General features: G+C 61.5%; 42 protein-coding genes (2 of these 42 cut by a window edge). 32 read left to right on the top strand and 10 right to left on the bottom strand.

The annotated features are described in order from the left end of the window. Positions 1-300: the end of a beta-galactosidase gene (locus tag H3V09_RS07185; protein WP_198191591.1), read on the top strand. Its footprint begins 1,740 nt before the window's first position; the window shows 300 of its 2,040 coding nt (coding positions 1,741-2,040); its start codon lies beyond the left edge, outside the window; the stop codon is at positions 298-300. A 70-nt stretch (positions 301-370) separates the two neighbouring features. Here the strand turns inward: H3V09_RS07185 and H3V09_RS07190 are convergent, their stop codons facing one another. Both H3V09_RS07190 and H3V09_RS07195 read right to left on the bottom strand, forming a co-directional pair. After that, complete coding sequence (locus tag H3V09_RS07190) at positions 371-1,210, bottom strand: alpha/beta hydrolase (RefSeq protein ID WP_046322285.1); 840 nt, start codon at positions 1,208-1,210, stop codon at positions 371-373. 76 nt (positions 1,211-1,286) lie between these two features. Further along, positions 1,287-3,788 (bottom strand): GH36-type glycosyl hydrolase domain-containing protein, encoded by a 2,502-nt coding sequence (locus H3V09_RS07195; protein ID WP_198191590.1) that lies wholly within the window; start codon positions 3,786-3,788, stop codon positions 1,287-1,289. 408 nt (positions 3,789-4,196) lie between these two features. Between H3V09_RS07195 and H3V09_RS07200 the strand changes: the two genes are divergently transcribed. After that, positions 4,197-5,018 (top strand): TetR/AcrR family transcriptional regulator, encoded by an 822-nt coding sequence (locus H3V09_RS07200; protein WP_198191589.1) that lies wholly within the window; start codon positions 4,197-4,199, stop codon positions 5,016-5,018. A 107-nt stretch (positions 5,019-5,125) separates the two neighbouring features. Continuing rightward, positions 5,126-6,592 (top strand): glycoside hydrolase family 1 protein, encoded by a 1,467-nt coding sequence (locus H3V09_RS07205; RefSeq protein WP_232339517.1) that lies wholly within the window; start codon positions 5,126-5,128, stop codon positions 6,590-6,592. A 75-nt stretch (positions 6,593-6,667) separates the two neighbouring features. Here H3V09_RS07205 and H3V09_RS07210 read toward each other — a convergent pair whose 3' ends face one another. Next, on the bottom strand, positions 6,668-8,224 hold the full coding sequence (locus tag H3V09_RS07210; RefSeq protein WP_232339542.1) for a dolichyl-phosphate-mannose--protein mannosyltransferase: 1,557 nt from the start codon (positions 8,222-8,224) through the stop codon (positions 6,668-6,670). A gap of 250 nt (positions 8,225-8,474) precedes the next feature. On the opposite strand from H3V09_RS07210, the gene rsmI reads away from it, so the two are divergent. Beyond that, positions 8,475-9,404 (top strand): 16S rRNA (cytidine(1402)-2'-O)-methyltransferase, encoded by a 930-nt coding sequence (gene rsmI, locus H3V09_RS07215; RefSeq protein ID WP_232339541.1) that lies wholly within the window; start codon positions 8,475-8,477, stop codon positions 9,402-9,404. Here rsmI and H3V09_RS09025 read toward each other — a convergent pair. After that, positions 9,368-9,829 (bottom strand): variant leucine-rich repeat-containing protein, encoded by a 462-nt coding sequence (locus tag H3V09_RS09025; protein ID WP_232342074.1) that lies wholly within the window; start codon positions 9,827-9,829, stop codon positions 9,368-9,370. The genes rsmI and H3V09_RS09025 overlap by 37 nt on opposite strands. Next, positions 9,826-10,302: a hypothetical protein gene (locus H3V09_RS07225; RefSeq protein ID WP_052733234.1), complete on the bottom strand. Its 477-nt coding sequence runs from the start codon at positions 10,300-10,302 to the stop codon at positions 9,826-9,828. The genes H3V09_RS09025 and H3V09_RS07225 overlap by 4 nt, the downstream gene beginning before the upstream one ends. A 429-nt stretch (positions 10,303-10,731) precedes the next feature. Here H3V09_RS07225 and metG point away from each other — a divergent pair, with 429 nt between their 5' ends. From metG to H3V09_RS07250, 5 genes are all read left to right on the top strand, one after another. Next, the gene (gene metG / locus H3V09_RS07230) at positions 10,732-12,618 is read left to right on the top strand and encodes a methionine--tRNA ligase (RefSeq protein ID WP_198191587.1); all 1,887 of its coding nucleotides are present in this window, start codon (positions 10,732-10,734) and stop codon (positions 12,616-12,618) included. Between the two features lie 559 nt (positions 12,619-13,177). Continuing rightward, positions 13,178-14,542 (top strand): ABC transporter substrate-binding protein, encoded by a 1,365-nt coding sequence (locus tag H3V09_RS07235; RefSeq protein ID WP_052733235.1) that lies wholly within the window; start codon positions 13,178-13,180, stop codon positions 14,540-14,542. Positions 14,543-14,690: 148 nt separating this feature from the next. Continuing rightward, positions 14,691-15,677 (top strand): carbohydrate ABC transporter permease, encoded by a 987-nt coding sequence (locus tag H3V09_RS07240; RefSeq protein WP_110424766.1) that lies wholly within the window; start codon positions 14,691-14,693, stop codon positions 15,675-15,677. Beyond that, a complete protein-coding gene (locus tag H3V09_RS07245) occupies positions 15,674-16,567 on the top strand; it encodes a carbohydrate ABC transporter permease (protein ID WP_046322293.1) in 894 nt (297 codons plus the stop codon). Before H3V09_RS07240 ends, H3V09_RS07245 begins: the two co-directional genes overlap by 4 nt. Before the next feature lie 66 nt (positions 16,568-16,633). After that, complete coding sequence (locus tag H3V09_RS07250; protein WP_198191586.1) at positions 16,634-19,696, top strand: HAD-IA family hydrolase; 3,063 nt, start codon at positions 16,634-16,636, stop codon at positions 19,694-19,696. 41 nt (positions 19,697-19,737) lie between these two features. Here H3V09_RS07250 and H3V09_RS07255 read toward each other — a convergent pair whose 3' ends face one another. Continuing rightward, entirely contained in the window at positions 19,738-20,760 is a 1,023-nt protein-coding gene (locus tag H3V09_RS07255; protein WP_198191585.1) for a LacI family DNA-binding transcriptional regulator, read from the bottom strand. Between the two features lie 305 nt (positions 20,761-21,065). On the opposite strand from H3V09_RS07255, the gene H3V09_RS07260 reads away from it, so the two are divergent. The 4 genes from H3V09_RS07260 to H3V09_RS07275 all read left to right on the top strand — a co-directional run bounded on the left by H3V09_RS07260 (position 21,066) and on the right by H3V09_RS07275 (position 27,435). Further along, a complete protein-coding gene (locus tag H3V09_RS07260) occupies positions 21,066-22,904 on the top strand; it encodes an ABC transporter ATP-binding protein (RefSeq protein WP_144178224.1) in 1,839 nt (612 codons plus the stop codon). A gap of 29 nt (positions 22,905-22,933) precedes the next feature. Continuing rightward, positions 22,934-24,841 (top strand): ABC transporter ATP-binding protein, encoded by a 1,908-nt coding sequence (locus tag H3V09_RS07265; RefSeq protein WP_198191584.1) that lies wholly within the window; start codon positions 22,934-22,936, stop codon positions 24,839-24,841. A 115-nt stretch (positions 24,842-24,956) separates the two neighbouring features. After that, entirely contained in the window at positions 24,957-26,024 is a 1,068-nt protein-coding gene (locus H3V09_RS07270) for a glycoside hydrolase family 43 protein (protein ID WP_232339515.1), read from the top strand. A 52-nt stretch (positions 26,025-26,076) separates the two neighbouring features. Further along, positions 26,077-27,435, top strand: coding sequence for a glycoside hydrolase family 27 protein (locus H3V09_RS07275; protein ID WP_198191626.1), 1,359 nt, complete (start codon positions 26,077-26,079; stop codon positions 27,433-27,435). Positions 27,436-27,441: 6 nt separating this feature from the next. On the opposite strand, the gene H3V09_RS07280 is transcribed toward H3V09_RS07275, so the two are convergent. Further along, entirely contained in the window at positions 27,442-29,025 is a 1,584-nt protein-coding gene (locus H3V09_RS07280; protein ID WP_198191583.1) for a glycoside hydrolase family 43 protein, read from the bottom strand. A 211-nt stretch (positions 29,026-29,236) separates the two neighbouring features. Between H3V09_RS07280 and H3V09_RS07285 the strand changes: the two genes are divergently transcribed. From H3V09_RS07285 to H3V09_RS07320, 8 genes are all read left to right on the top strand, one after another. Continuing rightward, entirely contained in the window at positions 29,237-31,408 is a 2,172-nt protein-coding gene (locus tag H3V09_RS07285) for a family 43 glycosylhydrolase (RefSeq protein WP_198191582.1), read from the top strand. Next, positions 31,405-32,487: a LacI family DNA-binding transcriptional regulator gene (locus H3V09_RS07290; protein WP_046322303.1), complete on the top strand. Its 1,083-nt coding sequence runs from the start codon at positions 31,405-31,407 to the stop codon at positions 32,485-32,487. The genes H3V09_RS07285 and H3V09_RS07290 overlap by 4 nt, the downstream gene beginning before the upstream one ends. A gap of 160 nt (positions 32,488-32,647) precedes the next feature. Continuing rightward, on the top strand, positions 32,648-35,482 hold the full coding sequence (locus H3V09_RS07295) for a family 43 glycosylhydrolase (RefSeq protein ID WP_198191581.1): 2,835 nt from the start codon (positions 32,648-32,650) through the stop codon (positions 35,480-35,482). 137 nt (positions 35,483-35,619) lie between these two features. Beyond that, a complete protein-coding gene (locus tag H3V09_RS07300) occupies positions 35,620-36,612 on the top strand; it encodes a glycoside hydrolase family 43 protein (RefSeq protein ID WP_198191580.1) in 993 nt (330 codons plus the stop codon). Positions 36,613-36,841: 229 nt separating this feature from the next. Then, the gene (locus H3V09_RS07305) at positions 36,842-38,161 is read left to right on the top strand and encodes an ABC transporter substrate-binding protein (RefSeq protein ID WP_198191579.1); all 1,320 of its coding nucleotides are present in this window, start codon (positions 36,842-36,844) and stop codon (positions 38,159-38,161) included. Between the two features lie 112 nt (positions 38,162-38,273). Continuing rightward, complete coding sequence (locus tag H3V09_RS07310) at positions 38,274-39,224, top strand: carbohydrate ABC transporter permease (protein WP_198191578.1); 951 nt, start codon at positions 38,274-38,276, stop codon at positions 39,222-39,224. Further along, a complete protein-coding gene (locus H3V09_RS07315; protein ID WP_052733238.1) occupies positions 39,221-40,102 on the top strand; it encodes a carbohydrate ABC transporter permease in 882 nt (293 codons plus the stop codon). The genes H3V09_RS07310 and H3V09_RS07315 overlap by 4 nt, the downstream gene beginning before the upstream one ends. A gap of 164 nt (positions 40,103-40,266) precedes the next feature. Beyond that, positions 40,267-40,998 carry a hypothetical protein gene (locus H3V09_RS07320; protein WP_198191577.1) on the top strand — a complete coding sequence of 244 codons (732 nt, stop codon included), beginning with the start codon at positions 40,267-40,269 and terminating at the stop codon, positions 40,996-40,998. On the opposite strand, the gene H3V09_RS07325 is transcribed toward H3V09_RS07320, so the two are convergent. Further along, positions 40,980-42,074 carry a LacI family DNA-binding transcriptional regulator gene (locus tag H3V09_RS07325; RefSeq protein WP_198191576.1) on the bottom strand — a complete coding sequence of 365 codons (1,095 nt, stop codon included), beginning with the start codon at positions 42,072-42,074 and terminating at the stop codon, positions 40,980-40,982. The two genes, H3V09_RS07320 and H3V09_RS07325, sit on opposite strands and share 19 nt — an antisense overlap. A 289-nt stretch (positions 42,075-42,363) precedes the next feature. Between H3V09_RS07325 and H3V09_RS07330 the strand changes: the two genes are divergently transcribed. The 5 genes from H3V09_RS07330 (at position 42,364) to H3V09_RS07350 (ending at position 47,657) form a co-directional block, all read left to right on the top strand. Beyond that, entirely contained in the window at positions 42,364-44,007 is a 1,644-nt protein-coding gene (locus tag H3V09_RS07330) for an extracellular solute-binding protein (RefSeq protein WP_232342075.1), read from the top strand. Positions 44,008-44,126: 119 nt separating this feature from the next. Continuing rightward, complete coding sequence (locus H3V09_RS07335) at positions 44,127-45,056, top strand: ABC transporter permease (RefSeq protein ID WP_233439353.1); 930 nt, start codon at positions 44,127-44,129, stop codon at positions 45,054-45,056. 24 nt (positions 45,057-45,080) lie between these two features. Then, on the top strand, positions 45,081-46,040 hold the full coding sequence (locus H3V09_RS07340) for a carbohydrate ABC transporter permease (protein WP_046322317.1): 960 nt from the start codon (positions 45,081-45,083) through the stop codon (positions 46,038-46,040). Positions 46,041-46,044: 4 nt separating this feature from the next. Then, positions 46,045-46,959: a family 43 glycosylhydrolase gene (locus H3V09_RS07345; protein WP_198191575.1), complete on the top strand. Its 915-nt coding sequence runs from the start codon at positions 46,045-46,047 to the stop codon at positions 46,957-46,959. Further along, entirely contained in the window at positions 46,956-47,657 is a 702-nt protein-coding gene (locus H3V09_RS07350; RefSeq protein ID WP_046322320.1) for a YesL family protein, read from the top strand. The genes H3V09_RS07345 and H3V09_RS07350 overlap by 4 nt, the downstream gene beginning before the upstream one ends. Here the strand turns inward: H3V09_RS07350 and H3V09_RS07355 are convergent. Next, positions 47,611-48,675, bottom strand: a complete 1,065-nt coding sequence (locus H3V09_RS07355; RefSeq protein ID WP_198191574.1) for a glycoside hydrolase family 43 protein — start codon at positions 48,673-48,675, stop codon at positions 47,611-47,613. The two genes, H3V09_RS07350 and H3V09_RS07355, sit on opposite strands and share 47 nt — an antisense overlap. A 200-nt stretch (positions 48,676-48,875) precedes the next feature. On the opposite strand from H3V09_RS07355, the gene H3V09_RS07360 reads away from it, so the two are divergent. The 3 genes from H3V09_RS07360 (at position 48,876) to gndA (ending at position 53,908) form a co-directional block, all read left to right on the top strand. After that, entirely contained in the window at positions 48,876-49,832 is a 957-nt protein-coding gene (locus H3V09_RS07360) for a TatD family hydrolase (protein WP_198191573.1), read from the top strand. 175 nt (positions 49,833-50,007) lie between these two features. Continuing rightward, positions 50,008-52,329, top strand: coding sequence for a KUP/HAK/KT family potassium transporter (locus H3V09_RS07365; RefSeq protein WP_415873512.1), 2,322 nt, complete (start codon positions 50,008-50,010; stop codon positions 52,327-52,329). A 112-nt stretch (positions 52,330-52,441) separates the two neighbouring features. Then, entirely contained in the window at positions 52,442-53,908 is a 1,467-nt protein-coding gene (gndA, locus tag H3V09_RS07370) for an NADP-dependent phosphogluconate dehydrogenase (protein WP_198191572.1), read from the top strand. A gap of 67 nt (positions 53,909-53,975) precedes the next feature. On the opposite strand, the gene H3V09_RS07375 is transcribed toward gndA, so the two are convergent. Further along, positions 53,976-55,010, bottom strand: a complete 1,035-nt coding sequence (locus H3V09_RS07375) for a LacI family DNA-binding transcriptional regulator (RefSeq protein WP_198191571.1) — start codon at positions 55,008-55,010, stop codon at positions 53,976-53,978. 185 nt (positions 55,011-55,195) lie between these two features. Here H3V09_RS07375 and H3V09_RS07380 point away from each other — a divergent pair, with 185 nt between their 5' ends. The 3 genes in view from H3V09_RS07380 to H3V09_RS07390 are tightly spaced (at most 12 nt apart) and all read left to right on the top strand, a layout consistent with a single transcriptional unit that may run on beyond the window. Next, a complete protein-coding gene (locus tag H3V09_RS07380) occupies positions 55,196-56,449 on the top strand; it encodes an ABC transporter substrate-binding protein (RefSeq protein WP_198191570.1) in 1,254 nt (417 codons plus the stop codon). A 12-nt stretch (positions 56,450-56,461) separates the two neighbouring features. Then, a complete protein-coding gene (locus H3V09_RS07385; protein WP_198191569.1) occupies positions 56,462-57,391 on the top strand; it encodes a carbohydrate ABC transporter permease in 930 nt (309 codons plus the stop codon). Beyond that, positions 57,388-57,671: the 5' end (the start) of a carbohydrate ABC transporter permease gene (locus H3V09_RS07390; RefSeq protein WP_198191568.1), read on the top strand. 574 nt of this gene lie beyond the right edge of the window; only the first 284 of its 858 coding nucleotides appear in the window; the start codon lies at positions 57,388-57,390; its stop codon lies off the right edge, out of view. The genes H3V09_RS07385 and H3V09_RS07390 overlap by 4 nt, the downstream gene beginning before the upstream one ends.

Raw genomic sequence — 57,671 nt, forward strand, 5'->3', positions numbered from 1 at the left:
GGCAAGGGGAGGGCCTACTTCGTTGGCACTCCTTTGGACGAGGCTGGCATGGATGCCTTCATGGATCCCATCATTGACAGCCTGGGGCTCCCCGCGGTCGATACTCCCAAGGACGTCAGTCTTTCCATTCGCCAATCGGATGACGGGACACGGTATGCCATTGTGATCAACTCGGCCCACTCGCCAGTCACCATCGACCTTCCCCTCCTGAGGGGCGGTGAGGAACTCTTGGGCGGTGGCCGAGTGTCTGGCCCATTGGACCTGCCTCCCTACGGGGTGGCTCTGGTCGCGCTGGCCTGACTTGTCAACGGTGAACCTGAGTATCCGGGTCCTGTTATGGCTGGCATCAAGGAGTTCTGAACTACGATAGTCAGACGGCTGGCTCCCCCTGCCCCCTGAAAGTCCGCTTGATCCAGGCGGCCGCGAGACGTGGCCAGATCTGTACGCAGGGTTCGATTCCATTGGTTCCCTGCCAGGCGGTCTCTTCGGTCCCCAGGCCCAGACCGTGGCCTCCGTGGGGGAAGAGGTGGGCTTCCACGCTGACGCCAGCCTGCTTGCACGCTTCTACCAGCATGAGGGTGTTCTCCGGAGGGACCAGGCCATCCTCCATGGTGTGCCAGACGAATACGGGCGGGGTCTTGCTGTCTATGTGCTTTTCGATAGAAACCGCCTCCAGGGCCTCAGGGTCCTCCTTCTTGTCGCCAAGGAGGTGGTCGATGCTCCCTCGGTGGGCGAGGGGGCCGGAGGTGATGACCGGATAGCCCAGCATAAGGCCGTCGGGGCGGACGGCGTCGGGGTCATAGCCGTGGGCCCGGAGGTCCTGGTCTCCGGCGGTAGTGGCCAGGTTGGCCGCCAGGTGGCCACCGGCTGAGAAGCCCATGATGCTGATGGCCTTGGGGTCCACGTGCCACTGGTCGGCGTGCTCACGGATGCGCTTCATGGCTTCAGCCGCTTCGACCAAGGCTGTCGGGTACACGGAGGGCCAGCAGGAATAGCGCAGAACGAAGGCATTGTAGCCAGCCGCCAGGAACTGTACGGCGATGGGTTCGGCCTCCCTGTCCGAGGTCATCTCATAGCCGCCCCCGGGGATGACCAGGACCGATGGGCGGACCCGGTCCGGCACTACCTCCTCGCTGTTGTCCAGGCTGTAGCCGACGAACTTGGCCCGGCTGCCGTCAATCCCCTCAATCTCCTGCTCGAAATACTGCATCTGCTCTCATCCTCTTTGATACTTAGGGCCCGCAGGCCGTGATTCATTGTAATTCACCAGGTGGTTCGGCGGTCCTTCAGAAGGTCACGGTCACGTCTACGGGATTTTCGCTGGTCTGGGGTGGTACTATCCCGCCACTCAGTTCCTGGCCGTCCAAGCTGACCGAACGCCTTCCAGTCCGTTTCATGGAAATCCGATAGGTGACCCCCCTCCAGGTCCTGCCGATGGTCAATTCGTTGAATTCGGTGGGCAGGTGGGGTTCGATAGCCAGCCCGTCCAAGGTGGGCCTGACCCCCAGCAGGTACTGGGAGACATCCACGAAGGACCAGGCGGCCGTGCCTGTCAGCCATGAGTTCTTTCCCTCGCCGGGGGTGGGGGACTCAGGACCGGCCATCATCTGGCAGTAGACGTAGGGCTCCACCTTGCGGATGTCAGACTTCTCCTCCAGATAGGCCGGGCAGGTACGCTTGTAGACCGCAAAGGCCTCCTCGTCATCGCCGACCATGGCGTTGGCTATGGAGATCCAGGGGTTGACGTGGCAGAAGATGCCGCCATTCTCTTTGTAACCCTTGGGATAGGAGGAGATTTCGCCCAGTTCGATACGGTAGGTGGAATAGGCGGGGGCCAGGATGGCGGTACCCCAGGAGGAGGTCAGCCTCTCCTTGACCGAGGTCAAAGCCTGTCGGGCCTTGCCGTCACCAAGACCAATACCGGCCATCACGCACATCCCCTGGGGTTCGATGTAGATCTGCCCCTCGGTGTCAGTGTGGGAACCGACAGGACGGGAGTAAGCATCGTAGGCTCTGAGGAACCACCGGCCGTCCCAGCCGGCCCCCTCCACGGCATGGGTCATCTTCTCGATGGCCTGGCGGACCGTGGCAGTCTCCTGGGCCACAGCCTCCCTGCCCATCCCGCAATCCGTCCCGTAATGGTCCAGGATGTCGGCGTAGTGGCCGGCGTAGAGGACGAACATACCCCCGATCAGGACCGACTCAGCCACGCCTGTGTCATTGTTCTCGACAGTCTGGAAACTCTCTCCCGGCGTATCGGAGAAGCAGTTGAGGTCAAGGCAGTCATTCCAATCGGCCCGTCCGATCAGGGGGAGCTTATGCGGACCCAGGTGGTTCATTGTGAACCCGACCGATCTGCGGAGGTGCTCCAGGAGGGGCTCTTCGGTCCCTTCCACATTATTGAAGGGGACGGGCTCCTCCAGGATGGAGGAATCCCCGGTCTCGGCCAGGTAGGCGTAGGTACCGGCCACCAGCCAGAGAGGGTCATCGTTGAAGCCGCCGCCAATGTCGGCGTTCCCTCTCTTGGTCAGTGGTTGGTACTGGTGCCAGGCCGACCCATCCTCCAGCTGGGTTGAGGCGATGTCGATGATGCGCTGACGGGCGCGGCCGGGGATCAGGTGGACGAAGCCCAGAAGATCCTGGTTGGAGTCGCGGAAGCCCATCCCCCTCCCCGTGCCCGACTCGAAATAGGAGGCCGAACGCGAAAGGTTGAAGGTGACCATGCACTGGTACTGATGCCAGATGTTGACCATCCGGTCCAGGCGAGGATCGCCGCTGTCCACGGTGAACCGCCCCAGAAGGTCGGCCCAATAGGCCTTGAGGTCGGCGAAAGCCTGGTCGACCTGGTCGTCCCTTCTGAATCGGTCGAAGAGGGCGTGTGCGGGTTTCTTGTTGATGATTCCCACCTTGGCAGGGTCATCCGGGTCCTCCCACTTGTCTTCCTTGGGCAATTGGACATAGCCCAGGATGAATACCAGGCTCTCCTCCTGGCCGGGGTCCAGGGATAGCCTGACCCTGTTGGCGGCTATGGGGAACCAGCCGTGCGCAACAGAGTTGTGGGCTCTGCCTTCGGTGATGGCCTGGGGAGTGTCCCAGCCGTTGAACCGACCCAGGAATTCGTCTCTGCTGGTGTCGAACCCGCAGGTATGTCGGTTGACGCCGAAGAAGGCGTAATGGTTCCGGCGTTCCTTGTACTCGGTCTTGTGGTAGAGAAGGGTGGCTTCCGATCCCTGCTCGACCTCCACTTCGCCTGTAGACAGGTTGCGCTGGAAGTTGCTGGAGTCGTCCACGGCGTTCCACAGGCACCACTCCACGCAGCCGGTCACATCCAGGAGGACGGGAGAGTCGGTGGTGTTCCTGATTCTCAGACGGTTGATTTCGGCATCGGCATCCACGGGAACGAAGGTAGTCATGACTGTGTCGATCCCCTTGTAGGAGGATTCGAAAATGGTATATCCGGTTCCCTGGCGGCAGCTGTACCGGTCAAGGGGGGTCCTGGAGGGCAGGAAGGTGGGCGACCAGGTGGCTAGGGGGGCGGACTCTGGGTCGTCCCGATTCATGAGGCTCAGATAGTAGCTACGGCTGCCGTTGTCGGCAGGTACCCCGTTGTAGCGGTAGCGGGTTATCCTCTGGAGCTTGGCGTCTTTATAAAAAGAATAACCGCCGCCTGTGTTGGAGATGAGGGAGAAGAAGTCCTGGTTGCCCAAATAGTTGATCCAGGGCAACGGGGTGGCGGGTGTGTCGATGACATACTCCCTGGCTGCGTCGTCAAAATGACCGTATTGCATGTTCTCCCTATCTTCGATGCAACCTTGGCTCAGCCCCTTGGGTTTGGGCCGGTTGGGCAGGCCGTAGGCAGCCCTTCCGGTCTGTACCAGGGGTCACGATATCCTGAAGGCAACAGCGTTCGATTGGAATAGCTGCCGGAATCGTACCCCACTCCGGGAAGGACCGCTAGGCTGGCGACCCGCGTTTGTATTATCGTTTGACTAAAATGATAGCATTCATTAATAAACCTATAGATAAGCGTGTGTGGATTTCCTTTAATGGTTGAAATCATGTGGCGACTAACAGTTCGGAACCCCAAGGGTCGGGAATGTTGGAGGCGCTTGCAGTTATGATGGGGACCCACGAGGGCGGGCTGCAACCGCAGGGACGGGGTCCCCGCCCGCAAGGTGCCTGTGTAAAGGAGGTTCATGACCGGCTTAGAGGATTGGAACCAGTACCGGGCCGGCAAGAGGGTCACCGGATCCGGCCCAACGGTCGGATCCACTTTCTCGGAGAACCCTCGTGCTCGTCAGGTGTTTACCGGCAAGGCCTTCACCCGGCGCAAGCGGATGACTGCCGATGAACGCAGGGACCAGATTGTGAAGGCTGCCGTCAAGGTGATTGCCGTCAAAGGCTTTTGGGGGATGTCCCTGCAGGACGTGGCCGATCAGGTAGGCATCACAGAGGCCGCTCTCTACCATTACATCAACTCCAAGAACGACCTGTTCAGCATGGTCATGGAGCAGGCCTATGACTCCCCTGAAGCCGACGAATTCATCTACAAGACCTGTACGGGGACGGATGCGGACGGACACAGCCTCCTCTTCTTCCCCCGATTCTGCGCCAACAACGTTATTTTCAATGCTCGCCGGCCGGAGATGGTCAAGCTCTTCTCCATCCTGAACGGTGAGGCTCTCAGCCCTTCGCATCCAGCTCACCGCTATTTCATAGGCCGCAACCAGAAGTTCTGGCAGACCATCAAGTCACTGAACTGGTGCCTGCCCAGAGGGTACGACCTGGACCGTTTCCACCACATGTGGATGCTGTGCATGTCGGCCATGGATGGCCTGCAATACCGCTGGCTGGCGGACGGGTCAGCCGACCTGGTGGCCGAGTGGCTCGCCTTCTCCGACGAGCTCTTCCCCCAGGAGAAGTGGCATGGGTTCATGGACCCCAGTGACATCGACCCGGATTCTGAAGAATGCCTGGCTTCCTACGGCCTTATCACGGGTGGGGGGCAGACGGCTTAGGAACGGCAGCTTCGTTCAGACGGCGTCTGCAGTGGGACGGCGGCCGCCAAGGGTATCCGTCGGCCGAAGGACAGGAAATGATTGCAAGCGGGTAAAGCGCTATGGATATGAAAGAAACGAAAGAGAGGATTGGCATGGGCCAAGAGAGCAAGTTCATCTTCCCGTCCGATTTCACTTGGGGAACGGCCACGGCCGCCTTCCAGGTGGAAGGGGCGGCACATGAGGACGGCAGGACGGATTCCATCTGGGACACATATTGCGCCCGACCGGGCGTAGTCGTCGACGGATCCAACGGTGATGTGGCCTGCGATCAGTATCACCGCTACCCGGAAGACATAGCCCTGATGAAGCAGATGGGTGTCGGCGCCTACCGCATGTCCATATCCTGGTCCCGTATTTTTCCTACAGCCGGTGGTCCGGTGAACCAAGCCGGGCTGGACCACTACCTGAAGGTCCTTGATATGCTGCGTGACAATGGAATCAGGCCCGTCGTCACCCTATACCACTGGGACCTTCCCCAGTACCTACAGGATGCCGGAGGTTGGCCCAGCAGGGACACAGCTCTCCGTTTTGGCGACTACGCCTCCGCCCTGGCCGCTTCCTTCGGCGATCGGGTGGACACCTGGACCACCCTGAACGAGCCTTGGTGCGCGGCTTACCTGGGTTATGGGAACGGGGCCCATGCCCCCGGGATCAAAGACTACGACCAGGCCTTGGCCGCCGTCCACCATCTGAACCTGGCCCATGGACTGGCCTGCCAGGCCATCAGGGCCCAGGTTGGGCAGGATGCCCGACTCTCGGTCACCCTCAACCTTCAGGTGACCCGGGCGGCCTCGGACAGCCCGGAGGACCTCGCCGCCAAGAAGAGGGCCGACCTCTTCGCCAACGAGGTCTTCCTGGCCCCCATGCTGGAGGGGGCTTATCCGGAAGGCGTCAGTCAGGCGGCGAGGGGGGACACCGACTGGCGCTTCGTGCAGGACGGTGACCTGGAAACCATCCACCAGCCCCTTGACGTTCTAGGACTGAACTACTATGCCACCACATATGTAAAGGCCAGGAGGGCTGATGGTGAATCCGCCGATGCCTCGGTCGGTCCCGAGGGCAAGCTGGTCGATCGCCATGCCAACGCCATGCCGGCCCAGGATAGCGTGGAGGGGCAGGCCCCGCAGGGAGAGCTGACGGGAATGGGCTGGAATCAGGAACCCCAGGGTCTGACCGATGTGCTGGTGGAGATGGGCCGACGTTTCCCCGACATGGAACTCATGGTGACCGAGAACGGCTCCGCCTGGGATGACCAGGTCAGTCAGGATCCGGACGCGCCCGGCGGGAAGATCGTCCACGACCCCAAGCGGGTGGCCTATCTGGAAGAGCATGTCAAGGCTGTGGCCAAGGCCATTCAGGCCGGGTCTCGGGTGACCGGCTACTTTGCCTGGTCCCTGCTGGACAACTTTGAGTGGGCCCTGGGCTACACCAAGCGCTTTGGGCTGATCAGGGTCGACTATGACACCCAGGAGCGGATCTGGAAGGATTCCGGTCTGCGTTACGCGCAAATCATCCGTGATCGCGCAGTCTGAGCAAGACGGCATACAAAGGCAAACAAAGGTTACTGCAAGGCGGTTGGGCATCGCTGTCCGACCGCCTTCTTTGTCTTAGATCCAGCTGGACAGCCACATGTGCATGCGCCAGAAGTCATAGGGGATGGGCATGGCGGTCCACAGCGGGTAGAAGAAGACTGAGGTCAGGCCCAGCAGGGTCAGGCCCATGATCATGGTCTGCCGGTAGAGGACGATGTCCGAGTTCTGCCGCAGCCAGTTGACCACGTAGCAGATGGCCAGGATCATCCAAGGCAGGATGACGATGGAATAGAAAGTGAAGGTGGTCCGGTTCATGTATTGGATCCAGGGTAGCCAGCCGGCCAGCATGCCTGCCAGGACCCCCCAGATCCGCCAATCTCCGTGCTTGATCACGACGGCGATGACGATGGCTAGGATCATGCAGATGCTGCCCAGCCACCAGGTCAGAGGATTGCCCAAGGATGTGACTGCGGCTACGCAGGGAGAGTCCTTGGCCAGTCCGCACAGGCCGGGGAAGCCCGTGAGCTTCTGCCAGTAGAAACTGGTGGGCCTGACCTGCAAGGGCCAAGTCAGGGGGTTGGCCATGTATGGGTGGCGGGTATGCAGGGTGGTGTGGAAGCGCCACATCTGCCGGTGGTATTCAGCCAGGGACCGCAGCCCTTCCGGCAGCCAGGTCAGGCCTTGGCCAGGGTGCTGGGCCGCCCAATTGTGCATGAAGGAATCGTCGTGCAGGAACCATCCCGTCCAAGAGGCCAAATAGGTGCCCGCCCAGATGGGGATCATAAGCAAGGCCGCTGGCAGCCCGTCCCTGAACACGGCGCTCTGCAGCCAGGATCCATACCCTGCTTGATGACGCTCCCAGCCATCCCAGAGCACCGAGATCAGGGCGAAGACAGCGAAGAAGTAGGCGCCCGACCACTTGGTCCCCGTGGCTAGGCCCAGTAGCAGGGCGGCTCCGGTCCGCCACCAGGACCAGGCGATGAAGGGGCCGGTGGTGGCCACGGGCAGTTCGACACGGCTTTTCTGCCCTGGCTGTCCCTGTGACTGAATGACCTTCACCCGGTAGTGCAGACGGAAATCAGCCCGGTCCTTGGCCCAGGATTGTCGTAGTCTGGCCCTGGCCCAGTCCCGATGGCCCATCAGACACAGCCAGGCTCCCAGAACGAAGATCATGACGAAGTTGTCCAGCAGGCCGGTACGGCTCATGACGATGCCCAGACCGTCAATGGCCATGAGGAAGCCGGCCGTCAGGGCGATGGGCAGGTTGTGGAAGAGGCGCAAAGCTACACGGCAGAGCAGCAGGATGGCGACGGTGCCGGCCAGAGCGGTGGCCACTCGCCAGGCGAAGGGATTGCCTGCTCCGCCGAACAGTTTGAGACCCAGGGCGATGCACCACTTGCCTACTGGCGGGTGAACCACGTATTCGGCCTGGGGCAACCAGTCGCTTGTCTGCCCCTGGGCGAAGATCTGGTCGATGGGTAGGTTCAGCGGGCCGGCTTTTTTGGGCCAGTTGCGTGGCTCGCCGGTCATCAGCATGGTCCAGGCGTCTTTGACGTAATATGTCTCGTCGAAGACGATGGCCCGGGGGCTGCCCAGCCGCACAAACCGCAAGAGCCCGCCTAAAAGAGCCATGAGTATGCAGGCCAACCAGCCGCTCTGCCGATGGGAGGGCCTGTGGATCCGGTTGACCCGACCCTTGGTGTGCTGACCCATGGGCGAGCTGAAGATAGACAGCATGACAGGGCGACCGGACCGGTGGGCGGCGTGCCTGCCGTGTCTGGAGGAGCGATGCTGCGAAGAAAGCCCTGCCAAAGATGTCATCACCCCTAGATTAGGCCATACTAAAGGCATGAGCAGCACGAATGGCCGGAGCGATGGACATATGCAGGGCAGAGAAAGTCATGAGAAGCCGATTCCACCTAGTGTTTCACGTGGAACGGTAGTGTTGGCGGCCACGCCTATTGGCAATGTCGCCGATGCCTCGAAACGTTTGGTGGAGCTCCTGCAGTCGGCGGACCTGGTTGCTGCGGAAGACACGCGGCGGCTCTACGACTTAGCCAACCGATTGGGCGTGCGTGTAGGCGGCAGGGTTATGGCCTATCACGATCATAATGAGCGACGGATGGCCGATCCCATTTTGGATCAGGTTCGTGACGGAGCCTGCGTGCTGGTGGTCTCGGATGCGGGTATGCCCACCATCAACGATCCGGGCATGGCCATCGTAAAGCGGGCCATCGAACGAGGCATACCGGTCACCTGCGCTCCCGGCCCCAGTGCTGTGCTGGACGCTCTGGCTCTCTCCGGTCTGCCGACTGACCGCTTCTGTTACGAAGGGTTTCTTCCCCGCCGACATCAGGAGCGGTTGCGGCATCTGCGCACTCTGCGCAGCGAGGAGCGGACCATGGTCTTCTACGAGACACCCCACCGCATTGATCAGGCTATGCAGGACCTTCAGGAGGTCTTCGGCTCCGACCGGCTCATGGCCCTCTGCAGGGAGCTGACCAAGGAGCATGAGCAGATCCGGCGGGGTACCGTCGGCGACATTGTGCGCTCCCTCCAGGAGGATCCCCCCAGGGGGGAGATGGTCCTGGTCGTGGCTGGTGCTTCTGCTTTGGAGGCCAGGCGCAACGACCCTGAGGCCATGGATGATCGGCAGTTGGCAGACCTGGCACGCGAACTGGCCAGATCCGAGGGCCTACGGCTCAAGGAGGCTATCGCCCGGGTGGCTGCCGAGCATCCCTTGGCCGATGGCAGCCTGCCTAATCGCAAGCGGATCTATGCCTTGGCCGTTGAAGAGGATAAGGAGGACTGATTCCCGTCCTCTTCATCCAGTAGCACTTCGAGCGCCCTGCGCACACCGGGCCCACCCAGCTGTGAGACGGTCTCCAGCAATGCCGGCGAAGCGGCGGGATTGGCCACCAGCCACCGGCGCAGCCGGGGCTCTTCTCGGGCGATGGTCCAGAGGATGCTCGGGTCGGTCTCGGGATCTGTGGCCATCAGTGCCGTTGGCACCAAGGGAGGCTCTGGCGGTGGGGCCCGCCCCTCGGCCATTGGTTCGAGGCTATTGGGTTCGTCTTGACTCCAATCGTCTTCCGTTGAGGGGTGCGACCGGCTGCTGATGGCAGTCATGAGCCGGGTCATGCGTTCAGTAGCGGAGGATTCACGACGGTGTCTGATCCGATCCTGGTGCCGATGATGGCCATGACTACGTCGGCCGTCCCTCATCGCCTTATTCATAGGATCGCCTTGAGCCGTCTTATGGTATCCAGTCCTTGAGCGTGGCCAGGCCATCGGGGGTTGGAGGACAGAAGCGCCTCGCAGGATCCGCAGCTGACATGATACCGCTCCATGAGCTCATGGAGAACCGCCATGATGTCCTCACCGTTGCATTGGCCCGTGGGCTCACAGGCCAAATCACAGGCCGTCCAGAGCGGCGAAGTCACCCAGAGCCGCCCAAGCTTCATCAGATAACGGGCATCCAGCTGTCGCTGATGGGGGCGAAGGGGCCTGCCGTAAACCGGCGTGCGGAAGTGGGAGTTGGAGATGATGTCCAGAGCATCGGGGAAATGGCCGTTGATCCATACCCAGAGCGCCAGTCCGCCGCATGCTGCTGCACCGTAAGGGACCATGGACATGACGATCGAGGCGCGACCGTAGAGTCCCTCCGCCTGTTCGTTCAGGTAGCAACAGGATCGGTCCAGGCAGGTCACGATTCCCTCGTTCACCAGCAGGCTGAGGCTGAGTGGACCTGGCAGATCTCCGATCTGAATCAGACTGGGCAGCGGTTTGGGCTCAGGAACCGGGGTTCCGAATTCGGTCGTAGGCGGACGGCCACGGGTGCGCGTTGGGCCTGTTCCGTATCGTGGCCCGAAACACTGCTGAGCGGTGTCGACGAGCGGTGCCCGGCCTGGCGGCTTGGTTGTAGCTCTAAGGGTGCGGCTGGCGCCAAGGGTAGTGGCAGGCGCCCACGTCGCTCCCCCGAGGACGTGTTCTCGATTCATGGTTCGACTGTAAAGTGCCGTATCCGGGCTTGCCTGAAGGAGGCCTAAATTTGTGAACTTGTGGATAATCTGCTTGACAGCCGGCAGTCTTGTGGATGAGGCGGGGGATTGTAGGCCTAAGCCGATAATCTTGCTGGTATGAGCCATATCCTTGTTTCCGTCGCCTGGCCCTATGCAAATGGGCCCCGTCACATCGGCCACGTCGCTGGGTTCGGCGTCCCTTCGGATGTCTATGCACGCTACGAACGCATGAAGGGCAATGATGTCCTTATGGTTTCGGGGACCGACGAGCACGGCACTCCCATCCTGGTGGAGGCTGATGCCGAAGGGGTAGGTCCCCAAGAGATTGCCGATCGCTACAACCGGGTCATCGTCAAGGACCTGTGCGATCTGGGACTCAGCTATGACCTCTTCACCAGGACCACGACCGGCAATCACGAGAAGGTGGTGCAGGAGCTTTTCCGTCAGTGCCGGGCCAATGGCTACATCTATGAGGGTCAACAGAAGGTGGCTATCTCGCCTTCCACCGGACGAACCCTGCCGGACCGCTATATTGAGGGGACCTGCCCCATCTGTGGTGCCGATGGCGCTCGCGGCGACCAGTGCGACAACTGCGGCAACGAGCTGGATCCGGACGAGCTGATCAACCCTGTGTCCAAGATCAATGGGGAGACGCCCCGGTTTGAGGAGTCCAAGCACTTCTTCTTGGATCTTCCCGCCCTGGCCGAGGCCAATCTGGCCTGGTTGAAGACCCGCAAGGGCTGGCGCAGCAACGTACTCAACTTCTCCCTGGGGCTCTTCAAGGAGGTCAAGCCACGGGCCATCACCCGCGACATCGACTGGGGCATTCCCGTGCCTGTGGACGGGTGGGTCGACGACCCCAACAAGAAACTCTACGTCTGGTTCGACGCCGTCATCGGCTACCTGTCGGCATCCATCGAATGGGCCCGCCGCCAGGGCGACCCTGAGGCATGGCGCAAGTGGTGGAATGATCCCAAGGCCCTGGGCTACTACTTCATGGGCAAGGACAACATCACTTTCCACTCGCAGATCTGGCCATCGGAGATTCTGGCTTACAACGGCAAGGGATCCAAGGGAGGAGAGCCGGGGCCCTACGGCGAGCTCAACCTGCCTGAGCAGGTGGTGGCCAGCGAGTTCATGACCATGGAGGGCAAGAAGTTCAGCTCCTCCCGAGGCATCGTCATCTACGTCAAGGACATCCTGGCACGTTACCCGGTCGATGCAGTTCGCTACTACATTTCCATTGCCGGGCCGGAGACTTCGGACTCGGACTTCACCTGGGCGGAGTTCGTCCGGCACAACAACGAGGAGCTGGCCGCCTCCTGGGGCAACCTGGTCAATCGCGTTGCCAACCTGCTCAACAAGGATTTCGGTCAGATCCCTCACATTGAAGAAGGTTGGCTGACTGAAGAGGACCGGACTCTCCTGGAGGAGTCCCGGTCGGCCTTCGACACTGTGGGATCCCTGATCGAGCGCCAGCGGCAGAAGGCCGCTCTGGGTGAGGCTATGGCCCTGGTCAGCGATATCAACAAGTACCTATCGGCACAGGAACCATGGAAAATCAAGGAGGACCAGGACCGGCTGGCCACCGTCCTCCACACCGCCGCCCAGGCTGTCTGCGACGCCAACACCCTTCTGGCCCCCTTCCTGCCGCACTCGGCCCAGAAGGTCTACGAGACCATGGGAGGTGAGGGGACCTTCTCCCCCCTGCCCCATCTGGAGGAGGTCCAGGACCTGGACAAGCCCGGCTTCTCTTACCCAATCATCACTGGCACCTACCAGCTGGGCGTCAATGTGCACCCCTGGAGGAGCGAGCCTGTAAAGGAGGGGGCCCTGATCGCCAGACCCGCCCCCATCTTCGCCAAAATCCCCAAGGAGGCCGTGCAGGAGGAGCTGGATCGGTTCCAGGCCCAATCGGACGAGCGCAAGGCTAAGGAGAAGGCACGCTTCGAGGCCGAGCAGACCAAATTGAAGACTGCGGAAAACGGATCTGAGGAAGGCTGACCCCCCCCCCCCCACTGTGCCTTTCTGGATTCCTGGCCGCCTTTCCCGGGCCCTGACCGGACCTATGGGAGGAAGACCAGGTACATACAGGGGCACAGGATTCACAGGGAACTTTGAGCTTATCCTACCCGGACTTACAGAAAGCCATGGTTGTATAAATCGTGCCGGTTGAAGTGATGACCGGCGAGGCTCCTCCCTGGGCCTCATAACTGAATCCCTTCTTCTCTCTCAACCCGACGGTTCCTTGCCGTCGGGTTTCTCTTTAACCTGATCTTGCCATTGCGCTCATGGTTGCGAGGTTCCCGGCTGTTCCCGCCCTACCGTAATCCGGTGCGTTTCCAATGAACAGAACAGAGTAAGCGCTTGCAATGACCTATATTTGTACTTATACTGAGAGATGCGCATGGAAGCGTCCGGCCGGGGTCGCGAACCCGTACGGAAATAATGTGCAAAGACGCTGAAGGAACTGTCATACAGATGGTGGGTCCTGAATATAGGAGCTGTCTGTATACGTTCACGAACACAACGTAGTGGGAGAAGTATGAGAAGGACAACGTTAATGAAGGGGCTGGCCCTGGTGGTTAGTTCAGCCACCTTATTCGGCATGGCCGGCTGTGGCTCAGGCAACGGCTCCGGCGATGGTTCGAAGAAAGCCGATTCGGCCAGTTGCACTGCCTACAAGAAGTATGGTGACCTGAGCGGCAAGAAGATCTCCACCTACACCCCCTGGATCGACCAGGAGGGGGATGCTACGGTCAAGGCTTTCAACGAATTCGCCAACTGTACCGGAGCTAAGGTGGAACACGAAGGTTCGCGTGACATGGCCGCACAGCTCCCAGTCCGCGTCAAGGCCGGTTCCGCTCCGGATGTGGCCATCATGCCACAGCTGGGAATGATCAAGAACATGGTGGCCACGGGCAAGGTCAAGGATGTCCCCGCCAAGGCTGCTGCGAATGTGAAGAAGTACTACTCCAAGGATTGGCAGGATTACTCCACCCTGGATGGCAAGCTGGTCTCCATCCCGGTGGATGCCAATGCCAAGTCCTTCATCTGGTACTCGCCCAAGGCCTTCAAGGAAAAGGGCTACAAGGTCCCGACCACCTGGGACGAGATGATGGACCTGACCAAGAAGATCGCCGATGACAACAAGGGGGATACATCGGTCAAGCCCTGGTCCGTGGGTCTGGAGGGCGGAGCCGACTCCGGTTGGCCCGGCACCGATTGGCTGGAGGATGCCGTTTTGCGGTTTACCGATGCCGACACCTACAACAAGTGGGTCGACCACACAATCCCCTTCAACGATCCCAAGATTCTGGCCGCTTTCAAGGAGATCGGCAAGATCCTGAAGGATCCGGCCTACGTCAACGGTGGTTTCGGCGACATCCAGTCCATAGCCTCTACCGCGTGGCAGGATGCCGGCACCCCCTTGGTGGATGGCAAGGGCTACCTCATGCACATGGCTCTCTTCTATCAAAGCAACTACCAGACAGCCAACCCCGATATCAAGATCGCCAAGGACGGGGATGTCTGGGCCTTCCCCATGCCCAGCAAGGATGCCCAGCATAAGAGCATGATTGGCGGGGGTGACTTCGCCATCGCCTTCTCCGACAAGCCCGAGGTGCAGAAGTTCGAAGAGTTCCTCTCATCGCCTGAATACGCCAATGCACGCGCCAAGGCCATGACGGGCTGGATTACGGCCAACACCGGACTGGACGAGAAGAATCTCAAGCCCATCGACAAGCTGGCTTATGAGTCTCTGACTGCCGAGGGAACCACCTTCCGTTTCGACGCCTCAGACATGATGCCTGCCGAGGTGGGTACGGGCTCCTTCTGGAAGCAGATGATAGCCTACTTCGCCCAGAACAAGTCCGAGCAGCAGGTGCTCGACGCAGTCGAGGAATCCTGGCCCAGCGACGTCAAGTGAGTTCGTGTTCCCTCGGGACGCTTCAAGGCCCACAGCTCCATAAGTCATAGTCAGGCCCTGTGCCACCCCGACGCACGGTAAAGAGTGCACACCCCCTTCGCCAGCCCCGGCTGTGGAGGGGGTGGCCTGAGAAAGGCATCTTACAACCATGGATTTCATTCTGCATCCGGATAGCAACCTGTCCAAACTCCTGGCCATGCTTCTGGCCATCCTCATCTTCGTCGGCGTCATGGCGTTGATCCTCTTCCTGACCAACCTGCCCAAGCGGATGCCTTCCTGGGGGGTGGCGGTCATGTTCCTCCTGCCCTCGGTGGCCCTGGTCTGTTTCGGCCTGCTCTACCCTACAATCGTCACCTTCCGTGACTCCTTCTACGGGCGTGACGGCAACGAGGCGGTGGGGTTCGCCAATTACGTGAAGATATTCTCCGAGCCTCAGTTCGTCCAGGTTCTGATCAACACGATCCTGTGGACTGTTCTGGTTCCCTTGTGCTCTACGGCCATCGGCCTGCTCTACGCTGTCCTGGTGGACAGGACCCGGTTCGAGAAGCTGGCCAAGTCCCTAATCTTCCTGCCCATGGCCATATCCATGGTAGGGGCCTCCATCATCTGGAAGTTCGTCTATGACCAGCGCGTGGGACTCCTGTCCGCCGTCTATACCGGTCTGGCCCACCTCTTCGGCAACAAGACGGCCTCGGCCCCGCAGTGGCTGATGTCCTCACCGCTGAACACCTTCCTCCTCATATTCGTCATGATCTGGATTGAGGCCGGGTATGCCATGACCGTCCTGTCGGCGGCCATCAAGGCCATTCCTGACGACTTGACCGAGGCAGCCCGTCTGGACGGGGTCGATGCCCGTCAGCAGTTCTTCTATGTGACCGTCCCCATGATCAGGCCCTCCATAGTGGTCGTTCTGACCACCGTGGCCATGGCCGGGCTCAAGGCCTTCGACGTGGTCAGGACCATGACGGCCGGCAACTACGGGACCTCGGTGATAGCCAACGAGTTCTACACACAGTCCTTCCAGTACCAGAACACAGGTCTGGGGGCCGCCCTGGCGGTGATCATGTTCATCGTCGTCATCCCCCTGATAGTGTTCAACGTCCACCAAATGAGAAAGTCGCAGGATGTGAGATGAGCAGGAAACTGACCCGCCATGAAAAGGCGCTGATCCGCACCAGGAACAAGCTGTCCTCTCCCTGGAGCTCGGCCATCTCCATTATCATTGCCGTCTTGTGGACCATCCCCACAGTCGGCCTTCTGGTGACCAGTTTCCGTGACAACAGGATGGCCATATCCACCTCCGGCTGGTGGACCAGCCTGAGCCCCTCCCACTGGAAGGATTTCGGCCTGGGCAACTACAAGTCGGTTCTGGGTGGTGGCTACAACCTGGGCGCCTACTTCGTCAACTCCTTCGTCATCACCATCCCTGGTGTCCTCATCCCCATCACCCTGGCGCTCCTGGCGGCCTATGCCTTCGCATGGTGCGAGTTCCCCGGCAAGAACATCCTCTTCGTTGCCGTCTTCGCCCTCCAGGTGGTCCCCATCCAGGTGACCATGATTCCCTTGCTCTCCCAGTATGTGAAGTGGGGGCTCAACAACACCTTCTGGGTCCTGTGGCTGTCGCACACCATGTTCGGACTTCCGCTGGCCATCTTCCTCCTGCACAACTTCATGCTGGATATACCCAAGGAGCTGATCGAGGCGGCCAAGGTCGACGGAGCCAGCCATGTGCAGATTTTCCTGAAGGTGGTTCTGCCCCTCATGGTCCCTGCCATAGCATCCTTCGCTATTTTCCAGTTCCTCTGGGTCTGGAATGACCTCCTGGTGGCGCTGGCCTTCGCTGGGAACACCCCGGCGACAGCCCCGCTGACCTCCCGCCTGTCCGACATGGTCGGTTCCCGCGGGTCGGCCTGGTACCTTCTGGCCCCCGGTGCCTTCATAGCCATGGTCGTCCCGGTGGCCGTCTTCCTCTTCCTGCAACGCTATTTCGTCAGAGGCATGCTGGCTGGGGCGGTCAAGGGCTGAAAAAACCTGTTCAGAGTCCGGCAGATTCATCTGATCCGCAAGAACAAGTGAGTAGGATACGCAACCATGAAAATTGTCCAGAGTCTGGCTGTTCTCTTTGATTTGGACGGGGTCCTGGTTCCCACGGTTCGCCTGCACAAGGCCGCCTGGAAAGAACTGTTCGACCAGGTCCTGCCGGAGGGCGTCAGCCCCTACGGGGATCAGGACTATTTTGATTATGTCGACGGTAAGCCCCGCTATGACGGGGTTTCCTCGGTACTGGCCAGCAGGGGGGTGGACCTGCCGCGGGGGAACCCCGCCGACGGACCTACGGTCCGCAGTATCTGCGGGCTGGGCAACCGCAAAAACGCCATATTCGAGCGTCTTCTGAATGAGGAGGGGATTGAGCCCTACCCCGACACTGTGGATGTTCTGCGTCACCTGATGGGGACAGGCAAGCGACTGGCGGTGGTATCCAGCTCCCGTAACGCCAATACCGTGCTCAGCACGGCCGGCATCAGGAACTTCTTCGACGTCATAGTGGACGGGAACGTCAGGGCCAGGGAGGGGCTCAAGGGAAAGCCAGCCCCCGACACCTATGCCTTTGCCGCACACCTCTTGGGGGTTCGGCCGGAGGAGGCCGTGGTGGTCGAGGATGCCCTTTCCGGGGTGGCGGCCGGCCGGGCCGGTGGGTTCGGCATGGTTGTCGGTGTGGATCGGGGGGCCGGTCGGCAGGCACTCTTGGACTCCGGTGCCGACCATGTGGTCGACCAGCTGATCGAGATGATTCAGGACGGATCCGCCCGCGCCGATCTGGCAAGGCCGGCCGACCTGGATCCGACCACCTACCCTGTGGACCCTTGGGCACTGATTGAGAACAAGGAGGGGGATTCCAACAGTGCGACCCTCTTTTCCGTGTCGAACGGGAACATCGGGGTGAGAGGGGCCGGGGACCCCAGTCGGGACCTGGGCAGCGGGACCTTCATGAGCGGTTTCCATGACACCTTCACCATCAAGCACCCTGAGACCGCTTATGGGTTCGCCCGTGTCGGCCAGGTGATCCAGGGGGTACCCGATGCCTCCGATTTCTCCCTGAGCCTGGAGGGCTACCCCCTGGGCAGTCCGGTCTCTGCCAGCCAAAAGGTCGATTTCAGACGGGGGATATCATCCTACGTCCGGCGTTACCGTACCGACGATGGGGCCGACCTGTTCGTGACGGTGGAGCGTATGGTCTGCCTCTTCGACCCCCATCTGGCCCTCTATACTCTGATTATCGAATCACCTGACAGGACAATGACGGTGGATGTGGATGCCAGGATCAACGGAAACGCACCCCGTCGACAGGTTTCTAACGATCCACGGAAGTCCAACCTGGTCGACGGCTGCGGCATACACGAGGTCCTGGAAGACGCAGACGGGGACCAGGAGGGCCCCGTCTGCCATGTCTACCGTTGCAACAACTCGCAGATGACCGCAGTCCTGGCCGTTCGCCAGTATGCCGAAAGTACAGACGGCGATCCAGGTGCGAGGTCCATGGTGACCTCCGCCCTCCCGGAGGATGTCTGGCACCTACGTGTGCCTGCAGGCGGAAGGATCTCGGTCCGTCGCTACGCCGCCTACCGGAGCCCATCTATCCTCCCGGTCGGGGTCGATTGCGGCTTGGTCGTGCGCACACGGGAGGGGTCGGATGCCAGGAGCATGGTCCTGGCTTGCCTGGAGGATCTCGACAGCGCCTGTCATAGGGGGGCAGGCGGTCTTGAGGGGGCGCAGCGTTCCTGGCTGGAGGACTTCTGGCGAAGGGGGGACGTGCAGGTGGCTGCCGGGGACGGCGGCCGTATCCAGCAGGTGAGCCGCTGGGAGATCTTCCAGCTGGCCCAGGCCACGGCCCAGGTCAGGAACGGAGTGGGGGCCAAGGGATTGAGTGGTTCGGGATATGACGGTCACTACTTCTGGGACACAGAGATTTACATCCTTCCCTTTCTGACCTACACCGACCCCGCACGAGCCAGGGCCATCCTCCATTATCGGCATGAGATGCTCCCGGCTGCTCGCAGGCGCGCTGCCATCATGAATCTGGACGGGGCCCTTTTCCCCTGGAGGACCATCAACGGCGAAGAGGGGTCGGCCTACTTCCCCACCGGCACCGCCCAATACCACATCGATGCCGACATAGCCTATGCCCTCATGCAGTATGTTTTAGTCAGCGGGGATGATGACTACCTGGGCCGGGAGGGGATTGACATACTGGTCGAGACCGCACGTATGTGGGCATCCCTGGGCAGCTACCAGTCGGACGGACGTTTTCATATACACAGTGTGACCGGGCCGGACGAGTACACGGCTTTGGTGGATGACAATCTCTATACCAACCAGATGGCCCGGTTCAACCTCATGGCCGTCATACAGGCCGTCCACAGGCTTGATGAGGCCGACGAGACAGGGGAGATCCTGGCCCAGGCCCGTCAACGCCTGGGATTCGGTGATGAGGACCTGAAGATCTGGAAGGGGATGGCCGAGGCTATGTTCATGCCTTACGCCAATCAGGAGGGGGTTCATGCCCAGGACGCCCAATTCATGAACAGGCCCAAGTGGGACTTCGAACACTGTCCGGCCCGCCCCCTGCTCCTCTACTACCACCCCCTGGCCATCTACGGCCACAAGGTCCTTAAGCAGACGGACGTGGTCCTGGCCCTCTTCCTGCTCAGCTCCTGGTTTACCCCCGAGCAGAAGTTGGCCGACTTCGATTATTACGACCCGCTGACCACTGGAGATTCCACCCTTTCGGCCGCCTCCCAGTCGATTCTCGCTGCCGAGGTGGGGCGTAAGGAGTTGGCCATGGACTACTTCAGGCGGTCCCTCTTCGCCGATGTGTTCAATCTTCATGACAATACCGAGGATGGCATCCACCTGGCGGCCGCTGGTGGTGTCTGGTCGACCTTGGTCTGCGGCTTCGGTGGAATGAGGGATACGGGGGGAACGGCCATAGGGATCGATCCCCGTCTGCCGGACGGGTGGACCTCTTTGGAATACACCCTTCTGATCAGGGGGACCTCGATCAGGGTGACGGTGACGCCGGAAGGTGTGGGGTTACAGCGCATGTCAGGACCAGCTATGGTCCTCAACGTCAATGGTCATCCCCGTCAGGTGTGAGCGAGGGCCTCTGGATACAGCTCTCCAAGGAGGTTCCCCGGTCAGCGGATCCTACCGGCTGGCGGGGGGCCGACGGTGGCCCGCTCTATCAGTTTGGTGGGAAAGATGATCGTCTTCAGTGCCAGGTCGCCCTCGATGGCCCTCAGCGCGACCTCGGCCGCTGTCACCCCCTGCTTGCGTACCGGTTGGGCCACCGTAGTCAGTCCGAATGGTCGGCCCAGGTCGTGCCCGTCGATGCCGATGACCGAGATGTCTCGACCCACTGCCAGGCCACGCTCGCGGATGGCTTGGATGGCCCCCATGGCCATCTCATCCGAGGACGCCATGATGGCAGTGATATCGGGACGCCTGTCCAGGAGGCGTTTGGTGGCCAGGTAGCCGTTGGAGGCCGTCATGATGGTCACGGCTTCGTCCAAGCTGTCGGAGCACTCGAGGTTGAAGCGCGTCAGGGTCTGCTTCCAGCCATCCCGTCTGCGCTGGGAGGGAGCGAAGGGGCAGAGGTCATTGGTTTGACCTGACAGGTGGCCTATGGTCTTGTGGCCCAGCGTAATCAAGTGACGGCAGGCCTGTGCCGCAGCTTGCCCGTCGTTGATTCCTACATGACTGTAGCCCTTCTGGCGAACGGAAACGAAGACGGCCGGCACACCCAAGGATCGCAGTTCGGCCTCCTCCTGCTTGTCGAAGAAGAGTGAGAGGACCAGGACCGCGTCCACCTTTCCCACCAGGTCCCGTGCCTTGAACCGTTGACGTTTGGGACCAAGGTAGTCGGGCAGGGAGTAGACAAGGGCGTCATAGCCCGCCTTGCGGAAGGTCTGTTCGGCGCATTCGAGGATAGTGCTGAAGAACCACCGCGACATGTCCGGCTGGATCAATCCGATGGAATGGGTCCGCCCGCTGGCCAGAGAGGAGGCGGTGGGGGAGGGGGTGTATCCCAAGGCCGTGGCGGCCTGGAGGACTAGTTCCCGGGTTCGCCCGCCCACCCCGGGCAACCCCCGTAGGGCCCGTGAGACCGTGGCCGTTGAGACGCCGGACAAGCGGGCCACGTCTTCGATTCTTACGGTCATACCGTCATTATGCCAGCGTGAAGTCACAAGGGAATCTGCGATCCTCGAGGTGGCTGGATGCCTTTGTCCTGCTGGTCAGGTGACTATTGCTGATGCAGACACGCCCGGATTATCGGGGTTGCATCTGGTTCAGGCTCCAATAAAATAGGCAACGCTTGACGAATCCAGGGCGGACACGCGCGGCGTTGCAGAGGCGAGGAACATAGCCGGGCGTCACCATCGGTCAGTCACTCTCCCGGACGGTCACGGCAATGAGAAGAGACCAGATTAGAGAAGTTCAACAGGGAACGTGAGGGTGTCCTCCAATGTACGTCGATTCTGCGAAGAATCAGCACAGCAGCAACCTTCGATGGATCCTCCCCTACTGCAGGCCGGACGCCGGTAGAATCGCCGCCGCCCTCCTGCTCTTTGCGGCGGATAAGGTCCTGGTCATGCTTATGCCCATTTTGGCGGGCATGATCGTGGACCAGGTCATTGGCCAGGGGCATGAGGACCGGCTGCCCAAGCTTTGTTTCGCCATGATAGCCGTCACCCTTGGGCGCAGCGTCTGCCGCTATGGCTACCAGATGTTCATGGAGCGATTCGGCCAGAACACCATCTATCGGCTGGTCAGCGACGAGTACGAGAAGCTCCACGACATGGACTTCACCTACTTCAACCACACCCGCAACGGCGACATCATGAGCCGGATGACCTCGGACACCGATGCCATCCGCCATTTCGTCTCCTGGGTCTCCTACAACATCCTGGAGGCTGTCTGTCTCTTCGTCGGGTCGCTGGCCGTCATGTTCACCATCGAATGGCGACTGGCCCTGGCCCTGCTGGCTGTGACCCCATTCCTCTTCTACTTCACCTGGCAGCTCTCCAAGCATGCCCACCCGCTTTTCTACGCCATCCGCAACTCGCTGGCATCCCTCAATTCCATGGTCGAGGAGAACATCGAAGGCAACCGGGTGGTCAAGGCCTTCGTCCGCGAGCCTTACGAGACCGAGAAGTTCGATCGGCACAACGATGACTACATGGAACGCAACATGGACTCCGCCCGTAACAGCCGCACCTATATGCCCTGGCTGGACGGCTGCTCCTACATGCTCCAGCTGATCACCCTGATCCTGGGCGGTTGGCTGGTCATCCGCCAGCAGATGACCCTGGGCGCCCTGGTCTCCTTCAACAGTTTCCTGTGGATGATCGACGGCCCGGTGCGCCAGTCAGGCTGGCTGATCAACGATGTGGAGCGATTCAACGCCTCCTGCGTCAAGATCCGTCGGCTGTTGACGGCCGAGCCCAGGATCGTCGAGCGCAAGAACGCCCAGGCTGGCGTAGTCCAGGCGGCTACGGTCCGTGCCAAGGTCAACGGCGAGCAGACCGAGGACCCGGTCAGAATCCGTGGGGACATCCGCTTCGACCACGTCAGTTTCGCCTTCCCTGACGATCCGGAGACCCCCATTCTCAAGGACATCGACTTCCACGTGGCGGCCGGCACCCGGCTGGGCATATTGGGGGAGACAGGATCGGGCAAGTCCACCCTGGTCAGCCTGGTGGCCCGCTTCTACGACCCCACCGTGGGCCATGTGCTCATCGACGGGATCGACGCCAGGCAGTGGCCTCTGGACCTGCTGCGACGGCAGGTCAACATCGTGGCACAGGACACCTTCCTCTTCTCGGACACCATCGGCGACAACATCGCCTTCGGAGCCCACCGCGACGACGAGCAGTACGTCAGGACCATGGCCTCCATGGCTGGCGCTGACTCATTCATCAACCGGATGCCTGAGGGCTATGACACCGTGGTGGGCGAGCGCGGCGTGGGCCTGTCAGGCGGCCAGAAGCAACGGCTCAGCCTGGCCCGGGCCCTGGCTGACGACCCGGCCATCCTGATCATGGACGACACCACATCGGCTGTCGACATGGAGACCGAGGCCACTATCCAGCGGCATCTGCAGGAGATGGAGGGCACCAGGACCATGGTTACCATCGCCCACAGGATCTCCTCCATCAAGGATTCCGACCTGATCCTGGTCCTGGACCACGGCAGGATCGTAGAACGCGGGTCCCATGAGGATCTGGTCCACGCCCACGGCCGCTACTACCGGATCTACCGCAAGCAGCTGGGGCTGCAATCCGGGCAGTCGGCAGGGTTCTGACACATCAGCATGCATGGCAAGGTGAGACGATGAAGCAGCAAAAGCAACGTTCGGCGGGCACCGCGCGCAGAAACACCTTCCGGGAGGACGAGGACCTGGAGGAGCAGATTGATTTTGGGGACATCAAGCGCATAGGGGCCTATCTGAAGCCCTACCTGCGCCAGGGGGCGATCATCCTTGCGGCGGTCCTGTCCATGAGCGCCATCGCCGTGGCCATCCCCTACATGACCAAGACCATGATCGACACGGTCATCCCCTCCAAGGACCCGGTCCGGCTCTTCGCCCTGGGCGCGGTCTTCCTGCTGGCCATCGTGGTCTACGAGCTTCTTCTGCGCTACCGGACCGTGGCCATCACCCAGGTGGGCCAGCTCATGCTCAAGGACATGCGCCGGGACCTCTTCACCCACATACAGACCCTGCCCTTCTCCTACTTCGATTCCAGGCCCCACGGCAAGATCCTGATCAGGGTGGTCAACTACGTCAACACCCTCTCGGACACCCTGAGCTCGGGTCTGATCAACGTGATCGCAGACATCTTCACCTTCCTGCTGACCCTGGTGGTCATGTTCGTCATCGACTGGAGGCTGACCCTCTGGTCCCTGGTCCTCATGCCCCTGTTGGTGCTCTATGTGCTGGTTCTCCAGCGCTTCCAGCGGCGGGCCTACCAGCGTCTGTCCAACAAGCAGAGCAATCTGAACGCCTACATCCATGAGTCCATCGCAGGGGTCAAGACCACGCAGACCTTCGTCAGGGAGCGCGAGCAGTTCCACACCTTCCAGGAGCAGCAGGGGCAGGTTCGCAGCTCCTGGATGCGGGCCGTGCACATCCAGTACCTGATGTGGCCAGGAGTGCAGAACATCTCCACCATCACTATCGCACTGATCTACTATCTGGGGATCACCGGCCTGGGCGGCGTGCAGGTGACCACGGGTATGTTGATTGCCTTCGTTGGCTATGCCAACAACTTCTGGAACCCCATCATCAACATCGGCAACTTCTACAACCAGCTGATCACCTGCTCGGCCTACCTGGAACGCATCTTCGAGACCCTGGACGTCCACCCGGAGATCGAGGACCGCCCGGGGGCCATAGAGCTGCCGCCGGTCAAGGGCAGGGTGGACTTCAACGACGTGGTATTCAAGTACGAGCCCGGAGGCCGCAACATTCTCAACCTGGTGGACTTCCATGTGCCGGCAGGCAGCACGGTCGCCCTGGTTGGACCCACGGGTGCCGGCAAGACCACCATCGTCAACCTTCTCTCGCGCTTCTACGATGTGACTGAGGGCAGCGTTTGCGTGGATGGGCATGACGTGCGCGACGTGACCCTGGCCTCCCTCCGCCGACAGATGGGGGTCATGCTTCAAGACACCTTCATCTTCACCGGCAATGTGCGCGAGAACATCCGCTACGGCCGCCTGGATGCCACTGACCAGCAGATCGAGGAGGCCGCCAAGGCCGTCCATGCCCACGAGTTCATCATGGAGCTGCCCGACGGCTACGATACCAAAGTCGAGGAGCGCGGATCCACCCTCTCCGCAGGTCAGCGGCAGCTGATCGCCTTTGCCAGGGTTCTGCTGGCCGACCCCCGCATCCTGATCCTGGACGAGGCGACCAGCAGCATCGACACCCGCACTGAGGAGGCCCTCCAGGCCGGACTGGCCCACCTGCTCAAGGGGCGGACCTCCTTCGTCATCGCCCACCGGCTGTCCACCATCGAAAATGCGGACCAGATCTTCTACATCGATCACGGGCAGATCGTGGAGCATGGCACCCACCAGGAGCTTCTGGCCAAGAGAGGTGCCTACTACCGGCTGCACGAGTCCCAGTACGCAATGATCCGCACGGCCAACGGCGACCAGGCGCAATCGACACAGCCGGACGATGATGCTGGACAGGGCAGCCAGGTTCGGCAGGATTCGGTCGTCTCTGCGCAATAGCAGGCCGGCCTATGCGTTGCAATTGGTTCCCGATTAGCAGGATTACATCGTTGTAAAATAAGCGACGACAAGTCAAAAGCCGACAGGTTCGGCAGCCAGGGCAAAGGAGCAGACGTTGAGCAATACGGTTCACAAGGACGCCGAAGGAGCCGACCCCTACGGGTATCTGATGGTGCACTTCATTGAAGACCCCCAGGGGTACGCCGAACGCCTCTACTTTGACCTGTCCCGGGGCGACGACCCTCTGAGCTGGGATCCGCTGTACGGGGGCAGGCCGTTGCTGACCTCGCACCTGGGCACCACCGGTCTGCGGGACCCCTACATGGTGCGTGACCCGCGCAACGGACGGGTCTATGTCATGGCCACCGATCTTCGGGTGTTCGGCGGCGATCAGTCACAGGGCAGCGGCTGGGAGCACTGGTCCCATCACGGCAGCACCAAGCTGATGATCTGGTCCACTGACGACCTGATTCATTGGTCTGGCCCCCGGCCGCTGGATGTGTCCTTGCAGCAGGACGGCAGCAGGGTCCAGTTGGGCATGGCCTGGGCCCCGGAGTGCCTATGGGTGCCCGACTATGAGGGGCCGGAGCAGGGTGCCTTCGTCCTCTACTGGTCATCCAAGCTCTTTGACCAGGATGATCCCGACCATGCCGACCCGTCGGTATATGACCGGGTGCTCTGGGGGTCGACCACCGACTTCACCCAGGAGCACTTCCGTTATGGGGGAGTCCTTATCGATACCGGTCGCAATGCCATCGACACCACCATGGTCCAGCGTCCTCTGCCTGGCGGCGGCCTGCGCACCTACCGGGCCACCAAGGACAACGGATTTGGTCGGGGCATCTGGCTGGACAGCACCGACGATCCTCGATGGTGGCTGCCACAGGCCCGGTGGACCACCATCCAGGAGCGCATTGGCGCCGCCTGGTGCGCTGATGGCAACCCCTCGGGTGTAGAGGGTCCGGCCCTCTATGCCGACCATGCCCGTAACCGGTGGTACCTGCTGGTAGACGTGATTCCTTCAGTAGGCTACAGGCCCATGGTCAGCGATGATCCGGACGCTGGGTTCAACTACGCCCGGGAGCAGGACTTCCACCTGCGCCCCCATACCAAGCACGGCGGGGTCCTGTCCCTGACCCGGCAGGAATACGAACGTCTGCGCCCTTTGACGCAGCAGAACTGAAACAAAAGGACCGAGAAAGGAGCAAGACATGGACAAGGCCTGGAGACCGCCTATGGGGTGGAACAGCTGGGACAGCTACGGGACCACCGTCACCGAGCAGGAGGTTCTGGACAACGCACAGGTTATGCGTGACAGGCTGCTCCCGATGGGCTGGGACACGGTCGTCATAGACATCGCTTGGTACGACCCGACCGCCAGGGCCCATGGCTACAACGCCAAGGCGCCACTGGTCCTGGATGACTATGGTCGGCAGCTGCCCGACCCGGTCCGGTTTCCGTCGGCGGCCGACGGCCAGGGGTTCGCTCCGCTGGCCGCTCGAATCCACGATCTGGGGTTGCGCTTCGGCATCCACGTCATGCGGGGCATTCCTCGGTTGGCGGTTGAGCGGAACCTGCCCGTCCTCGGCACCTCCTACACGGCCGCCCAGGTGGCTGATACCGCCCATGTCTGTGCGTGGAATCCCGACAATTATGGTCTGGACCAGTCCCATCCGGGAGCCCAGGCCTGGTATGACGCCCAGGTTGATCAGTTCGCCTGTTGGGGGGTGGATTACCTGAAGGTGGACGATATGCAGGTCCCCTTCATGGATCGTGAGATTGACGCCTACGCCCGGGCCATCCGCAAGGCTGAGCAGGCCCATGGCCATCCCATGACCCTCTCCCTGTCCCCGGGAACCCGGGTGCCGACCACGCATCTTGGCTTCCTGCGGAATCACGCCCAGCTCTGGCGGATTTCGGACGATCTCTGGGATCGTTGGCAGGACCTTTACGCCCAGTTCGCCCGTCTTGCCCGCTGGGCACCTTTGCAGAGCACGGGCCACTGGGCCGATGCGGACATGCTGCCTCTGGGGCATATCGGGCTGCGGGCCGAGCGGGGCGGGGACCGGTCAAGCCTCCTGACAGCCGACGAGCAGCGCACCATGTTGACTCTTTGGGCCATGGGGCGCTCGCCGCTGATGGTGGGCGGCGACCTTCCCAGCAGCGATGAGGCCACCCTGTCGCTTCTGGATAACCCGGCCCTGGAGGAGGTCACCGCCGGATCGGCCGACAATGGCGAGATCATCCGGGAGCCGGTCGAGGGCGGGGATGACCAAGGCAAGGAGATCTCAGGCGAGGAAATCGTCTGGAGGGCCCTGGCCAGCGACTGGGCCGACGGAACCCCCTCGGCACATGCCGGCGGGGTCTATGCGGCCGTCTTCTGGACCGGGGATCGCCCGCGGCAGGTCAGGACGGCCCTGTCCTCACTGGTGGGCCTGGATAGGGCGGACGGGGCCTGGACCCCGGTCGACCTGTGGCGGGGCCGGACCTCGGAGCCCGCCCAGATCAGCCTGGAAGGACAGGGTGTCGACCGTGAGCTGGTGACTCTTGTGCCTGCACACGGTGTGGTCTGGGTGGCCCTGGATTCCCACTGAGGCTAATCAGCGCTTGGAGCCCCAGATGCAGACGTTGTTGCCCAGGGCGCTGAAGGTCATGACCTTGCGGTGATCCTTGTCCCTGGGCAGCCGGGCGAAGACGCCCTGGTAGGTTACGGTCCCGTCTTCCTCCTTGAGGTCCATGGACAGCCGTCCCTGGTCGTCGACCTGCCAGTGGCCCTGGCGCGCTCCGGTCACCTGGCCGCCGGGCTCCAGGCGGATGTCCACGGCCTTGACCACGCCCCGGTATCGGGTGCTGTGAGTGTCGGTCACCTTGCGCGGTCCCTTGAAGAAGATGGTCGGATCATGCTCCACCAGCTCATAGGTGCCGGCCTCGTCCTTGGCGCTGTACGGGCCGCCGGCCTTGGTGTCCAGATACTCATAGGGGGCGGCTACCAGCCACCCGTCTGCTGTGGGCATCAGCTGCCTGACCCGGATTTGATGCTCCTCCTTGCGATCGGAGAATCTGGTGTGGTAGACCACGTAGTCCCGGCCGTCCTTGTCGTGCAGAGCCGTGTTCCCGCCCTGCGAGACCTCGATGTCGCCCTTCTTGTCCCCGCTCCACTGGTAGGAGCCCATCAGACGGATGCCTGTCTTGCTGGTCCAGTTGTCGGCCTCGCCGCTGGTGGCAATGGCCGGGTTGCCCTGCTGGTCCAGGTAGGGGCCGGTGATGGAGTCCGAGCGGAACATCCGCATCTGGTAGCCGCCGGTCTGCACCAGCTTGCCGTAGGAGAGGAAGAGGTACCAGTGGCCGTTGGTGTGCAGCAGTGCCGATCCTTCGCCTGAGTTGCCGAAGCCTCCGGCGAGTTTGTGCCCGTAGTAGGCGTCGGACTGGTTGGCCTGGGTTGGATAGGTGGTGGAGTAGTCGCGCAGGCCGGTCTTGGGGTCCAGGCGGATCATCCAGATGCCCCCGAACCAGGAGCCGAAGCTCATCCACAGGCCCCCCTGCCCGTCATCCTTGACACAGGCGTCAATCGCATTGATACCCGTATCCGTGTAGGACTGATAGCGGTCCAGCTTCGGGTCCGAGCCCAGTACCTTGGGAACATCGGTGCTCATGTAATTGGCCCGGGTGAAGCCGGAGTAGACCACTGGTCCCACATAAGTCCAGTCGCCGTCCACCCGGTCGGCAGTCAGCAGGACGATGACCGAACGATGCTCGGCCCCGTTCAGGCTCAGGTACATGCACCACTTCTTCATGGTGGCGTTGTAGTAGACGTCAGGCGCCCACATGTTGCCGGTCACGTCCGGATTGGAGGACTGCTTGGGCCAGTCCTTCCAAATCTTGGCAAAGATCTTCTTGTAATCGCGGCTCAGGTTGTTGGTGAAGGGGGTCCAGTTGACCAGATCCGTGCTGCGGGCATAGGCCCGGTGCGAGCCGAAGACGTAGTAGCTCTTGCCGGAGCGAACCACGGAGGGGTCGTGGACCGAGACACGCTTGGGTTCCTGGGTGGTGGCGGTTTTTGTGCCGTTGGCTGACGGCTGCTGGTTCGAGCAGGCGCCCAAGGCCCCTGTCAGCAGCACCGCCAGACCCGCCGTCAGGGCGGTCAGGGCCTTCATGGCCCGTCCGGTGCGTTTGGGTCTTCTCATGGTTCCTCGCTTTCCGTGAAGACAGCCCGATCGACATCGATGACGACCCGCGGCGCATGACCGGCCTTGCGGCTCGGTTCGGATGAGCGAACAGCCCGGCCTCATCCATGCGGGCATCGGGCGTCGTGGACTGATCTCCATGTATAATTTCTATCGTTAGAAACGATAGTCGTCGGCGTTGAAGCCGGCAAGCCGAACGGAAGGAATCGTCATGGGTGAGGATGCTCTGGACGGTAGACGAGAATCTGGGGATGGGGTTGCACTCATGTGCTACACCCGGCATCCCACTGATCGGCAGGAGGCCAACAACGAGGATGTCGCCCTGAGCATGCACCTGGCCCTGCGTTCGCGGGCGACTGGCCATTGGGAGCCCCTGAACGGCGACTACGGCATCTTCTTCGCTGCGGCTGTGCCCACCAAGGCAGTACCGGATAGTGCCCGCGGGGCCTGCACGGCCGGGGCTGCCCTACCGGGCGAGGAGGCGCCGCAAGAGGGCGAGCGCAACCCTGGACTGGACGCTCACCAGTCATCTCAGGCGGCCCAGGAACTTGCGGTGGTCCCAGGGCAGGATCTGATCCTTAAGAGTCTGATTGACCCCTTCCTGCTGCCGCTGAAGGATGGCACCTTCGTAATTTTGGCCACTAGAGTGGCCAGGGGCGGCCAGTCGGACGGCTCCCAGGCTGACTCCTTCCTGATGGCTCTTTCACCGGATCTGCTGACCTATCGACGGCTGCCGCAGGTCCATATCCTGGGTGCTCATGGTGTCCACCGGCCCAGGGCGCGGCTTCTGGAAGATGGCCAGGGCTGTCGGCTTTACTGGGACGACGACCTCGGGCGGCTTTGCACGGCCACGGTGGACGACCCAAGGCGGATGGGCATGGTGGCCGACATGAAGGTCCTGGAGGATGGCGATCCTCTGGCCCAGGGCGACCCCCTGCCCCTGGATCGGCGGCGCGCCTTGGAGGAGGACTGCGGCATGAAGGGCATCCTGGCCGGCAATGTGGTGCTGGTCAGCCCTGATTGCGAGCGTGGCCTGCTGGAACGCTTCGGCCGCATCTACAACACCGGCGTGAAGGTGGATCCGGTTCAGGTGTCCCGGGGCGACGGCCTGGAGTCGGTCCGGCAGGCCCGGGCACGACTCCTCTACAGCGACGGATCAACCGCCTTGCGCGGGGTGGATTGGGACCAGAGTCAATTAGATTGCCTGGCCAATGATCTGGCCCAGGGTCGTCTGAATTCTGGAGAGACCAGGCTGATCGGCGGACGGGTCCGGCAGACGGCTTACCCGGTCCCCTTCGCCCGGCAGCGGGCCGATCCCTCCATTTTCCGCTGGTCCTGGAGGGGCCAGCGCCTGTTCATGTTCATCGCCACCGAGGATGCGGATGGCAACTGCGTCGACCCCTTGAACGGGCACACACACATGCCCCTGCGGGTGGCCGACACCATCGAGGGCCTGAGCGATCAGGCCGGCGGTCATGAAAAGGAAGTGGATCTGCTGCGCAGGGGTGATCGCAACAGCGAGGGACGGGTCATGACGGGCTGCTTCTGGGCTCCGGAGATCCACCTGATCGGTGGCAGGCTCTCCATCCTCTTCATGCCCTGCTTTGATGGCCCGCAGACCAATCCGGATGGTACCGCCAACGATCGAGTCGGAAAGCCGGACATGTGGACGGGCTGCTGCCACATCATGCAGCTGTGCCGCGACGAGCAGGGCCGGGATCTGGACCCACGCCAGCCTGAGAACTGGGACAAGCCCCGACCCATCCTGCGGGCTGAAGGCACTCCTCTCAACCCCATCCAGCGCATCAGCCTGGACATGACGGTCCTGCATGATACCGGCCGCTGGTATTACGCCTGGCAGCAGCTGGGCTCGGTCTGGATCGCCGCCTTCGACCCGACCCGCCCCGACCGTCTGACCAGCACGCCGCGCCAGATCATTGTCCCCGAGTTCGCCTGGGACAACATGATTGCCGAGGGGCCCAACGCCGTGGTCCACGATGGCCGGATCTTCCTGATCTATTCCGGCTCCCTGGTGGGCATCGACTACACCACCGGGCTGGTGACCGCGCCGGCCGGAGTTGGCGCCGATCTATGCGATCCCAGCGTGTGGAAGAAGCTGGACTACCCATTGCAGAAGTCCGGGAAGTACAATGGCCATTGGCAGCTGGGCACCGGCCACGGCATGTGGTCCCAGGACGAGGACGGCACCATGATCTACGTCTTCCACAATGCCGAGCATGACCAGGACCGCTACCTTGGCCGCGACAGTCAGGTACGGCGGGTACATTGGTCTGCTAAGGGGATGCCCGTATTGGATATGCAAACGGATGAGGAGCTCGACCCCACCCGCGTCGCGGTAACCTTGGAGGTCAGGGTCTTATGAGTTTAGCCGCTTCCCCCGGCACAGGACGTGGTTCCACCCCGACTATGAAGGACGTGGCTCAGGCTGCAGGAGTGTCGGTCAAGACCGTCTCCAATGTAGTCAATGACTACGAATTTGTCTCCGAGGCCACCAGAGGCAAGGTCAACAAGGCTATAGAGGAGCTGGGCTACCGGGTCAACGTACCGGCCAGAAATCTGCGGCTGGGCTACACGGGGATGATTTCCCTGGCCATACCTGATTTGACCATGCCCTACTTCGCACAGCTCTCCTCCCTGGTTATCGAAGAGGCCAAGAAACTTGGTATGAGGGTGCTGGTAGAGCCCACCCTCTACTCGCGCGAGGGTGAGATTGAGGCCCTGCACGGCTCCCAGCGATCCATGATCGACGGCCTCATCTACAGCCCGCTGGAGCTGGGCATGGACGACCTGGACCAGTTGCGGGTGGACTATCCCCTGGTGGTTGTGGGCGAGCGTATCTTCAGCGACCAATTCGATCATGTGGCCACGGAGAACGTGGAGGGTGCCAAGCACGCCACCGCTTATCTGATCAACACCGGCTGCCGTCGGGTGGCGGTCATCGGCACCCACCCCGGCGAGAAGCTGGGTTCGGCTGCCCTTCGCTTGGAGGGGTACAGACAAGGTCTGGAGGAGGCCGGCCTGGACTATGACCCCCGGCTGGTGGCCCCATCGCGCATGTGGCACCGTATCGACGGGGTCAACGCTATGAACTCTCTGTTGGACCAGGGCATCGTCCCCGACGGGGTGGTGGCCTTGAACGACATGCTGGCGGCAGGGGTTCTGCATTCCATACAAATGCACGGCATGTCGGTGCCGGACGACATCTCGGTCATCGGCTTCGACAATTCAGACGATTCCCAGTATCTGTCGCCTTCGTTGACCAGCATCTCGCCCGGGCTCAAGGCCGTGGCCAGGCTCTCGGTCCGTGTTCTCAAGGACAGGATCAACGGGGTGCAGCCGCTGAACACCAAAGAAAGCCAGCACGTCTTCCGCAAGGTGTCCTCCTCGCTGGTAGTCCGCAATTCAACCCGTGCCCTGCCCGGAAACGAAATCGCTGTCTGATTGTTGATCTTCTTTTTTTTCGGGTGTCCCGGGTTCCTTGATTTCTAACGTTGTAATATACTGAAGACGTTCTCGAATGATTTGAGGCGGCATTGGCGGACCATGGAGGCCGGCCGGTCGGAGCGCGGTCGCTCCGATGCCGATATGGAAAGGTGTGAACATGCGTCATCAATCGTCATCAGACGCAGGACGACGGAGCCGGGGAGGGGTTGCAGCGGCGGCCCTCGTGGGCATGATACTGGCGGGCGGCACAGTCGCTTCTCCAGCCTGGGCGGATCAGACCCAAGCGGGCGGCAGTGCCTCAACCGGGATGTCAGCCAGTCAGCCGCAGCCCCTGCTCGGCTATGATTTTTCAGCCCTTGCTCCAGGAGCCAAGGAGGCAAAAAATACAGTCTCAGGCTCATCCTTTGGCCCGGCCCGCATCATGGACGCCGATGGCCGGCCGGCCGGGGCGGTCAAGACCGACGATGCGCTCTTGTTCGATGGATCCGCCTATGTCAGGCTTCCCGATGACATACTGAGCGGACACGCCAGCGCCACGGTGTCCATCCGCGTGCGCAACGATCGGTTCAACGCCTCAGGTCCCTGGACCTACCTCTGGTCGCTAGGGGGGACCGGTCAGCAGGCCGTCGGCTCCTGGACAGCCTCCACCCACACATCCCTGTACACCTCCATCACTTCCAAGGCCAATGGCGAGGGCGAGACCTATCTGCCGGCATCCAAGAACCTGCCCGACGACCGCTTCTCCACGCTGACGGCCACCATCGACGGCAAGGACAACATGGTCCGCCTCTACATCAACGGTCTGCAGGTGGCTGAGGGCAAGGCCACGGTCAACCCCGCCGCCTTTGGCGACCACCATCACAACGTAATCGGCCAGTCACGATATCCTGGCATAGGCGACGCACTCTTCCATGGCGCGGTGCAGTCATTCGCCGTCTATCCGCAGGCCCTGAATGCCGATCAGATCGCTGCCACCCTGCCCTCGGAAGACCTGGGCGATCTGATCGACCAGCAGGCCACATCACTGGCGGTCCCAGCCGCTGTGGACGGAGATTTCAACCTGCCGGTCTCTACCACCGTCGCCTCAGTGAGCTGGACCTCTTCGGCTCCCGAAACAGTCAGTGTCAATGCGGCCACCGGCAGGGCCCATGTGGTCCTTGGCAAGCGAGATGTCCCCGTTACGCTGACGGCCCGGTTGCAGGCGACCAAGGCCTCGAAGTCCTCCCAGGGCGCTAAAGCCATCCAGCATGACTACCGGCTTATTGTCAGGGGCATCTCCAAGGATGGTCAGAACGCCTACTCGCGCGTCTCTGTGCATGACCCTTCCGTGGTCAAGGCCGGAGGGCGCTACTATATCTTCGGCTCCCACCGGGCTTGGGCCCGCAGCACCGACCTCAAGCATTGGGAGTCCTTCACCAACAATCTGAGCCGGGATTACCAGCGTATTCTGGATCCGATCTGGAAGGCATGGCCCAAGCAGGCATCCAATCCTGATGTGACCGGCAACATGTGGGCGCCCGAGGTCTACTACAACGCCACCATGAAGAAGTGGTGCATGTACCTGAGCCTGAACGGGGGAGGGTTCCCCTTCCAGAAGTCGGTCATCGTCCTGCTGACCGCCGACGACATCGAGGGGGACTGGAGCCTGGTGGGCCCGGTGGTCTACTCCGGTTTCCAGGAGTCCAACGTGGCGGCCACCGACGTGCCCAAGGTGCTAGGCCCCAATGCCGATTTGTCGCGCTATGCCAGCCTCACGGATACGGGTATCAATGCGATTGACGCCTGTGTCAAGGATGACGGGCAGGGGGGCCTGTGGATGAGCTTCGGCTCCTGGTTCGGGGGCATCTGGATGATCCGCCTGGACCCCAAGACCGGCCTGCGCGACTACTCCACCACCTATCCAACCCAGGCCAACCAGTCCGACGCCTACTACGGGCACAAACTCGCCGGAGGCTTCGGCAACTCAGGCGAAGGCACTGCCCTGGTTCATCAGGGCGACTGGTGGTATCTGATGCTTTCCTACGGCGGACTCGGGCAGACCGGCGGCTACCAGATGCGTGAATTCCGCTCCCGTTCCATCACCGGCCCCTACCTGGACCAGAATGGCAAGCCGGCAGTCTATGGGCGTGCAATGAATGATCTGGATGCCAACCGTGGTCTGCGGATCGACTCCTCCTTCGTCCAGCCCGGACAGGACCAGGTGCTGACCTCCCAGGGAGGCAACGCACTTTTGATTGACGAGGATCGCGTCTTCAACGTCTACCACACTCGCTTCGTGCGCGCTGACGGCAACCTGGAAGAGCATCAGGTCCGGGTCAAGCAAATGGTGCAGACCCCTGACGGCTGGTTGGTCATGACACCCTTCGAATATCAGGATTCGGTGGGTGGGGTCTCCTCCAGCCAAGTGGTCGGCGACTACCAGGTGGTGGTCCATGACCCGGTCCATTACTATGCGGGTTCTGGCTTGTCCAGCCCGGCCATCTATCGGCCGGTGTCAGTGAGCCTGTTGGCTGGTGGTCGGCTGGGCGGCCAGGTGCAGGGCTCCTGGACGGCGACCGGCGGCGACCTGACCATAAAGGTGGACTCGGCGGAACCGGGCACTTTGTTGCACGGCGTCTATCGGGCCAGGCTGGGCCGACAGCTTGATGAACAAGGCCATCCGGTCGTCTTCTTCTCAGGGCTGGGCGGCGATGTCTTCACCGATGCAGGTGCCGATGTCTCCAAGGCGGCAGGTGCCGCAGCCGTCTGGGGTACACGTCCCCTGACCGATGCCAAGGTTCAAGAGGATGCCGATGGCGGTAACGGTCATGTGACTGTTCCTGCCGCGGACTCCACTCCTGCACCTGCAGGTCGGTCTGGCAAGGGAGGCAAGACCGGTCGTCTGCCCTCGACTGGATCGGCCCTGTCGGCTCCCGTCGCAGTTGCATCTGCGGCTCTTGTCTTGGGTCTGGGCGCACTGGTGTTCACTGCCATTCGCCGAGCCCGAGGCTGAACCCGAACGAGCCGCTACCGAAGCCGTCCTTCGCCTTCGACTTGATTGCCTGGCGAAGGGCGAGCGGTCCAATAATATTCAACGTTGTATATTGGTCGTATAGACCAGTACCTTCGTCTTCGTGATAGGAACACATGATGAGCGCATACCACAATCCTCTGGTACTCCAGCGGGCCGATCCTTGGGTCATCAGGCACAGGGACCTCTACTATTTCACTGCATCCTACCCGGCCTATGACAGGATCATCCTGCGTGCCGCCGCCAGGCTGAATGACCTGCAGGCCGCACCTGAGCGCACCATCTGGCGCAAGCACGAGTCCGGTCCCATGAGCAGGTACATCTGGGCGCCTGAACTCCACCAGATCAACGGGACCTGGTACATCTACTTCGCGGCCGCCGAGGAGGACTTCGGCTCCGCCGATCTGCCCACCCACCGCATGTATGTGCTGGAGAATACCAGCGAAGACCCCATGGATGGCGAGTGGACCGAGAAGGGGCAGATCCACACCCCGATCGATTCCTTCTCCCTGGATGCCACCACAACGGTGATCGGGGGCAGTCAGTACCTGATCTGGGCCCAGAAGGATCCGGCCATCGCGGGCAATTCCAATCTCTACATCGCCCGCATGGCCAACCCTTGGACGCTGGCCACTGATCCTGTCATGCTCTCCAAGCCCGAATACGACTGGGAATGCATTGATTTCAAGGTCAACGAGGGGCCGGCTGTCCTGCTTCACCAGGGTATGATCTACCTGACCTACTCGGCCTCGGGAACCGGGGTCCCTTACGCAGTGGGCATGTTGACCGCCCGTGAGGATGCCGACCTGCTGGATCCGGCTTCCTGGACCAAGAGCGATCATCCCGTCTTCAAAACGGCAGAGGAGAACCACCAGTATGGCCCTGGCCACAACTGCTTCACAGTCAGCGAGGACGGCAGCCAGGATCTGATTGTCTATCATGCCCGCAACTACACGCATATCGAAGGAGACCCCCTCTTCGATCCCAACCGGCATGCCAGGGTCGGACTGGTCACTTGGACCGACCATGGCCCTGACTTCGGACGGCCCCTGCCTGATGACCGGTGGACCCCGACAAGCCGTCAGATTCTGCCTCCTGACGGCAGTCATTGAGCGGCATTGCCGGGCCATGCCCGACACGCTTGTACATCGTTGGAGAAGCGAGTAGTATATAATTTGCAACGTTAGAAAGATGTCGGTTTACAAAGGCGTGGGCTACGTTCACGTATCTGGGAGCGTGACCAAGCGATGCAAGCCATTGGACCAGATGGGCAGGACATGGTTGTTCCGGCCGTCATCGGTTCCTTTGTAACCGTTGCTTGATGTCGAAAGGACAGAGACAATGAAGGCAATCAGAAAGGCTGCGGTAGCCGCAATCGCGCTCGCCACGCTCAGCACCGTAGGGCTCTCGGCCTGCGGTTCTGGCAGTGGTGGCAAGGATGCCAAGGGCAAGGACGGCGTCACCAACATCGTCATGTGGCACGGATTCTCCGAGGCCGATGGCAAGACTCTGAAGAAGATCGTCGAGAACTTCAACAAGTCCCAGAAGAAGTACCACATCGACGCCCAGTTGCAGCCCTGGAGCACCATCGGCGAGACCATGGTCACCAAGGTCACCTCGGGCGACGGCCCCGACTTCGTCACCACCGGCGCCGACAACGGCCAGGGCTGGTCCATCGACGGCACCTTCCAGTGCGTGCAGGACTTCTATGACGATCCCTCCAACGAGACCAAGAACTACCTGCCCAACGTGACCAAGCAGACCCAATTCACCATTGACGGCAAGAAGCAGCAGTGTGCAGTCCCCATGGGCTACGCGCCCACCACCGTCTGGTACAACACCGATATGTGGAAGGCCGCCGGTCTGACCGATCAGGACTATCCCAAGACCTGGGACCAGCTCCTGGATGTGGCCAAGAAGCTGACCAAGGGTGACGGTTCCCAGTACGGCATGGCCCTGTCCGACTCCGGATGGGCGGCCTTCATGAAGGGCAACGGCACCGGTCTGTACAGCACCAAGGGCAAGGTCACCATCAATTCCGAGCAGAACAAGGCCTTCCTGCAGAAGATGCGCGAGTTCTACAAGGGTGGTTACTCCAAGACCGGCATGGATGACACCGCTGCACGCGAGTCCTTCGAGTCCGGCCAGTCGGCCATGGTCATCGTCGGCCCCTGGGAGGATCAGGCAGCCACTGACAAGGGCATTAAGCATGATCTGTTCCCCGTACCCAACGGTGACGGCACCTATGTCTACCCTGACGGCAGGAAGGGCTCCAACACCGGTTCCACCGGCCTGTATTGGTGGGTCACTTCGCAGGTAAAGGATGAAGCCAAGAAGAAGGGCATTTACGCCTTCTTCAAGTACTACAACAACCATGACAATCAGGTTATGTGGTCCCTGGGCTCCGCCTATCCGCCGAACAACAAGACCGTGACCACCGAAGAGCTCTCCAAGCGCCCCCTGATCGCCAAGGTCTCCGAGAACACGGACAACTCCTACATCGGCATTGCCGGCCTCAAGGGCGGCTTCGGTGATATCTCGGCCACCCTGGATTCGGTGACCCAGAACACCGCCCGTACCGACGATGACATTTCCGCCTCGCTGTCCAAAGCCTCCAACAAGATCCAGAAGTATCTGGACGAGTACAAGGCTGAGGACTGATTGACCACCCGCCCCTGAGGAATCGGTCTGGCGGCCAGTAGCGCCGCCGACCGGTCCCCTCACGGCTGACCGTCGCCCGGGCCCGGCGTCCGGGCGACACTTTGGAGTACCTATGTCCACTACCACTGGGATCCCACCCGCGCAGGGCGCCGACGCGGCCATCAAGGACAACAAGAAAACCCTTTCCAGGCGCAATATTCGCATCGGGTTGAGCTTTATAGCCCCGGCCCTGATTGTCCTGTCGGTCTTCGTCTTTTACCCGACCATCAAGACCTTCTTCACTTCGCTGACTACAGACCGCATCAACCGCAAGGGCATCTTTGTCGGTCTGCACAACTACGCCGAGCTTTTCACCAACGCGGACTTCTGGACCGACTTCCGCAACACGGTCATCTACGCGGTCGCCTATGCGCCGCTGGTGGTCATCGTTGCCCTGGCCTTCGCCCTGTTGCTCAACCGCAAGGACATCAAGGGGGTCGGCTTCTTCCGCACCTGCCTGTTCATGCCCTACATCATTTCGCTGACTGTGGCCTCCATCGCCTGGAGCTTCATCCTCTCGCCCTCTTTGGGTCTTATACCCTACTGGGGCAAGGTGCTCTTCGGCATTCAGCACATGGATCTGCTGGGAACCAAGTCCACGGCCCTGGCCACCATCATCTTCATCACCGTATGGAAGAACTTCGGCTATTTCATGGTCATCTTCCTGGCCGGTCTGCAGGGGATCAACCCGGACCTGTACGAGGCGGCCTCCCTGGATGGGGCCAACGCCTGGCAGCGCTTCCTGCACATCACCCTGCCCGGGCTGATGCCCACCTTCAACTACGTGGTCATCTTCGGTCTGATCGGATCCTTCCAGGTCTTCGACCAGGTCTTCATTCTGACTTCCGGAGGCCCCGACCGCGCCACGGAGACCATCGTCTACCGTATCTATACCGAAGCCTTCGGCAACGGCAAGATGGGCTATGCATCGGCGCTGTCCTATGTCCTGCTGATCATGACGCTGATCATCGGCGTTATCCAGCTGGTCTGGAACAACAAGCATGAGAAGGAGGAAATCGGATGAGCCAGTCGACTCCTACCGCAATCGAGCACGATAAGCTGCTCAAGAGGGCCCATGCACGACACATGGTGGCCAGGGTCCTGACCTACTTCCTGCTGATCCTGATGACGGTAATCATCATCTTCCCGCTGCTGATTGTGCTGATCACCTCCTTCACGCCCAACAAGCTGACCCAAACCTGGCCGCCTAAGGTGATTCCCTCCTCATTCACGCTGGACAACTACACCTCGCTCTTCCAGCGGATGCCCATCGGCAAGCAGTTGATGAACACAGTGATTTTCGCCGGAGCAGTGACGGTCTTCTCGGTCTTCTTCGACTCCCTGGCCGCCTACGGGCTTTCCAGGATCGACTTCAAGGGGCGTGGCTTCCTGCTGGGAATCCTGATCGCCACCATGATGATCCCCGGCATGGCCCTGCTGATCCCGGTCTACAAGCTGCTGGCAAGCATGGGCCTGGTCAACTCCTACTGGGGCATCATCATCCCCAGGCTGGCTGATGTGGGCGGCATCTTCCTGATGCGTCAGTTCTTCATCTCCTTGCCCAAGGATCTGGACAACGCAGCCCGCATTGACGGTGCCGGCGAGTTCCGCATCTTCTGGCAGATCATCCTGCCCAACGCCAAGTCCTCGGTGCTGGTGGTGACCATGTTCAACTTCATGGGCAACTGGAACGATCTGCTCTGGCCATTGATCATGACCAGCCGCCCGGAGACCAGGACCATCACCGCCGGTCTGGCCATGCTGACCGGGCACGGCTCCTCGGTCACGCCCTATGGCGTGGTCATGGCGGGCGCCCTGATCTCCGCGCTGCCCCTGCTGATTATCTTCTTCTTCATTCAGAAGAGCTTCGTGCAGGGCATCGCCATGACAGGCATTAAGTGACCGACAAAGCCGACATCATCGGCACCAGGTACAGGACCCGTTGAGGGGTGGGCCGCTGTGCCTGGTGCCCAAGGGGCCGACGGGGGATGACCAACCTCCGTCGGCCCCTTGTTCATTCTGGATTTAGACTGGGCTGGTGAGCGTCGCGGATGGGGAGGTCAGGCATGGATGAGCGTCAGGGCGATCGGTATGGGCTTAGCTCCGACCAGAAGGATGCCCTGGGGGTTCTGGCATCGGCGGATCCCCACGCCGGACAGTCCAAATGGACCATCTTCAGGCAATTGCCGCCCGCCAAGCGCTGGCCCTACTTCGCCCAGCACTTCCTTCCTGGTGTTCTGGCCGTCGGTCTGGTACTGGCCCTGCTGATCGGCCTGGTCGTCACCAGACTGACCAGGCCGCCGGACCCGCTTATTTCAGTTCAGGGCTTCAACATGAGCACCCATGAGGAGGGGTTCGATCGCCTCAAACAGGGATTTATGCGCGACCAGGGAATCAAGGATGGTCGGCTGGTCGATATGGAGGCGACCTTGACGCTGAATGGCCAGGGCTACGACGATTCGGCCAAGGCCCTGACCCGGGTCACTGCAGGCCAGATCAACATGGTGATCGCCCCCGCGGGCCTCTTTCCGACTCTGTGCAAGCGTGGGCTGGTGGCTAAGCCCTCGCAAGGGTTGAAGGGCGGCGACCTTCGGCGGTTGGCCAGCCAGGGCGTACTGGTGGATTCCAAGGGCCGGCAGGTATCGAACCCGTCCCATGCCATGGGTCTGGATCTCTCCCGATCATCGCGCTGGAAACAGGTGCCCGGTCTGCCCAAGCATGCCATCCTGGGGCTGAGCAACATAGCCGACACCGTATCCTACGTCCGGGCCTTCGTTGACTATATGGATTTCGACTGAGTTTCCGGGTCCCTTTGAACCGTGCTTGCAGCATGGATTCCCAGGGTGGATTCCCGCTCCAGCAGATGGTAGCCCACAATCACTCGGCGAGGGGTTCGGCCCGAATCTTCATGGCCCTCCTGCTGACCGACATGGTCCAGCATCATGGAGACGGCCATCCGCGCCATCTCAGTGAAATCCACTGCCACGGTGGTCAGGGTGGGGACGGAGTAGGCTCCCGGTTCAATCCCGTCGAAGCCGGTGACCGCGACATCCTCGGGCACCCGCACTCCGCATTCAGCCAGGCCTCGGATGACGCCAAGGGCTAAGGCGTCATTCATGCAACAGAGGGCATCATAGGGCATGCCTTGGCGAGCCAGGGCATGTGCCGTCCGCCGTCCGGCCGGGGTGGACCAGTCACAGCTGATCAGAGCCTGGGAGGTATCCATGCCCAGGTCCTGCATGGTGTCCAGAGCCTGCCGGTAGCGGTTCCGCCGCAAGGTCACGCTCAGGGCATGGCTGGCGCTCAGGGCTCCCTGATGGCCGCCCACCACGCCGATTCTCCGGCGCCCGCAGGCATGCAGATGGCGTATGGCGGCGGTCATCCCGTCCCTGCTGGGAGTCTCGATGGAGTCGTAGCAGGCCTGGTTCTGCACGCTCATATCGTCGAAGAGCAGGACCGGGAGCCCGTTGGCCACCTGCTGGATTTCCCGGGCGCTGTTGTGAGTGGAGCAGACGAAAAGACCGTCGCACATGGAGGAGCGTAGCTCCTGAATCTGGCGGAGTTCCTTGGCCTTGTCATACTGGCTGACCTGAATGATCAGCTTCAGGTTCCTGGCGAAGAGCCGGTTGGACAGGGAATTGGCCAGCCTGGCGTAGTAGCCGTTTTCCAAGTCCGGCACAATCAAGGTGAATATGCCTGACCTGCCCGAGCGCAGGGCACGGGCGGATACGTTGGTGGAGTAGTGGAGTCGCTGGGCCTGTCTGATGACCTTGCGGCGTGTAAGGGGTTTGACGATGTCCATGCCGCGCAGGGCCGCCGAGGCTGTCGATGGGGATACGCCTGCGGCATCCGCTACATCCTTGAGTGTTACCACCGCTTCGCCTCCTTGCGAATGACCAGGAACCGACGGGTCAAGTCTGGTCCCATAGGTCAACCCGCCTATCGAATCGTTGCAATAATTCTATGTCCATCACCTGCCGAACGCGCCCACAACAGCGATGATTTGACAAGGAGGCAGCGAGAAATGCATAATCAAATCGTTACGATTCCTATGGGATGACGACAGGTTTCACCCTCTGCAAGTATGCAAAGACGTATGCGTAGGCAAAGCAGCCGGGGTCCTGTAGACCCGATCTGCTTGCCAGGCCTTTCAAGGGCCGGGAATGGAGAAGGAGACTGATCATGACAACCAAGGCAACCATGATGAAGGGCCTGGCCGCGCTGTCGGCACTGGCCATGGCGGGCACTCTCGCCGCCTGTGGCGGGGGGGGGGGTCCTCCACCGATGACAAGGGACGGCCCATAGTCAAGATTCTGGTGGTGAAAAACTCCAACGAAACCAAGATGGCCGACATGACCTGGGCCAAGGAGCTGGCCGCCGACTGCGACTGCTCCATCCAGTGGCACGAAGTCAGCGATGACGCCTGGGGGCAGCAGAAGAATGCCTCGCTGGCTGCTGGCGAGATCGACGATCTGAACATCAGGGCTTTCAATCCGGACGATGCCGTCCGCAATCCTTCAGCCTTCGAGACCTTGGGAGATGACCTGGACAAGCTCCCCAATGTCAAACGCTTCTTCAAGGAGCAGCCCACAGCCCGCAAGTTCGTCACTGTAGACGGCAAGGTCCGTGTCCTGCCATCCAGCCGCACCAAGGGGTTCCTGGCCTCGGGGCAGCATCTGATGATCAACCGCGTCTGGCTGGAGAAACTGGGGCTCAAGGCCCCCACCACCTGGGACGAGATGCGTACGGTCATGGAGGCCTTCAAAACCCGCGATCCCAACGGCAACGGCAAGGCAGACGAGATCGCCTTCAACCCGCGGGAACTGGTCACCGGCAAGATCGGGGACTGGTGGAGCCCCTTCCTGATGATGAATTCGACTGGCATCGTCACCCATTTCAACTCCGGACCCTCGCAGCAGGGGATCTATCTGCGCGACGGCAAGGTCGGCAACTGGATGCAGACCGATCAGTTCCGTCAGGTCATCGCCTTCTACCGCGAGATGGTCGAGAAGGGATGGGCCCCCTCTGACTGGGTCACTGCCAAGGACGACAAGTACAACGCCCGCAACCAATCTGACGGGCAGACCGCCAAGGTAGGCATGGTCTTCGGTTGGGACGACTCTGCCTTCGGATCCTACGGGTCGGCCATGGCCCAGCAGTATGAGAGCATCCCCGTGCCTGCGGCCGACGGGGTCTCCGCCGACAAGGTGGTCTGGGACGGTTCACGCGAGGCCAACCGCTTCGAGGACTACCACATGGCCATGTCCGCCAATGCGACCAACAAGGATGCCGCGTTGAAGGTCATCAACCTGCTTTATTCCGAAAAGTACTCCGTCCAGCAGCTCTACGGCTCCTTGACAGATAAGTACCTTGAGAAGACCGGCCCGCACGCCTACCGGGTCACCGACAAGTTCCACCAGGCCCAGGACGCGGCCAAGATTCCGGCCCTGGAAGACCGGCTGGCCGGCTGGATTCCTGATGCGGTCACCGTTGAGGGCGACCGGGGTATGGACCATGTGGCTGCCGTGGACAAGGCCTATGAGGAGCAGTATAAGCACTACGACCACGAGCGGGACATGATGCCTATTTATGTGCGTATCAGCGAGGCGGATCAGAACACCGTGGCCAACAACAACACCGCCCTGTTCAACTACGCCGTGCCTGTGGTCTCCAACTGGCTGGCCAAGGGGGGCGTCCAGGATGATGCCGCCTGGAAGGACTTCCAGAGCAATCTGAAGAAGTATCAGATCGAAAAGAACACCACGATCTGGCAGAAGGCCTACGACAAGGCCATCAAGATCAAGTAAGCCGATTGGCGCGGGTCCGGCGGTCGGCTCTGCAGGATGGCCGATCGCCGGCTCCTCTGGCAAGGAGGTTGAAGGTGCGTGCGGACAAGGAAGCGATCGAGCGCGGTAGCGACGCGCAGGTGGTGGATAACGACAAGGTCCGGAAAACCTGGCCTCTGCGTAGGCGGCTGGCCTGGCATTTCCGACGATACTGGCAGCTCTGGCTCATGGCCCTGCCGGCCCTGGGCTTCACCCTGCTCTTCGCCTACGTGCCCATGTACGGCATCCAGCTGGCCTTCAGGGACTTTGTTCCCGCCAAGGGGCTGACCGGTGGCCGATGGGTGGGGCTGCAGTACTTCAGGCAGTTCTTCCAGTCGCCCCTCTTTGCCTCCACCATGATCAACACCTTCAAGATCAGCCTGGGAACGCTGGTCCTGGGGTTCATCACCCCTATCATTCTGGCCCTGCTGATCAACCAGATCGGCTCGCAGCGGATCAAGGGATTCGCGCAGACCATCACCTACATGCCCCATTTCATCTCCACCGTGGTCATCGTGGCCATGCTCAACATCTTCCTGACGCCCAATACTGGGCTGATCGGTCGCTTCCTGGGCAAGGACAACGTCCTGGACAGCCCCGGTGCCGTGGCGCCCATCTACTGGATCAGCGAGGTCTGGCAGCACTGCGGATGGAACGCCATCATCTATCTGGCGGCCCTGAGTTCGGTGGACCTGTCCCTTTACGAGGCTGCCAAGATGGACGGGGCAGGCCGGCTGCAGCTGATCAGGTATGTGGACCTGCCCACCATCATGCCCACCTGCGTGGTCCTGCTGATCATGAACATGGGCTCGGTCCTGTCCGTGGGCTTCGAAAAGGTCTGGCTGATGCAGAACGCCATGAATCTGCCGGGTTCCGAGGTCATATCCACCTATACCTTCAAGATCGGCATCCAATCCTTCCAATTCAGCTACGGAACGGCCATAGGCCTATTCAACACGGTCATCAACTTCATCTTCCTGGTCGCGGCCAACTGGATATCCAAGCGGGTCACCGACACCAGCATCTTCTGATTGTGCAGGATAAGGAGCGTCATCATGACTAGCAGCAACGTCGCGCAACCGGCACCCAAGGCGGACCCTGGGGCCATCCCATGGAACAAGCACACCAGACAGCAGCTGAAGCCGGGGGATATGGCCGTCGATATCGTCATCGCCCTGCTCCTGGCCGTCATTCTTCTGGCGGTCATCTACCCGCTCTGGTTCATCGTGGTCGCATCCCTGTCCGACCAGGGGGCGGTCTCCTCGGGGCGGGTCACGCTCTGGCCCGTGGGCTTCACGCTGGCCGGCTACCAGAGGGTTTTCCAGGATGCCCGCATCTGGACCGGCTATGGAAATACGGTCCTGTACGCCGTCTTGGGCACGGCTCTGAACCTGGTGGTCACCATGCCTGCGGCCTTCGCCCTGTCACGCCTGGAGTTCAAGCCCCGCAGGGTGCTGCTCTTCCTGTTCACCTTCACCATGTACTTCGCCGGCGGGCTCATCCCCAACTACCTGCTCTACAAGCAACTGGGCCTGCTCAACAGCATGTGGGTCTTCATCCTGCCTGGCGCCCTGAGCGTCTGGAACCTGATCATCGCCCGTTCGTTCTTTGAGACCTCCATACCCGAGGACCTGCATGATGCGGCGCGGATCGACGGACTGGGCTACTTCGGCTACTTCATGAAGATCGTCATCCCCCTAAGCTCGGCCATCATCGCCGTCATCGGCCTTTACTACTTCGTGGGCCACTGGAACGACTACTTCACCGGTCTGATCTACATTCGGCAGGAGGCCAAGGAGCCTCTGCAGAACGTCCTCCAGTCCATTCTGCTGGCCAACCAGACCAACCAGATGGGCAGCGGCAACGGCGGCCAGAACGTCCTGCAGCAGCAACAGCTGGCTGACCAGATCAAGTATGGCGTCATCATCGTATCCACCCTGCCCCTGCTGATTATCTACCCCTTCCTGCAAAAATACTTCAACAAGGGTGTCATGATCGGCGCGGTCAAGGGATGAGACCATGAGCCTCATATCGGGTGTGCAGCTGGTCAGGCGGGCGGATGGGTCTGTGGCCCAGTTGCACGCTCTGGGCATGCTGAAGGATGGCAGCCGCTGGCTGGCCTATGGCGAGATCAAGACCGGGGGTAGCCGGTTCGGGGGAATCTGCTGCTATGCCACCGAGGACTTCGTCCACTGGCACGACCTGGGCTGCGCTCTGCCAGTGGGGGCGCCGGGCGGGATGACCTCTCCGGAGCGGATTGTGGAGCGCCCCCGGGTCCTGCGCTGTCCAGCCAATGGTCTCTATGTCATGTACCTGCATGTGGACGGCGAGGGGGATTACCGTTACGCCCATGTGGGCACGGCTGTCAGCGAACGGCCCGAGGGACCCTTCCGGCCCCTTTCAACCATGCGGTTTGGCATGAATGCCAGCCGTGATATCTTCGCCTTTCAGGACTGGGATGGCAGCGGGTATCTGGTCTCCGAGGACCGCGATCAGGGAACCCACATCTACCGGCTCTCAAGGGACTACCTGTCTCTGGTGGAGGATCTGGTCTGTCTGCGTGGACAGGACGGCCGCTTCGGCTATGAATCCCCCATCCTCCTGCACCGGGGCGACTGGTACTACTGGTTTGGTTCGCAGTTGACCGGCTGGGATTGCAATGACAACATGGTGTCTGTTTCGCGGGACCTGCGTGGGCCATGGAGCCCGTGGAAGCCTGTGGCGCCTCTGGGGACGCAGACCTACCAGTCGCAGTGCGACGCCATCGTGCCCCTTTCAGAGGATCCGGCCCTGCCCTGCCTGTACATCGGAGATCGGTGGCGGCCGGATCATCTGGGCGAATCCCCGCTGGTGACCCTGCCCATATTGATCGACGAGGGTTGCGTTCGTCTGCTCTGGCGGGAACAATGGAATCCAGAAAAGGGGTGGCGATGAAGCGCTTCGCAGTGGGATACGAGTTCCTATGCCGAATCATCATGATGATATTCGTGGTCCATGTGGCCTTCCTGGCCCACACTCTACTGGGACTTGTTCTGGTTGGATTCTTCCCTTCCATGGCGGCCACCTGCACCACGTACCGAACCTGGCTGCTGGACCTGAAAGACCGCTCATGGACGGTCAAGCAGACCTGGATGACCTTCCACCGGGCCTGGCGCTCAGAGCTGGCTGCGGCCAACCGCTTCGGATGGCCCCAGTTCCTGGTCTGGGCACTCCTGATCTGGGAGTACTGGCTGACCATGACCAATGACATGGGCACCCTGACACCGGTGGTCTCCGGCCTGCTCCTCCTGCTCAACCTGCTGTACGGGCTCTTCGTCCTTCTCAGCTGGCCGGTGCGGTCCAACTTCGACGAGGGCCCCCTCTGGGCGGCCCGGACCGCCCTGTCCATGGTGGTGGGGCGTCCCCTCTGCTCCCTGATGGTCCTGGCCCTGCTCATGATCACGGGCTGGGCCTACTACACCTGGCCGGGTCTGGCCGTGACCTTCGGTCTGGCCGTGCCGCTCTTTGCAGACATGGCTGCCGTTTATTCCTGGGGACGGCTGCCGGGCATGGATGTCCATGTGCTCGAACCCGCCAAAAAGCGGGTCAGCGGGTCAGGGTCTGCTTCAAAATCCGATACTCGCTCTCGGTGATGGGCATGATGGACCCGTGGCGTTTGGTCAGCCGGCCGAAGTCCATGTCGTTGACCAAGGTCCAGTCCTGTTGCTGCCTGGACGACAGATCGGCCGAGCGGAAGGGCAGATAGCCCCGGCCCTCGAGGAATTGGTCGCAGATCAGACCGAAAGGCATGGCTCTGCCGTCGGGTCCGGCAGCATCGGCATCGTTGTAGAGGAAGAGCTCGGGGCCCTCCAGATAACGCGAGGAGTAGCGCCCCTGGCCGAAGATATCGGTCAGATTGGATAGGTAGGACCAGGCCTGGTCGTCGTCCGTGCGCACCAGCTCATGGGTGACCGCATAGGGGTTGCGCGTGCGCTCCAGGGTGATCTGGTCATCCTTGGAGGCCCGGTACCACCAGCCGTCGGGCGCCTTGAGCATGGTTGTGTCGATGATACCGTTGCTGCGGTCGATCCACTTTACCGGGCGGGAGAAGGTGATCAGGTCAGCGCTGGTGGCGTAGTACATGTTGATGCCGTCACCCAGCTCGTTGGCCAGGTCGGCTGCAGCCGGGTCTTCAGCACTGTCGGCGGCGGCCGTGGCCCAGAAGACTATCCATTGCTCCCTGTCGGCATCCCAGCAGGCCTCCGGAGCCCAGGCCATGCCGGCCTTGGGAATGGCCGAGGCCACATCCACCAGACGGGGCCTGCCCCAGTGGGCCAGGTCAGGCGAATCCCAGATGACCAGGCCGGTGGATCCGTTCACGGTGGCCCTGCCCTCCTGCCAGCCGCCCCTGTGGTAGACGGACAGATCGGTCGCGATGATGTGGAAGAGGCCGTCTGGCCCCCGGACGACATAGGGGTCGCGTACGCCACCTTCGCCTTCGCTCCAGGTCAGCACCGGGTCTCCCTGGGCCCGCAGGTCATGCCAGTGCAGGCCGTCGCGGCTGAGGGCGAAGTAGAGCTGCTCATCCGTCTCAGCCTGTTCATGGCCGGTGAAGTGGACGAAGAGGTAGGCGCTGGTCGCCTCGAATGAGGGCTGCCAATCCGTAGACATGTTCCACCTTTCCTGCTTTCGGCAAAGATACTGCGGCGGCGGGGGACTGGCAGGGACAGATGGCGGGCGCTTCTTCGCTCTTCCGTTCCGGTCGTTCCAGGGCCGTCATGGGCGATTCTAGCTGCCGACCTTCCTTTTGACAGAGCCGGCCGTCCGGGCGGGTCGCACATTGGGCCGTATGGGTTCCTAGACTGTGGACCATGAGCAAGCATCATCGCGACCGCAGCTGGGCTCCCGACCCCGAGCCGCTGCCCGCAGGCACAGGAGTCATCGACGATCACACCCACATGGCCTCTGTGGTCCCCTTCGCCCAGGAGATGGACCGGCAGGCCAGGGAGCGCGGGCAGGATCCGGTCCCCGTCCGCACGGTCGACCAGCAGCTGGCAAGGGCTCGGGCCGTGGGCGTGGTCGGAGCCATCGACGTGGGCTGCGAACTGCCCCACCTGCAGACGGCTGTGGATCTGGCCCTGGCCCATCCTGGGGTGGTTCACGCGGCTCTGGCCATCCATCCCAATGAGGCTGTCCTGCACGGCCATCGAGGGGTGCCGGGACCGGACGGACTGCCACTGAAATATCAGCCCTGGCATGAGGTCCCCTTCGAGCAGGCGCTTGAGGAGGTCACCCGCCTGGCTCGCGCATATCCCGACCAGGTGGTGGCCATCGGGGAGACGGGCATGGACCTTTTCCGAACCGGTCAGGGGGCTGAAGAGATCCAGCGGCAGGCCTTCCGGGACCACATCGCCCTAGCTAAGGAACTGGATCTGCCCATGCAGATCCACGACCGCGACGCCCACCGGCAGGTCATTGAGACCCTGCTGGAGGATGGCGCTCCCGAGCGCACGATCTTCCACTCCTATTCAGGGGATGCGCAGATGGCTCAGGTGGCCGCCGAGCACGGTTGGTATCTGAGTTTTTCCGGGACGGTCTCCTACAAGGGCAACGAGGGAATCCGCCAGGCCCTGTCCGTGGTCGGTATGGACCACATCATGGTGGAGACCGATGCGCCCTATCTGAGCCCCATGCCCTACCGGGGGCGTACCAACTCTCCCTACATGATCCCCTACACCTTGCGCGCCATGGCCGATGCCTTGGACTGCCCTCTGGCCCAGGTGGCCAAAGCGACGGCAGCCACCACGCGCCGTGTTTATGGCCTGTGAGGGATGTCCGACGGACGGTGCCAGGCCGGGATTAAGCTTATGGTGTGTCGCGGTCTGAATCGCCCCTGCCGAGTGTGGGGGGAGAGTGCTACGGTTGTCGTCGCACGTGTGCGCGAACAGCAACATACGGCACCCAGAAGTAGATGAGTGAAGGCTTTGGCCGATGGAGGGCTCTATGGCGGATGAGCGGCATGAGATGGCGGCTCAGGATGATGGCAGGGGCGCTGACGAACCACCCCGGTTATCCGGCGAAAAAGCGGCGAAGTCGACGGCGGCCTCTCGTAAGGGTCGGTTGACGAAAGAATCGATACTTCCCCCGGAGAGCTTTACCAAGGCCCCAAAGATCTCGGCCAAATCCCGCACGCGCGAGGAGGAGAACGAGCTCAAGCGGGTCCGGCGCGAGGCCCAGCGGGCAGCCCAGCGTCGTCGCACTCCGCCAAAGGGTCCTCTGGGCCGCTGGTGGCGGCGGGTACAGTCCTCACCTGACAGGATCAGCTTGGGCATGTGCATCGTGGCCCTGGGCGTGGTCTACGGCGACATCGGCACCTCGCCCCTGTACACCATGCAGGCCTTCGTGGCCGGGCAAGGCGGTATGGCCCGTGTGGACAGGGCGGCTGTGCTGGGCATGCTCTCCCTGGTCTTCTGGTCCATCACGCTGATTACCACGGTCAAATACGTTCTGGTGGCCATGCGCATCGACAACAAGGGCGAGGGCGGCATCTTCGCCCTGTACACCCTGGTCCGGCATTACGGCAAATGGCTGGCCATTCCTGCCATGGTCGGCGGCGCCGCCTTCCTGGCTGACTCGGTGCTGACTCCGGCGGTCTCCATATCCTCAGCAGTCGAAGGCCTCAAGACCATCCCCGTTCTGACTCCGATCTTCCGTGAGAACGGGAACCTGACCATGGTCATCACCTTCGTGATCATCCTGATCCTGTTTGCGGTCCAGTCGCGCGGAACCGAGCGGATCGGCAAGGTCTTCGGCAGCGTGGTCATGGTCTGGTTCGCCTTCCTTGCCCTGATCGGCATCTACTGCATCGGCAACGATTGGTCCATCTTCGAGGCCCTGAACCCGGTCTACGGAATTCGCTTCCTCTTCAGCCCGCAGAACCCTGTGGGTCTGACCATCATGGGCACGGTCTTCCTGTCGACCACGGGAGCCGAGGCACTCTATTCCGACATGGGTCACGTGGGCCGCGGCAACATCTACGCCACCTGGCCCTTCATCAACATCGCCCTGGTCTTCAATTACTTCGGCCAGGGGGCCTGGATCCTGCGCAACAGCGACAATAAGGCCCTACAGGGCGTAGACGGGCTCAACCCCTTCTTCCAGATGATGCCCACCACCGTGCGCTACGTGGCGGTGCTTCTGTCGGTGACGGCTGGTGTCATCGCCTCGCAGGCCCTGATAACGGGCGCCTTCACCATGGTCTCGGAGGCCACTGGCCTCAACTGGATGCCTCACCTGCAGGTGCGCTACCCGGCGCGGACCCGCGGCCAGCTCTATATCCCCACCATCAACTGGGTCCTGTGCGCGGCCACGCTGACTGTGCTGGCCATCTTCAAGGATTCCGAGCACATCTCGGCCGCCTACGGGCTGGCTCTGACGGTGACCATGATCACCACTACCGTCCTGCTGGCCGACTACATCTGGCACGACGGTAAGCGGGCGCTCTCCCTGCTCTTCGCCCTGGTCTTCCTGGCCATCCAGATCCTCTTCTTCATGGCCTCCATGGCCAAGTTCATGCACGGCGGCTGGTTCACCATGCTGCTGACCGCGGCCATCCTCTACATCATGTACACCTGGGATGTGGGCACCAAGGTGGAGCGCTCGCAACGGCGGCATATGACAGCCAAGGAGTGCCTGCCCGCCCTGGAGATGCTCCATAACGACTTCCGTGTCCCCTACTATGCAGACAACCTGGTCTATCTGACCTCGGACGCGGAGATGCGGCGGCTGGACACCGACATCTTCTTCTCCATCTTCGCCAACCGGCCCAAGCGTGCCCGGGCCTGGTGGGCGGTCTCGGTCCAGACCACGGACGCTCCCTACACCCGCAAGTATTCGGTGGAGAACTTCGGCACCAACTACCTCTTCCGCGTGCGCATGAGGCTGGGCTTCAAGGTGGACCAGAATGTGGCCACCTATCTGCACCAGATCATGCACGAGCTGATCGATAGCGGCGAACTGCCCAAGCAGCCCTCCATCTACCCCAAGGTGGACGAGGATCCGCAGATCGGCACAGTCACCTATGTGCTGGTCCACAAGGCCCTGATGCCCGAGTCCAAGATTGATTCCCGGGGTGCCTTCTCGCTGAAGGTCAAGTACGCCATTCGCAAGGTGGCTGGCTCGCCGATCAAGTGGTTCGGTCTGGCTCCCTACAACCCCATCGTGGAGGTGCAGCCCCTGTTCGTCTCCACCCGGGCGGTTCCCAAGCTGACGCGAGTGGTTCTGCCTTCCCGCAAGATGAAGGGCGGCAAGCACCACAAGGACTGAGTGAGTGGAATCTCACCCTGTGGATCCTGGCCCAAATCGGGTCCGGGCCATAGAATTGACGGCATGGAACCTGGTGCCCGGCCTTTCCGGGCTACCGTCGAAAGGTGATGTGATGACACAAGCTCAAGCCAATATCGGAGTCGTGGGTCTGGCCGCCATGGGTGCCAGTCTGTCCAGGAACCTGGCACGGCACGGCAATACCGTAGCGGTCTATAACCGCCACTATTCGCGCACTGAGACCCTGATTCACGATCATGGCCAGGAGGGCCAGTTTGTCCCGGCAAAGACGCTGCAGGAGTTCGTGGCCTCGCTGACTAAACCCCGCACGGCCATCATCATGGTCAAGGCCGGGGATCCCACCGACCAGATGATCAATGACCTGGCCGACCTGATGGAGCCGGGAGACATCATCGTCGACGCCGGCAATGCCTACTTCAAGGACACCATCCGCCGGGAGAAGGCCATCCGGGCCCGTGGGCTGCACTTCGTAGGCTGCGGCGTCTCCGGCGGCGAGCAGGGCGCCCTCTTGGGGCCCTCCATGATGCCTGGTGGGACCGATGAGTCCTGGAAGACCCTGGGGCCCATCCTGGAGTCCATTGCCGCCAAGGTCGATGGCGAACCCTGCGTCACTCACATCGGCACCGATGGGGCGGGCCACTTCGTCAAGATGGTCCACAACGGCATCGAATACTCGGACATGCAGGTGATCGCCGAGTCCTATGACCTGATGCGCAGGGGTCTGGGCATGGAACCCGAGGCCATCGCCCAGGTCTTCGAAGAGTGGAACCAGGGAGATCTGAACTCCTACCTGGTGCAGATTACAGCCGAGGTGCTCCATCACACCGACGCCACCACCGGCAAGCCTTTCATCGACATCGTCACCGACCAGGCCGGCATGAAGGGCACCGGCACCTGGACCGTGCAGACCGCGCTGGACCTTGCCGTGCCCGTGACCGGCATCGGCGAGGCCGTCTTCGCCCGGGGACTTTCTTCCTCGCCCGAGCTGCGCAGCCAGGCGGCCCAGGAGGGCCTGAAGGGTCCGCAGCCCAAGGCCGTCATGGCTGATCTGGCCGCCGACCCCGAGGCCCGAAAGTCCTTCATTGAGGACATTCGCCAGGCCCTCTATGCTTCCAAGATTGTGGCTTACGCCCAGGGATTCAACGAGATGCAGGAGGGAGCTCGAGTCTATGGCTGGAAGCTGGATATGGGTGCCATCGCCCGCATCTGGCGTGGCGGCTGCATCATTCGAGCCAAGTTCCTGAACAGGATTTCCGATGCTTACGCCTCTGGCCGTGAGCCGGGCTCCCTGCTCTTCGATCCATTCTTCAAGCAGGCTGTCGAGCAGGCCCAGGACTCCTGGCGGCGTGTTGTGGCCCGTGCCACCCAGGCCGGCATCCCCATCCCCGTCTTCGCCAGCTCTCTGTCCTACTACGACGGGCTGCGTTCCGATAGGCTCCCCGCCGCCCTGATCCAGGGCCAGCGTGACCTCTTCGGTGCTCATACCTATGGGCGCGTAGATCAGCCAGGCGTCTTCCACACCCTCTGGGCCGAGGACAAGTCCGAAATCAAGCAGGACTGAGCTTCGCCGGGATCGCAAGGGTCCGCGCAGCCGCTAAGACGGCAGCGCGGACCCTTTTGTCAATCTGTTATCGGATCTTGGCTGTGGATTCCCGGACCACCAGCCGGCAGGCGGCAGTCGTCCGGGTGGCAGGACGATTATCGTCGTCGCCCTGCAGGCGGGCCAGGAGGGCATCAACCGCCTTGCGGGCCAGGTCCTCCTTGTCGGTGCTGATGGTGGTCAGCGAAGGTATATAGGACTCTCCCTCCTGGATGCCGTCGAATCCCATGACGGCCAGGTCCCGGGGGACCTCCACGCCGCATTCGTGCAGTCCTCGGATCAGGCCCAGGGCCAGGGAGTCGGTCATGCAGAAGATGCCGTCAAAGGGCAGGTCGGACCTGTCTGCCAGATGATGACCCAAGTCGCGGGCCAATTCCCCGTCCCAGCGGTCCAGGGTCAGGAAGTCTTTGGAGCGGGCCTTGATTCCGGCGTCTTTCAGAGCCTTCAAGCAGCCGGCCACCCTGCGGCCGCGGACCGAGTACCGTTGGACCGGATCGGTGCTGGCCGTCATGTCGGCGCCCACCACACCTATTCTTTGGCATCCGCAGTCCAGTAGGTGCCGCACGGCCATGGCGGCTCCCTCGAATCCGGCCGTCATGACTGAATCAAAGACCGGCTCGGCTGAGGGGTCGTCCAGCAGGACCAGAGGCTTGCCATCGGCCAGCTCCTGCATCTCCTCATTGGTGATGCTGCCCGGGCTGAAGATTGTGCCGTCGCAGAGCTGGCTGGTCACATGCCGCAGGATGGAGACCTCATCCTGTTTGGAGTTGGATGTCTGCTGGATGATGGCCTGCATGCCATGGGCGTTGATCTGCCGGGAGATGGCTGCGCTCATCTGCGCGGGGTAGGGCTTGTCCAGCTCGAAGATGGCCACGCCGATGATGCCGCTCTTGCCTGAGCGCAGGCTTCTGGCCGACAGATTGGCTGAGTAGCGGAGCTTGTGGGCTGCAAGCAGGACCCTGCGCCTGGTGTCATCCGCTATGCGTGTATCGCCTCGAAGGGCATAGGAAGCAGTGGCCCGAGAGACCTGCGCCTCCTTGGCCACGTCGCTCATCGTCACCATTTCGCACCTTTCCCGGGGTTCAGCCATTATCTTAGGCACGTGGGTGGCCTTGTCGTCATGTGATTGACACGATTCAACCAACGTGCTATACCATATCTTGATAGCAGTTGAATCGTGTCAATTCCCGGGTCTCGACGTTGAACAGCCCGGAAGGATGTTCAGAGGATTGATTGCAAGGAGGAGTCATGAAGCTGAAGCGAGCATGGAAGGGCATAGCTGCGGCGCTGGGGGTCGGTATGTTGGTGTCGGCCATGGGAGCCTGTGGAGCCGGTGGCGGTGCTGATGGGTCCAAGACCACGCTGACCTTCCTGTCATGGAGCAACGAACAGACGATGAGGCCATACATCGACCAATTCGAGCAGGAGAACCCAGAAATCAAGGTGGACTTCAGCTACTCGCCGCCGACCACCGAGTACGTCCAGACCCTGCAGACCCGCCTGGTCGGCAACCAGGCCCCGGATGTGTTCATCATGACCTCCGAGAACAAGGCTGACCTGATCAAGAACGGCTACGCGCGGGATCTGACCAACGAGCCCTTCATGCGCAACATCTCCCAGGCCAATAAGGACTTCGTAAGCCACCAGGGTAAGGTCTATGGCATGTCCGTGTCCTCCTGGGCCGCCGGTATCGTCTACAACAAGGACCTGCTGGCCAAGGCGGGTGCCAAGGAGGTTCCGGAGACCTGGGACGGGTTCCTACAGCTGTGCAAGAAGCTCAAGGCCGCCGGGGTCACGCCTTTCCTCGAAGCCATTGGTGAAGGTCCCAGTCAGATTCCTGACGCTTTCATGGGTTCGCAGCTGGCCAGAGACAAGGTGGACGTGAACAGCCTGATTGACCGCCGTCCACAACGACCAGGCAGTGACCAGCGCGAGGTAGTTGCGGCCTGGATGAAGCTCTATGACCAGGGTCTGGCCACACGTGACACGGTCGGCATCAGCGGTGACGACAGGAAGACCCAATTCATCAACGGCCAGGTAGCCATGATCTGTACCGGCCCCTGGGACCTGCCATCCATCGCCCAGGCTGGGTTCAAGTATGGCATGGCCCCCATGCCGCTCATGGAGAAGGGCATGGTCAACTACGCCCAGGGATCGCCATCGCCCGCCTATGCTATCTATTCCCATCTCAAGGGCAACAAGCTCAAGGCGGCCAGAAAGTTCCTGACCTTCATGGACGGCCGCTGGGCCCTGCAGCGTTCGGCCGACAACGGGGATGCCATCACCGTCCAGGGGTTCAAAGCCAAGGTCAAACCCGAATACGAGCAGGTCTACCGGGCCAACGTGCGGACGGGTCGCTACTTCTTGGTTGCGAATTTCTACGCCAAGCCGGATGTGCTGACCACGGTTCGTCAGTCCGAAACCCAGCAGCTGGTGCAGGGGTCCATCAATGTAGATCAGTGGGCCAAGGCCATCGACGACAAGATGGCCTCGGTCAAGTAGGAAGGGTGGAACATGGCTTCCCAATCCTCGGCAGAGCGTGCCAACGCCCATCGACGGCGCATGGTCGGTCTGCGGCAGGATCTGACATCTTTCTGGTTCCTCCTGCCCATACTGGCCGTCTTCGTCATCCTCTTCGCGGTGCCGCTGGTGCAGACCATCATCTACTCGGTGACAGACTTCAACGGCTACAGCCTGAACATGCATTATGTGGGCTGGAAGAACTACCACAGTGTGTTCACCGATTCCTCGACCATGCAAGGCCTGATGTTCACCATTCTGTATGCCGTGGCTCAGACGGTCCTGGTGACCATCTTCGCCATCCCTCTGGCCGTCACCCTGAACCGGAAGTTCTGGGGCCGCAACTTCGCCCGCTCCCTGTTCTTCTTCTTCAGCGTGCCTTCGCTGGCCATCTTGGGCATGGTCTGGAAGTACATCTTCTCACCCATGAAGTCAGGCGTCTTCAACACCATCCTGGGTGTCTTCGGCCTGGGACCAGTGCCCTGGCTGTCCAACTCGACCCTGGCCCGGTGCTGCGTCATCTTCATCGCCGTCTGGGCGCAGATCGGCTGGCATGCCACCCTCTACTTGGCCTTTTTGCAGTCCATTCCCGGAGACCTTTATGAGCAGGCCACAGTGGACGGGGCCAGCAGCCGCCAGCAATTCGTCCACATCACCCTGCCCCAGCTGATCCCAGGCATCGTCACCTCCAGCTTCCTGCTCATGTCGGGCGGCCTCAAGGTCTACGACCTGCCCTACACCATGACCAAGGGCGGCCCCGGGTACTCCACCTATACGGTGACCCAGTCCATCATTCAGCAGGGCATCGGCCAGTCCCAGTATGGGCTGGGTTCGGCCCTGGCGGTCCTGTTCACCGTGGCCACGGCACTCGTGGTCTTCGCTCAGATGGGCGCCGCCAGCCTGATTTCCAGGAGGTTCCAATGAGCAGCAGCAAGAGCTCGACCCTGACCCTGAGTCAGCGGGAACGGCGGCGTTCGGTGGTCAGAAGCGTGGTGGTGCTGATCATTGCCCTGATCTGCGCTGTGCCCCTCTGGTACATCCTGATCAACACCTTCAAGACCATCCCTGACATGGCCACCAATCCGCTGGGCCTGCCAAAGCAGTGGACGCTGCGCAACTACACGCGGGCCTTCGCCACGGTGCCCATCGTCCGCAGCCTAATCAACACCCTGATCGTCACCTTCTTCGGTGTCCTCTTCCAGGT

The organism is Bifidobacterium sp. M0399 (genome assembly GCF_016100595.1).
Taxonomy (GTDB): domain Bacteria; phylum Actinomycetota; class Actinomycetes; order Actinomycetales; family Bifidobacteriaceae; genus Bombiscardovia; species Bombiscardovia polysaccharolytica.

Excerpts from the sequence above, each read along its gene's own strand:
- H3V09_RS07190 (WP_046322285.1), bottom strand. The coding sequence starts at position 1,210 with ATGCAGTATTTCGAGCAGGAGATTGAGGGGATTGACGGCAGCCGGGCC.
- H3V09_RS07195 (WP_198191590.1), bottom strand. The coding sequence starts at position 3,788 with ATGCAATACGGTCATTTTGACGACGCAGCCAGGGAGTATGTCATCGAC.
- H3V09_RS07200 (WP_198191589.1), top strand. The coding sequence starts at position 4,197 with ATGACCGGCTTAGAGGATTGGAACCAGTACCGGGCCGGCAAGAGGGTC.
- H3V09_RS07205 (WP_232339517.1), top strand. The coding sequence starts at position 5,126 with ATGAAAGAAACGAAAGAGAGGATTGGCATGGGCCAAGAGAGCAAGTTC.
- H3V09_RS07210 (WP_232339542.1), bottom strand. The coding sequence starts at position 8,224 with ATGGCTCTTTTAGGCGGGCTCTTGCGGTTTGTGCGGCTGGGCAGCCCC.
- rsmI (WP_232339541.1), top strand. The coding sequence starts at position 8,475 with ATGCAGGGCAGAGAAAGTCATGAGAAGCCGATTCCACCTAGTGTTTCA.
- H3V09_RS09025 (WP_232342074.1), bottom strand. The coding sequence starts at position 9,829 with ATGAATAAGGCGATGAGGGACGGCCGACGTAGTCATGGCCATCATCGG.
- metG (WP_198191587.1), top strand. The coding sequence starts at position 10,732 with ATGAGCCATATCCTTGTTTCCGTCGCCTGGCCCTATGCAAATGGGCCC.
- H3V09_RS07235 (WP_052733235.1), top strand. The coding sequence starts at position 13,178 with ATGAAGGGGCTGGCCCTGGTGGTTAGTTCAGCCACCTTATTCGGCATG.
- H3V09_RS07240 (WP_110424766.1), top strand. The coding sequence starts at position 14,691 with ATGGATTTCATTCTGCATCCGGATAGCAACCTGTCCAAACTCCTGGCC.
- H3V09_RS07245 (WP_046322293.1), top strand. The coding sequence starts at position 15,674 with ATGAGCAGGAAACTGACCCGCCATGAAAAGGCGCTGATCCGCACCAGG.
- H3V09_RS07250 (WP_198191586.1), top strand. The coding sequence starts at position 16,634 with ATGAAAATTGTCCAGAGTCTGGCTGTTCTCTTTGATTTGGACGGGGTC.
- H3V09_RS07255 (WP_198191585.1), bottom strand. The coding sequence starts at position 20,760 with ATGACCGTAAGAATCGAAGACGTGGCCCGCTTGTCCGGCGTCTCAACG.
- H3V09_RS07260 (WP_144178224.1), top strand. The coding sequence starts at position 21,066 with ATGTACGTCGATTCTGCGAAGAATCAGCACAGCAGCAACCTTCGATGG.
- H3V09_RS07265 (WP_198191584.1), top strand. The coding sequence starts at position 22,934 with ATGAAGCAGCAAAAGCAACGTTCGGCGGGCACCGCGCGCAGAAACACC.
- H3V09_RS07275 (WP_198191626.1), top strand. The coding sequence starts at position 26,077 with ATGGGGTGGAACAGCTGGGACAGCTACGGGACCACCGTCACCGAGCAG.
- H3V09_RS07280 (WP_198191583.1), bottom strand. The coding sequence starts at position 29,025 with ATGAGAAGACCCAAACGCACCGGACGGGCCATGAAGGCCCTGACCGCC.
- H3V09_RS07285 (WP_198191582.1), top strand. The coding sequence starts at position 29,237 with ATGGGTGAGGATGCTCTGGACGGTAGACGAGAATCTGGGGATGGGGTT.
- H3V09_RS07290 (WP_046322303.1), top strand. The coding sequence starts at position 31,405 with ATGAGTTTAGCCGCTTCCCCCGGCACAGGACGTGGTTCCACCCCGACT.
- H3V09_RS07295 (WP_198191581.1), top strand. The coding sequence starts at position 32,648 with ATGCGTCATCAATCGTCATCAGACGCAGGACGACGGAGCCGGGGAGGG.
- H3V09_RS07300 (WP_198191580.1), top strand. The coding sequence starts at position 35,620 with ATGAGCGCATACCACAATCCTCTGGTACTCCAGCGGGCCGATCCTTGG.
- H3V09_RS07305 (WP_198191579.1), top strand. The coding sequence starts at position 36,842 with ATGAAGGCAATCAGAAAGGCTGCGGTAGCCGCAATCGCGCTCGCCACG.
- H3V09_RS07310 (WP_198191578.1), top strand. The coding sequence starts at position 38,274 with ATGTCCACTACCACTGGGATCCCACCCGCGCAGGGCGCCGACGCGGCC.
- H3V09_RS07315 (WP_052733238.1), top strand. The coding sequence starts at position 39,221 with ATGAGCCAGTCGACTCCTACCGCAATCGAGCACGATAAGCTGCTCAAG.
- H3V09_RS07320 (WP_198191577.1), top strand. The coding sequence starts at position 40,267 with ATGGATGAGCGTCAGGGCGATCGGTATGGGCTTAGCTCCGACCAGAAG.
- H3V09_RS07330 (WP_232342075.1), top strand. The coding sequence starts at position 42,364 with ATGGAGAAGGAGACTGATCATGACAACCAAGGCAACCATGATGAAGGG.
- H3V09_RS07340 (WP_046322317.1), top strand. The coding sequence starts at position 45,081 with ATGACTAGCAGCAACGTCGCGCAACCGGCACCCAAGGCGGACCCTGGG.
- H3V09_RS07345 (WP_198191575.1), top strand. The coding sequence starts at position 46,045 with ATGAGCCTCATATCGGGTGTGCAGCTGGTCAGGCGGGCGGATGGGTCT.
- H3V09_RS07350 (WP_046322320.1), top strand. The coding sequence starts at position 46,956 with ATGAAGCGCTTCGCAGTGGGATACGAGTTCCTATGCCGAATCATCATG.
- H3V09_RS07355 (WP_198191574.1), bottom strand. The coding sequence starts at position 48,675 with ATGTCTACGGATTGGCAGCCCTCATTCGAGGCGACCAGCGCCTACCTC.
- H3V09_RS07360 (WP_198191573.1), top strand. The coding sequence starts at position 48,876 with ATGAGCAAGCATCATCGCGACCGCAGCTGGGCTCCCGACCCCGAGCCG.
- H3V09_RS07365 (WP_415873512.1), top strand. The coding sequence starts at position 50,008 with ATGGCGGATGAGCGGCATGAGATGGCGGCTCAGGATGATGGCAGGGGC.
- gndA (WP_198191572.1), top strand. The coding sequence starts at position 52,442 with ATGACACAAGCTCAAGCCAATATCGGAGTCGTGGGTCTGGCCGCCATG.
- H3V09_RS07375 (WP_198191571.1), bottom strand. The coding sequence starts at position 55,010 with ATGGTGACGATGAGCGACGTGGCCAAGGAGGCGCAGGTCTCTCGGGCC.
- H3V09_RS07380 (WP_198191570.1), top strand. The coding sequence starts at position 55,196 with ATGAAGCTGAAGCGAGCATGGAAGGGCATAGCTGCGGCGCTGGGGGTC.
- H3V09_RS07385 (WP_198191569.1), top strand. The coding sequence starts at position 56,462 with ATGGCTTCCCAATCCTCGGCAGAGCGTGCCAACGCCCATCGACGGCGC.